Annotated in this window: 53 protein-coding genes; 34 read left to right on the forward strand and 19 right to left on the reverse strand. The window is 69.6% G+C overall.

Annotated features, from left to right (window positions below; genetic code table 11):
* From ABD127_RS01685 to ABD127_RS01700, 4 genes are all read right to left on the reverse strand, one after another.
* Positions 1–801: hypothetical protein (locus ABD127_RS01685; RefSeq protein ID WP_344197053.1), on the reverse strand; the 801-nt coding region annotated here is incomplete at its 3' end.
* A gap of 71 nt (positions 802–872) precedes the next feature.
* Positions 873–1,370, reverse strand: a complete 498-nt coding sequence (locus ABD127_RS01690; RefSeq protein ID WP_344197055.1) for a DUF4365 domain-containing protein — start codon at positions 1,368–1,370, stop codon at positions 873–875.
* Positions 1,371–1,763: 393 nt separating this feature from the next.
* Entirely contained in the window at positions 1,764–2,141 is a 378-nt protein-coding gene (locus tag ABD127_RS01695) for a hypothetical protein (protein WP_344197057.1), read from the reverse strand.
* A 27-nt stretch (positions 2,142–2,168) separates the two neighbouring features.
* On the reverse strand, positions 2,169–3,695 hold the full coding sequence (locus ABD127_RS01700; RefSeq protein WP_344197061.1) for a recombinase family protein: 1,527 nt from the start codon (positions 3,693–3,695) through the stop codon (positions 2,169–2,171).
* A 100-nt stretch (positions 3,696–3,795) separates the two neighbouring features.
* Between ABD127_RS01700 and ABD127_RS01705 the strand changes: the two genes are divergently transcribed.
* The 6 genes from ABD127_RS01705 (at position 3,796) to ABD127_RS19055 (ending at position 6,350) form a co-directional block, all read left to right on the forward strand.
* Positions 3,796–3,975 carry a hypothetical protein gene (locus ABD127_RS01705; RefSeq protein WP_344197063.1) on the forward strand — a complete coding sequence of 60 codons (180 nt, stop codon included), beginning with the start codon at positions 3,796–3,798 and terminating at the stop codon, positions 3,973–3,975.
* Positions 3,968–4,363, forward strand: a complete 396-nt coding sequence (locus ABD127_RS01710; protein ID WP_344197065.1) for a TadE/TadG family type IV pilus assembly protein — start codon at positions 3,968–3,970, stop codon at positions 4,361–4,363. Before ABD127_RS01705 ends, ABD127_RS01710 begins: the two co-directional genes overlap by 8 nt.
* Positions 4,360–4,788 carry a hypothetical protein gene (locus ABD127_RS01715; protein ID WP_344197067.1) on the forward strand — a complete coding sequence of 143 codons (429 nt, stop codon included), beginning with the start codon at positions 4,360–4,362 and terminating at the stop codon, positions 4,786–4,788. The genes ABD127_RS01710 and ABD127_RS01715 overlap by 4 nt, the downstream gene beginning before the upstream one ends.
* Positions 4,785–5,189, forward strand: coding sequence for a pilus assembly protein TadG-related protein (locus ABD127_RS01720; RefSeq protein ID WP_344197068.1), 405 nt, complete (start codon positions 4,785–4,787; stop codon positions 5,187–5,189). The genes ABD127_RS01715 and ABD127_RS01720 overlap by 4 nt, the downstream gene beginning before the upstream one ends.
* A 39-nt stretch (positions 5,190–5,228) precedes the next feature.
* Entirely contained in the window at positions 5,229–5,813 is a 585-nt protein-coding gene (locus ABD127_RS01725; protein WP_344197070.1) for a VanZ family protein, read from the forward strand.
* A 78-nt stretch (positions 5,814–5,891) separates the two neighbouring features.
* The gene (locus tag ABD127_RS19055; protein WP_425545779.1) at positions 5,892–6,350 is read left to right on the forward strand and encodes an SdpI family protein; all 459 of its coding nucleotides are present in this window, start codon (positions 5,892–5,894) and stop codon (positions 6,348–6,350) included.
* A gap of 31 nt (positions 6,351–6,381) precedes the next feature.
* Here ABD127_RS19055 and ABD127_RS01730 read toward each other — a convergent pair whose 3' ends face one another.
* Positions 6,382–7,047 carry a hypothetical protein gene (locus tag ABD127_RS01730; protein WP_344197072.1) on the reverse strand — a complete coding sequence of 222 codons (666 nt, stop codon included), beginning with the start codon at positions 7,045–7,047 and terminating at the stop codon, positions 6,382–6,384.
* 85 nt (positions 7,048–7,132) lie between these two features.
* Positions 7,133–7,801, reverse strand: a complete 669-nt coding sequence (locus ABD127_RS01735; protein WP_344197074.1) for a hypothetical protein — start codon at positions 7,799–7,801, stop codon at positions 7,133–7,135.
* 158 nt (positions 7,802–7,959) lie between these two features.
* Here ABD127_RS01735 and bla point away from each other — a divergent pair, with 158 nt between their 5' ends.
* The 4 genes from bla to ABD127_RS01755 are packed head-to-tail and all read left to right on the forward strand — an operon-like array spanning position 7,960 to position 10,765.
* A complete protein-coding gene (bla, locus tag ABD127_RS01740) occupies positions 7,960–8,880 on the forward strand; it encodes a class A beta-lactamase (RefSeq protein WP_425545780.1) in 921 nt (306 codons plus the stop codon).
* Positions 8,881–8,903: 23 nt separating this feature from the next.
* Positions 8,904–9,086: a DUF5302 domain-containing protein gene (locus ABD127_RS01745; protein WP_229051498.1), complete on the forward strand. Its 183-nt coding sequence runs from the start codon at positions 8,904–8,906 to the stop codon at positions 9,084–9,086.
* A gap of 22 nt (positions 9,087–9,108) precedes the next feature.
* On the forward strand, positions 9,109–10,218 hold the full coding sequence (gene prfB, locus ABD127_RS01750; RefSeq protein WP_344197079.1) for a peptide chain release factor 2: 1,110 nt from the start codon (positions 9,109–9,111) through the stop codon (positions 10,216–10,218).
* Positions 10,219–10,222: 4 nt separating this feature from the next.
* Positions 10,223–10,765, forward strand: a complete 543-nt coding sequence (locus ABD127_RS01755) for a DUF4245 domain-containing protein (protein ID WP_344197082.1) — start codon at positions 10,223–10,225, stop codon at positions 10,763–10,765.
* A gap of 78 nt (positions 10,766–10,843) precedes the next feature.
* Here ABD127_RS01755 and ABD127_RS01760 read toward each other — a convergent pair whose 3' ends face one another.
* Together ABD127_RS01760 and xseA are read right to left on the reverse strand one after the other, a co-directional pair.
* The gene (locus ABD127_RS01760; RefSeq protein WP_344197084.1) at positions 10,844–11,074 is read right to left on the reverse strand and encodes an exodeoxyribonuclease VII small subunit; all 231 of its coding nucleotides are present in this window, start codon (positions 11,072–11,074) and stop codon (positions 10,844–10,846) included.
* Positions 11,067–12,299 carry an exodeoxyribonuclease VII large subunit gene (xseA, locus tag ABD127_RS01765; RefSeq protein WP_344197087.1) on the reverse strand — a complete coding sequence of 411 codons (1,233 nt, stop codon included), beginning with the start codon at positions 12,297–12,299 and terminating at the stop codon, positions 11,067–11,069. Before xseA ends, ABD127_RS01760 begins: the two co-directional genes overlap by 8 nt.
* A gap of 66 nt (positions 12,300–12,365) precedes the next feature.
* Between xseA and ABD127_RS01770 the strand changes: the two genes are divergently transcribed.
* On the forward strand, positions 12,366–13,364 hold the full coding sequence (locus tag ABD127_RS01770) for a 4-hydroxy-3-methylbut-2-enyl diphosphate reductase (protein WP_344197089.1): 999 nt from the start codon (positions 12,366–12,368) through the stop codon (positions 13,362–13,364).
* Positions 13,365–13,379: 15 nt separating this feature from the next.
* Here ABD127_RS01770 and ABD127_RS01775 read toward each other — a convergent pair whose 3' ends face one another.
* Complete coding sequence (locus ABD127_RS01775) at positions 13,380–13,706, reverse strand: antibiotic biosynthesis monooxygenase family protein (protein ID WP_344197091.1); 327 nt, start codon at positions 13,704–13,706, stop codon at positions 13,380–13,382.
* A 243-nt stretch (positions 13,707–13,949) separates the two neighbouring features.
* Here ABD127_RS01775 and ABD127_RS01780 point away from each other — a divergent pair, with 243 nt between their 5' ends.
* Together ABD127_RS01780 and ABD127_RS01785 are read left to right on the forward strand one after the other, a co-directional pair.
* A complete protein-coding gene (locus ABD127_RS01780) occupies positions 13,950–14,144 on the forward strand; it encodes a hypothetical protein (RefSeq protein ID WP_344197093.1) in 195 nt (64 codons plus the stop codon).
* A gap of 106 nt (positions 14,145–14,250) precedes the next feature.
* Positions 14,251–16,137: a Na+/H+ antiporter gene (locus ABD127_RS01785; RefSeq protein ID WP_344197095.1), complete on the forward strand. Its 1,887-nt coding sequence runs from the start codon at positions 14,251–14,253 to the stop codon at positions 16,135–16,137.
* 73 nt (positions 16,138–16,210) lie between these two features.
* Here the strand turns inward: ABD127_RS01785 and ABD127_RS01790 are convergent, their stop codons facing one another.
* Positions 16,211–16,621: a hypothetical protein gene (locus ABD127_RS01790; protein WP_344197097.1), complete on the reverse strand. Its 411-nt coding sequence runs from the start codon at positions 16,619–16,621 to the stop codon at positions 16,211–16,213.
* Positions 16,622–16,680: 59 nt separating this feature from the next.
* On the opposite strand from ABD127_RS01790, the gene ABD127_RS01795 reads away from it, so the two are divergent.
* Positions 16,681–17,790 (forward strand): GNAT family N-acetyltransferase, encoded by a 1,110-nt coding sequence (locus ABD127_RS01795; protein ID WP_344197099.1) that lies wholly within the window; start codon positions 16,681–16,683, stop codon positions 17,788–17,790.
* On the opposite strand, the gene ABD127_RS01800 is transcribed toward ABD127_RS01795, so the two are convergent.
* Positions 17,787–17,984, reverse strand: a complete 198-nt coding sequence (locus ABD127_RS01800; RefSeq protein ID WP_344197101.1) for a hypothetical protein — start codon at positions 17,982–17,984, stop codon at positions 17,787–17,789. The two genes, ABD127_RS01795 and ABD127_RS01800, sit on opposite strands and share 4 nt — an antisense overlap.
* A gap of 102 nt (positions 17,985–18,086) precedes the next feature.
* Here ABD127_RS01800 and ychF point away from each other — a divergent pair, with 102 nt between their 5' ends.
* Positions 18,087–19,175: a redox-regulated ATPase YchF gene (gene ychF / locus ABD127_RS01805; RefSeq protein WP_344197104.1), complete on the forward strand. Its 1,089-nt coding sequence runs from the start codon at positions 18,087–18,089 to the stop codon at positions 19,173–19,175.
* A gap of 15 nt (positions 19,176–19,190) precedes the next feature.
* Here ychF and ABD127_RS01810 read toward each other — a convergent pair whose 3' ends face one another.
* A complete protein-coding gene (locus ABD127_RS01810) occupies positions 19,191–20,030 on the reverse strand; it encodes a hypothetical protein (protein ID WP_344197106.1) in 840 nt (279 codons plus the stop codon).
* 452 nt (positions 20,031–20,482) lie between these two features.
* Between ABD127_RS01810 and ABD127_RS01815 the strand changes: the two genes are divergently transcribed.
* The 3 genes from ABD127_RS01815 to ABD127_RS01825 are packed head-to-tail and all read left to right on the forward strand — an operon-like array spanning position 20,483 to position 21,890.
* Entirely contained in the window at positions 20,483–21,121 is a 639-nt protein-coding gene (locus ABD127_RS01815) for a dihydrofolate reductase family protein (RefSeq protein WP_344197108.1), read from the forward strand.
* Between the two features lie 4 nt (positions 21,122–21,125).
* Positions 21,126–21,599, forward strand: coding sequence for a P-loop nucleotide/nucleoside kinase family protein (locus ABD127_RS01820; RefSeq protein WP_344197110.1), 474 nt, complete (start codon positions 21,126–21,128; stop codon positions 21,597–21,599).
* A 42-nt stretch (positions 21,600–21,641) separates the two neighbouring features.
* The gene (locus tag ABD127_RS01825; protein ID WP_344197112.1) at positions 21,642–21,890 is read left to right on the forward strand and encodes a hypothetical protein; all 249 of its coding nucleotides are present in this window, start codon (positions 21,642–21,644) and stop codon (positions 21,888–21,890) included.
* Positions 21,891–21,900: 10 nt separating this feature from the next.
* Here the strand turns inward: ABD127_RS01825 and ABD127_RS01830 are convergent, their stop codons facing one another.
* From ABD127_RS01830 to ABD127_RS01845, 4 genes are read right to left on the reverse strand one after another with little or no spacing between them, the layout of a single operon-like run.
* On the reverse strand, positions 21,901–22,257 hold the full coding sequence (locus ABD127_RS01830; protein ID WP_344197114.1) for an iron chaperone: 357 nt from the start codon (positions 22,255–22,257) through the stop codon (positions 21,901–21,903).
* A 37-nt stretch (positions 22,258–22,294) separates the two neighbouring features.
* Positions 22,295–22,435 carry a hypothetical protein gene (locus tag ABD127_RS01835; RefSeq protein WP_344197117.1) on the reverse strand — a complete coding sequence of 47 codons (141 nt, stop codon included), beginning with the start codon at positions 22,433–22,435 and terminating at the stop codon, positions 22,295–22,297.
* A 45-nt stretch (positions 22,436–22,480) separates the two neighbouring features.
* A complete protein-coding gene (locus ABD127_RS01840; RefSeq protein WP_344197119.1) occupies positions 22,481–23,329 on the reverse strand; it encodes an alpha/beta fold hydrolase in 849 nt (282 codons plus the stop codon).
* A 48-nt stretch (positions 23,330–23,377) separates the two neighbouring features.
* Positions 23,378–23,959, reverse strand: a complete 582-nt coding sequence (locus tag ABD127_RS01845) for a TetR/AcrR family transcriptional regulator (protein WP_344197122.1) — start codon at positions 23,957–23,959, stop codon at positions 23,378–23,380.
* 44 nt (positions 23,960–24,003) lie between these two features.
* On the opposite strand from ABD127_RS01845, the gene ABD127_RS01850 reads away from it, so the two are divergent.
* From ABD127_RS01850 to ABD127_RS01875, 6 genes are all read left to right on the forward strand, one after another.
* Positions 24,004–24,969: an SDR family NAD(P)-dependent oxidoreductase gene (locus tag ABD127_RS01850; protein ID WP_344197124.1), complete on the forward strand. Its 966-nt coding sequence runs from the start codon at positions 24,004–24,006 to the stop codon at positions 24,967–24,969.
* A gap of 672 nt (positions 24,970–25,641) precedes the next feature.
* Entirely contained in the window at positions 25,642–26,886 is a 1,245-nt protein-coding gene (locus ABD127_RS01855) for a DUF6357 family protein (protein ID WP_344197126.1), read from the forward strand.
* Positions 26,883–27,164, forward strand: coding sequence for a hypothetical protein (locus ABD127_RS01860; RefSeq protein WP_344197128.1), 282 nt, complete (start codon positions 26,883–26,885; stop codon positions 27,162–27,164). Before ABD127_RS01855 ends, ABD127_RS01860 begins: the two co-directional genes overlap by 4 nt.
* 64 nt (positions 27,165–27,228) lie before the next feature.
* Positions 27,229–27,432, forward strand: a complete 204-nt coding sequence (locus ABD127_RS01865) for a hypothetical protein (RefSeq protein WP_344197130.1) — start codon at positions 27,229–27,231, stop codon at positions 27,430–27,432.
* A 219-nt stretch (positions 27,433–27,651) separates the two neighbouring features.
* Positions 27,652–28,059, forward strand: coding sequence for a DUF805 domain-containing protein (locus ABD127_RS01870; RefSeq protein WP_344197132.1), 408 nt, complete (start codon positions 27,652–27,654; stop codon positions 28,057–28,059).
* A 23-nt stretch (positions 28,060–28,082) separates the two neighbouring features.
* On the forward strand, positions 28,083–28,559 hold the full coding sequence (locus ABD127_RS01875; RefSeq protein WP_344197134.1) for a hypothetical protein: 477 nt from the start codon (positions 28,083–28,085) through the stop codon (positions 28,557–28,559).
* Between the two features lie 9 nt (positions 28,560–28,568).
* Here the strand turns inward: ABD127_RS01875 and ABD127_RS01880 are convergent, their stop codons facing one another.
* A complete protein-coding gene (locus ABD127_RS01880; protein ID WP_344197136.1) occupies positions 28,569–28,913 on the reverse strand; it encodes a VOC family protein in 345 nt (114 codons plus the stop codon).
* Between the two features lie 88 nt (positions 28,914–29,001).
* Between ABD127_RS01880 and ABD127_RS01885 the strand changes: the two genes are divergently transcribed.
* From ABD127_RS01885 to ABD127_RS01915, 7 genes are all read left to right on the forward strand, one after another.
* Complete coding sequence (locus ABD127_RS01885) at positions 29,002–29,799, forward strand: alpha/beta hydrolase (RefSeq protein WP_344197138.1); 798 nt, start codon at positions 29,002–29,004, stop codon at positions 29,797–29,799.
* A gap of 67 nt (positions 29,800–29,866) precedes the next feature.
* Positions 29,867–30,412, forward strand: a complete 546-nt coding sequence (locus tag ABD127_RS01890) for a hypothetical protein (protein WP_344197140.1) — start codon at positions 29,867–29,869, stop codon at positions 30,410–30,412.
* Between the two features lie 29 nt (positions 30,413–30,441).
* Positions 30,442–31,242, forward strand: coding sequence for an alpha/beta fold hydrolase (locus ABD127_RS01895; protein WP_344197142.1), 801 nt, complete (start codon positions 30,442–30,444; stop codon positions 31,240–31,242).
* A 96-nt stretch (positions 31,243–31,338) separates the two neighbouring features.
* Complete coding sequence (locus ABD127_RS01900; RefSeq protein ID WP_344197145.1) at positions 31,339–31,686, forward strand: YciI family protein; 348 nt, start codon at positions 31,339–31,341, stop codon at positions 31,684–31,686.
* Complete coding sequence (locus ABD127_RS01905) at positions 31,683–32,957, forward strand: RNA polymerase sigma factor (RefSeq protein ID WP_344197147.1); 1,275 nt, start codon at positions 31,683–31,685, stop codon at positions 32,955–32,957. Before ABD127_RS01900 ends, ABD127_RS01905 begins: the two co-directional genes overlap by 4 nt.
* A 9-nt stretch (positions 32,958–32,966) precedes the next feature.
* Positions 32,967–33,143, forward strand: a complete 177-nt coding sequence (locus ABD127_RS01910; protein WP_344197149.1) for a hypothetical protein — start codon at positions 32,967–32,969, stop codon at positions 33,141–33,143.
* Positions 33,140–33,466 (forward strand): hypothetical protein, encoded by a 327-nt coding sequence (locus tag ABD127_RS01915; RefSeq protein WP_344197151.1) that lies wholly within the window; start codon positions 33,140–33,142, stop codon positions 33,464–33,466. The genes ABD127_RS01910 and ABD127_RS01915 overlap by 4 nt, the downstream gene beginning before the upstream one ends.
* A gap of 23 nt (positions 33,467–33,489) precedes the next feature.
* Here the strand turns inward: ABD127_RS01915 and ABD127_RS01920 are convergent, their stop codons facing one another.
* Positions 33,490–33,828: a hypothetical protein gene (locus ABD127_RS01920; protein ID WP_344197152.1), complete on the reverse strand. Its 339-nt coding sequence runs from the start codon at positions 33,826–33,828 to the stop codon at positions 33,490–33,492.
* A gap of 31 nt (positions 33,829–33,859) precedes the next feature.
* Entirely contained in the window at positions 33,860–34,444 is a 585-nt protein-coding gene (locus ABD127_RS01925) for a hypothetical protein (protein WP_344197154.1), read from the reverse strand.
* A gap of 162 nt (positions 34,445–34,606) precedes the next feature.
* Here ABD127_RS01925 and ABD127_RS01930 point away from each other — a divergent pair, with 162 nt between their 5' ends.
* The 3 genes from ABD127_RS01930 to ABD127_RS01940 all read left to right on the forward strand — a co-directional run bounded on the left by ABD127_RS01930 (position 34,607) and on the right by ABD127_RS01940 (position 40,934).
* Positions 34,607–37,096, forward strand: coding sequence for a hypothetical protein (locus tag ABD127_RS01930; RefSeq protein ID WP_344197155.1), 2,490 nt, complete (start codon positions 34,607–34,609; stop codon positions 37,094–37,096).
* Positions 37,089–37,715 carry a class F sortase gene (locus ABD127_RS01935; protein WP_344197156.1) on the forward strand — a complete coding sequence of 209 codons (627 nt, stop codon included), beginning with the start codon at positions 37,089–37,091 and terminating at the stop codon, positions 37,713–37,715. The genes ABD127_RS01930 and ABD127_RS01935 overlap by 8 nt, the downstream gene beginning before the upstream one ends.
* Before the next feature lie 174 nt (positions 37,716–37,889).
* Positions 37,890–40,934, forward strand: a complete 3,045-nt coding sequence (locus ABD127_RS01940) for an HtaA domain-containing protein (RefSeq protein WP_344197157.1) — start codon at positions 37,890–37,892, stop codon at positions 40,932–40,934.
* The last annotated feature ends 6 nt before the right edge of the window (positions 40,935–40,940 follow it).

Genomic DNA, 40,940 nt, shown 5'->3' on the forward strand with positions numbered 1-40,940 from the left:
AGGGCGCATGCTCCGGGGAAGGGCAACTGTGGTCGGCAGTGATGTGGTCGTCCCGAACGCTGGGGACCAATCGAATGAGATTGCCACCTGATCGACGGATGGGTTCTTCAACATTTCGTCAAGCGATGAGCAAAGTTCGCGTGTCACCCCAACGGTCGAGGCGGTGTCGAGATCATCGTCAGAAAGCTGTTCCACCGAGCGGTCGGTGAGGTTCACTGCAGAAGCCAGTGCAGTGGCGAGAGTCCGCGTCACGCGACGCTCATACGGCTCGATAGTGACCGTCGTATCGTTGCCCTGTGTGAGTGGCAGTGCCGGTCTTTCCGGGCGCTGCAACGTGATGTAGAGCGGGAACACGAAGGATCCGTCCTCCGTATGCGCTAGCTCAGCCTCTCGAGCCAACAACTGTGCCTCCGGCCTGTAGCGCCGCGCGACGCTCCAAGCGGGAGCGATCGCGCTCGTACCGCTGGCCGAAATGAGTCGTCGGCCGTTCTTCAGGGCCTCGGAGGCAGCACCTAGCGGAATGCGACCATTTCCCAAATCGTCCCCGATGAGTCTGAACTCGATGCGGTCAGTCAGCGGCGAAACGAGTCGCTGGACAACCTCTCGAACGTCCAGCCTCATGGCCGAGGCGACTCGCTCAGCGACGCCGGTCGCCAAGACAGGGTCCGACCAGAGTTGGTTGGGCAGAGCGACGGTGGAGTCGCCTAGCGCGACGAGTTCTCCCAGCGGGCCAACACTCTCTCGAGCCCATCCGGCCTGCTCTAGCCACTGGCGGAAAAGGGCAGAGTCGTCCTCAGTCATCCCTCGAAGCTGCGATGCGTACTGTTCCCAAGCACTTTCGCCGGCTCGTCGCCGAAGGTCCGAAGAGTCACTCATGTCGCACCTCCGTAGCCTTCACCGTAGACACTTTCATGCCAGGCGCCGACAGTGTCAGCTGTGAACCTTTGTGTGCGATCGAACTGCACGTGGGTCGCTGCAGGGGAGAGGTTGTCGATCCGAGCCCACAGAGCGAATGCCCCAGCGTGCGTGAGCGTCGGTTGACAGTCGAACCAGGCCGGAACGTGCTTCTCCATCAGGACGTAGATGAAGTACGTTGGTTTCCCGTTTCGGAGCCACTTGTCGCGCCACTTCTCGTCAATCGCGAAGTCGATAGTGCCGGTCTGCGGAGTGAGACTCTTCTGCGTAGTGCCCTTGATCTGGACCCGGAGATCGCCTTCCCGGTACTGGATCAGGCCATCAATCGCGAGCACGTCTTCGCCACTGGAGGTCTCGACGAACCCCACATGCGATTGAGCACAGACTGATCGCACGTACGTTACGGCGAACCGGCCGACGGCAGCGGAAAGGTCCAAGGTGCTGTGACCCAGCATCGCGCCCCCGGTTCGTCATTGCTAGTGGCGGCAACCTAGCAGTTTGGGAACGCGGTCTATGTCCTTTCGGGACAGATGTAGTTCAGAGTGCGGCAGTGCCAGCGCAAGTAGTCGTTCGTCGCTTGCCTCTTGCAGCGACGGGACGATCACAACTTGAGCTAGGACGGCGGGAGTCAGCCTGCTTCGCTGGGGCCTAGTCACCTGCAGTCGGCCGCGTCAGCGGCCTAGTGAGGAAGCAGGTAGTAGTTAGCAGGCTAGGAAGTAAGAGTTAGGAAGCTAGGAGGTTAGGGAGTTAGGAAGCTAGGAAGTAAGAGTTAGAGAGTTAGGAAGTAGAGATCTAACCTATTGCAGGTTTAAAGGTTAACTGGCTTGGTAGTGCCCCTGTGGCGACCATCATGCCGGGATGGTCAATCGGTACACGCTGGCCCTACCAGAGCCGCCAGACCCCCTGCTGACCTGCTCCACCCAGCCGTGCTCGCGGAGGTATCGCAGCGACCGAGACACCTTCGTCTTGCTGGTTCCGGTTACCCGGACGAGCAGTGCGTCGGATGGGTGCGCCTGAGTCCCGTCCCCGTTCGAGTACGTGGACAGCGCCAGCGCGATGTGCTGGCAGCCTGGGGTCATGCCCTCGTCGATGGATCGCTGGAGCAGGGCGGTCTGCCACTTCAGCTTGTCCGAGGGCCTCGACGGCGATCGTTGGGACTCCGGCGGTGGTACGACCGCGTTGTGGTCGTAGTCAGGGTCGTCTGAGGGTCGATAGAGCTTTCCCATGGTGTCGATCTCTCTTGGTTGTTTCAGTCAGTCGTCATCGCTGTAGTCATCTCCGAGACGGGCCAACACCTCAGCGTCCTTCGCTCGGATCAGTTCGTTAGCGCGCCGGAGGCTGTCGGGGTGGGTTCCAGCGACGAGGGGCGAGAGCCGTACAGGCGCATCGGACCAAATCGTTACCTGTTCAGAGATGGGTCGGTTGCGGCGGCGGTTTCGCGGGTGAAGTTGGATGTCGACAACCGCATCAAGGACGAGACGCTTGCTGTCGAGCGAGAGCCCGAGGAAGTTCGCGATGCGCGCCTTCCCTAGGGCGACGAGTGTGCGTTGGTCGCTGGTGGGCGAGTCGGAGATCCGCTCCTGCAGCAACTCTCGCTGCTCCCTGATACCTGAAAGTGCGGCCGTCCAACTCGACTCCTCGATCTGACCCTGCGCAAACCTCTCTGTGATCGTTCGCTCCCGATGGTCGAGCGCGGAAAGGTCGTTCATGAGGGCGTCTGTCTCCTCGTTCCCGCCAACGTCGGGCAGGAGACGACTGACAGAGAACACCTCTGAAGCGCCTGTCAGCGCGTCGAGGACGTACTGGTCCGCCTCGTCCCTGTTGGTCGTTAGATGCTCTCCTTCGGGATTGCTGCACTTGTAGACCTTTTGCTGATTACTTGAGCCTCCTTGCACCGTAAACCCGCATGTAGAGCAAGTGGCGATGCCCGACAGGAGAGTCTCAGCGCGCCTGCCACGGCCCGCGTGAGTGCGTCTGGCGGGATCCCCCAGAAGTGCCTGCAGCTGCCGCAGGGTGGGTTCTGAGAGGATCGGTTCCCACGCACCCGGTCCAACCTCCTGACCCTGGTACGTGTTGATCCCAGCGTTCACCGGGTTGAGAAGGATGGTCTTCACGCCGTTGTGAGTCCAACCCTCGGCTCCCCGGCTGCTGCGAGGAGTCGTTACCCCGGACTCCCGCCACTCCCGTGCAACGCTCTTGAGGGAGCTGCCATCGAGGACATCGGCTGCGGCCTTGCGGATCATCGCTGCCTGCTCTGGGATCACAACCTTGTTCAGGTCGTATCCAAACGAGGCCCAACCGCTGCGCCACGGCTGGCCCTCAGCCCTTCGCTGGGCGTTAGCAGCGCGCTGCCGCTCACCCTTGCGCTCGACCTCCATCTGTGAGATCGATCCGAGGATTGTTGCGACCGCCCTACCCTGCGGCGAAGACAGGTCGAGGTCGCCGTCAACGGTCACGATGCTGACGTTGGTTTCTTTGCACAGGTCGATGATGGAGACGAGTTCGCGCACCGTGCGCGTAATGCGGTCGACCTTCCAGGCGAGCACGATGTCGACCTCACCCGCTCGGATCATGTCGAGAACTCGAGTCCACGCGGGCCGCGCCTTTGGAGCGTAGGCGGAGACCGAGATGTCCGCTTCAGCTCCGACAACCTCGTACCCCCTCAGGCTCGCGAACTGGCGGCAATCTTGCTCCTGGCGTTGGTTGCTCCGCCCTTCGCCGGAGTCGTCGCGAGAGACCCGGGTGTAGATCACGGCGCGCTTGCCGCTGAGGTCGTTCATGAATGTCATTTTACACCTAAAAAGGTTACATGGTGTTCGCGTTCTTCCCTGGCCTCGTCGGCCTCCACCTGACGTCTGGATCCTGAGGAGAGGACCTGCCATGCCCCGACCACACCTGAGCCGACTGCTCGAACCACCCCGCCACGGGGAGGACGGTGACGTGCCGGGCTGGGTCATGATCACCGTGATGTCGGCTGGCATCGTCGCGATCCTGACCGCGATCGCCGGCCCCGAGCTCGCCCGCATCCTCCAGCAGGCGCTGGCCTCGGTCGGTGGCTGAGCGCCAGCGCGACCAGGCCGACGGCGGCAACGCCGCGGTCGACTTCGTGCTGGTCATGCTGATCGTGGTGCCGCTCGTGCTCGGCATCCTGCAGGTCGCCCTCGTGATGCACGTCCGCAACGTCACGACCGCTGCCGCGGCCGAGGGGGCTCGCACCCAGGCGGCCCTCGACGCGCCACCCGGCGCGGGGGAGCAGCGCACCCGCGCGCAGATCGATGCCGGCATCAGCGACCGCTTCGTGCGAGAGGTCACCGTCTCTCCGGCGACCGTCGCGGGGGCGCCGGGCGTGGAGGTGCGGGTCGTCAGCGAGGTCCCGGCGCTCGGGATGCTCGGTCCGGCGTTCACGGTCGAGGTATCGGGGCACGCGGTCAGCGAGGTGGCTCCGTGAGGCGCGAGCGCGGCACCGCGACGGTCGAGTTCGTGTGGCTCACGGTCCTGCTGCTGGTGCCGTTGGTCTACCTGCTGCTCTCGGTGTTCGAGGCGCAGCGCGCGGCCTTCGCGGTCTCGTCGGCGAGCCAGGCAGCGGGCCACGCCTTCGTCCGCGCACCCGACGTCGCGACGGGGCAGGCACGAGCCGAGCAGGCGGCTCTGGTGGCGCTGGCCGATCACGACGTCACCGGGGCTCGCGTCGACGTCGAGTGCCGGCCCACGCCGCGCGACTGCCTGCAGCCCGGGTCGAGCGTCCGGGTGGTCGTGACGGTCGAGCAACCGCTGCCGCTCCTGCCGTCGGTGATGGGCGAGAACGTCGGGGTGGTCACGGTCGACGCCACCCACACCGAGGCCTACGGCACGTTCCGCGAGGGTCGGAAGTGACGCGGCGCGAGGATGGGCAGATCACCCTCGTCACCGTCGGTTTCTTCATGGTCCTGGGCCTGCTCGGGGTGGTCGTGATCAACGCCTCCGACGCCTTCCTCGAGCGCCAGCGCCTCAACGGTCTCGCCGACGGTGCCGTCGTGGCAGCCGCCGATGCGCTCGACCTCGACGCCTTCTACTCGTCGGGCGTCACGACGATCGACCCCGACCAGGCGCGCACCCGCGTCGCCGAACACGTGGCCGACACCCCGGGCGTCCGCGTCGTCGACGTCCGTCTCGACGGCGACACGGTCACGGTCCGCCTCGAGCGCGACGTCACCCTGCCGCTCGCACCACCCGGCCTGGCCTCCACCACCACGATCGTTGCCGAAGCCTCCGGCCAGCTCCGTCCCACGCCGTGAGCACCGGCATCATCCAAGCCTGCTCGTGCCCGTGGAACGATGTGCCGGCAGTCCCGCCACCTCGGACTGCAGAAGGAGCGGCGCGAGATGTTCCGCGAGGTCCCGGTTCTCCCGGTCGTCGTGCCCGTGGCGGCCGTCGTCTTCATCGCCCTGCTGGCGCACCTGAGGCACCGCGGGCTGCTCTCGGTCCCGCGAGCAGCCGTCGCCCTTGCCATCTGCGTCTACGTCGCCGGAGTCGTCGCGAACACCGTGTTCCCGATCTTCCTCGACAAGCCCCGCAGGGACGTGCCGTGGAGCACGTTCGTCAACCTGGTCCCGCTGGTGGACTACGAGGTCGCTGACGCGGTGATGAACGTCGTCGTCTTCGTGCCGTTCGGGGTGCTGGTGCCCGTGCTCCTGGTCCGCGCGTCCTGGTCGCGCGTGGCGGGAGCCTCGGCAGCATTCAGCCTGACGATCGAGGCGACGCAGCTCGTCACCGCGCGCCTGCTCGGCGGCGGTCACGTGGCTGACGTCAACGACCTGATGTTCAACGTCCTTGGTGGTGTCGTCGGCTTCGGCCTGGTGGTGGCGGCATCCCGAGTGCCCCGCGTTGCCGCGGTGATCGAGCCGTTCCGCTGGCGCTGACGCACGAGGCAACAGCCACCTCGACTCCGCCAGGCCAAGCGCTCGTTACGTTGACATCGTCTCTGGATTGGGGGCTCGATGAATTCCGCAACAGGTACTGCGGCAGGACTGGCACTCGGCCTGCTGAGCATCGGCCTCACGGTGGGCTGGGTTGCCTCGCTCGTCCGATCGAGGTCGCTCGGACCGAACGGCATCGTCGGGCTCAAAACGAGGGCCACCAAGAGCTCTCCTGAAGCTTGGTACGCGGGTCACGATGCCGCCGTGCCCGCTCTCTGGAGTGCGGCGATCGCAGCGACCACTCTTGCATTCGTGAACATCGGCTTGGCTGTTGTTCTCAGCGAATCCAAGCGGGCCGACTCGACGGTAACCGTGGTCGGGATCAGCAGCTTCGCAGGAGTTGTGGCCCTTCTCGCCTTCGCGACGATGAGGGCAGATCGAGTGGCAAGGCGGGTCAGGAGGGCCATCGAAACAAGGCGCCCGACCGACCCGCCTCGGCGCCTCGGTGACCCCGGAACGCACGACACCCCGGCCACCTGAGGCGGCCGGGGCGTCGTGGTGCGACGGTGCGTCAGTTCGTGCGGAAGTCCGACACGAGCCAGTCGCCGCCGTCATCGGTGATCGTGAACGTCGTGATGAAGGTCGACGTCCGGTCCGAGGCGAGCTCGGTGATCGTGTAGTCGATCTCCACGGTCGCCTCGGTCGGGTCCTGCTCGTCGTCGAGCTCGGTGGTCTCGATGTCGTAGTCGTCGAGCGAGTACTGGCCGGGGCCGATCTCGGCGAGGCAGCTCGCCTCGTCGGGCCAGTTGCCGGGGGCGAGCTCCAGCAGCGCGGCGCAGTCACCGTCGTAGTACGCGACCGTGAAGTCCTCGACCGTGTCGACCCACGGGCCGTCGTCGAGGTCGACCTCGTCGTCGTCGGTGTCCTCGGTGGGGTCGTCGCTCGGGTCGTCCGTCGGCTCCGAGGTCTTGTTCGTGTCGGCGTCGGTGTCGTCGTCGCCGCCGGTGAGCAGCAGCACCGCGGCCGTGGCGCCGCCGGCCAGCAGCACGAGCGCCAGGACGACGATGCCGATGATCAGGCCGACCTTCTTGCCGCCGCCACCGTTGGGCGGCGTGGGGCCACCGGGGGGCGGGAAGCCTCCGCCCGGGGGCGGGAAGCCACCGCCGGGCGGCGGGGTGGGCTGGCCGGGGGGAGGGGTGGAGCCGGGCGGCGGCGGGGTGCTCGGGTCGTAGCTCATGACGTCTCGCTCTTCCTTCATCATCGGGGCGGGGTGGGGAGGTGCAGCAGGTCAGGTGCGGGGCCGCGGGGCGGCCCGAGGCGGGTCAGATGGAGTCGTACTCCACGATGACCCAGTCGTCGCCGTCCTTCTCGAGGGTGAACTCGACGGTGTAGTCGTCCTCGGTGTCGCCCTCGAGGTCGACCTCGGTGAACGAGACCTCGACGGTGGCCTCGGTCGGGTCGGCCTCGTCGTCGACGTCGGTCGCCTCGAGGCTGGAGATCTCGATCTCCACGTCGTCCGGGTCGGTGTACGGGTACTCGTCCTCGCACTCCTCGACATCGGCGAACTGGTCCGGGTAGAGGTCGAGGATCGTGTCGCAGTCGCCGTCGTCGTAGGCGGCGAAGTAGTCCTCGACCGCCGTGACGTAGCCCTCGTCGGTCTCGGTCGTGGTGTCGTCGTCCGTGCGGTCGTCGTTGTCGCTGTCGTCGCCACCGGCGAGCACCAGGATCAGCGCGGTCGCGGCACCGGCGACGAGGAGGACGACGGCCACGATGATCGCGATGATCAGGCCCGTCTTGCCGCCTCCACCACCGTTGTTCTGCGGCGGCTGGGGCGGGAACCCGCCTCCGCCGTAGCCGCCCTGGCCTGGTGCGCCGTAGCCCGGCTGCGGCGGGTAGCCGTAGGCGGGAGGAGGCGTCGGGGCCGGGGCGCCGTAGCCGGGAGGAGTGGGCTCGGACGGCGGGGGCACAGGGCCGGGGACCTGGGACGACATGGTTCGCACCTTCGGCTCGGGGACTCGATCGAACGTCAGAGGGGCTCACCTCGGGGAATGTTCCCGCTCCTGGGCGATCATCTTGCTGCATCTGCCGCATCGGGGCGAGCGAACCGTCGGACGTCACAGCATGTGGACGGTGTGATGGACTGGCGCGCATGCGTGGTTTCGGGGCGACGGCAGCAGCACTGGTACTCCTGATCGGGCTCGGAGCGTGCTCCGGTGGCGACAACGCGGAACCCGGCGTGAGCCCGGATCCCTCGACCTCGGCGCCTGCCGACGGCGAGGTCGTCGACCGGTCCGCCGAGCTCGCGGCGGTCGAGGAGCAGCACGACGTGCGCCTCGGCGTGTACGCGATCGACACGGGCTCGGGCGACCGGATCGAGCAGCGGGCCGACGAGCGGTTTGCCTTCGCCTCGACCTTCAAGGCACTCCTCGTGGGTGCACTGGTGGAGGAGCGGTCGGTGAGCGTGCTCGAGCTGAGCGTGCCGATCTCGGAGGACGACCTGGTCGCGTACGCACCCCAGGTGGAGGCCGCGCTGGCGGAGGGACGCACCAGCATGACGGTCGGTGAGCTGGCCGACGCGACGGTCCGCTTCAGCGACAACGCCGCCGGCAACCTGCTGCTGCAGCAGATCGGGGGACCGTCGGGGTTCCAGGCGGCCCTGCGTGCGGTGGGCGACGACGTCACGAACTCGTCGCGCACCGAGCCGGGCCTCAACGAGGCGACGCCGGGCGACGACCGTGACACCACCACGCCGCGCGCCATCGCCGACACGCTGGCCTACTTCGCTGTCGACGGCGCGGCGCCCGAGAACCGCGAGGTGCTGGTCGACCTGATGCTGCGCAACACGACCGGCGACGCCCTGATCCGTGCGGGCGTTCCGGGCGACTGGCAGGTGGCCGACAAGACCGGCTCCGGCGGCTACGGCACGCGCAATGACATCGCCGTCGTGTGGCCTCCGGGCCGCGACCCGATCGTCGTGGCGATCCTGACCTCGCGCGACGACGAGGACGCCGACACGGTCGACGCGGCGGTCGCCGATGCGATGCGTGTGGTCTCGGAGGCCTTCGCCTGAGCGGACAGGGCTAGGGTGCGGACATGGCTGATTCCTCTGAGAACGATCCGAAGGCTGACATGAAGGCCAAGTTCCGCGAGGCCCTCGAGAAGAAGAAGAGCAAGCACCACGCGACGGCCGAGGGTGCCGCGCACGATGGCAGCGAGAAGTCGCACGGTGCGAACGGTCCGACGCAGTCCCCGGAGTTCCGCCGCAAGAGCGTCTGACACGACGGGGTAGCCTCGGCCCGTGGCTGCCGTTGATTTCTCCGAGCTCATCAAGGACCTCGACACGACGTTGACGTCGATCGAGAAGGTCCTCGACCTGCCCAAGATGCAGGCCGAGATCGACGAGCTGCAGGAGCAGGTCGGTGCGCCGGACCTGTGGGACGACCAGACCAACGCGCAGCGCGTGACCGGCCGCCTCTCGGTCCTCCAGGCCGAGGTCGAGCGCGTCGAGGGCCTGCGGGCGCGCCTCGACGACGTGGAGGTGCTGGTCGAGCTCTCCCAGGAGGAGGGCGACCCCGACTCCCTGGCCGAGGCCGAGTCCGAGATCCGCCGCCTGCGGGCGCTGGTCGAGAGTCTCGAGGTCCGCACGCTGCTCTCGGGCGAGTACGACGAGCGCGAGGCGATCGTCACGATCCGCTCTGGCGCGGGCGGCGACGACGCCACCGACTTCGCCGAGATGCTGCAGCGCATGTACACGCGCTGGGCCGAGCGCCACAAGTACGGCATCGAGATCTACGACACCTCGTGGGCCGAGGGCGCCGGCATCAAGTCGTCCACCTTCGCGATCCGTGCCCCCTACGCCTACGGCACCCTCTCGGTCGAGTCCGGCACGCACCGCCTCGTGCGCATCTCGCCGTTCGACAACCAGGGCCGCCGCCAGACCTCGTTCGCCGCGGTCGAGGTCGTGCCGGTGCTGGAGCAGACCGACGAGATCGACATCCCCGAGGAGGAGATCCGCGTCGACGTGTACCGCTCGAGCGGACCGGGCGGCCAGAGCGTCAACACGACGGACTCGGCCGTGCGCTTGACCCACATCCCGACCGGCACGGTCGTGAGCTGCCAGAACGAGAAGAGCCAGCTGCAGAACAAGGCCAGCGCGATGGTGATCCTCCGGGCGAAGCTGCTCGCGCTGAAGAAGGCCGAGGAACGCGCCGAGCTCGACGAGCTGCGCGGCGACGTGCAGGCCTCGTGGGGCGACCAGATGCGCAACTACGTGCTGAACCCGTACCAGCTGGTCAAGGACCTGCGGACCGAGTACGAGACCGGCAACACGCAGGCCGTGCTCGACGGCGAGATCGACGAGTTCATTGAGGCCGGCATCCGCTGGCGTCGCGAGTCGCAGACCGCCTGATCCGATGAGCTCTCCCGCACCGCAGCGTTCGCGCGGCAATCCCTCGATGGGCGACATCGTCCGCAGCGTCGTGGTGCTCGCCGCGATCGTGCTCGGCATCTGGGCCTTCGGCCTGCTGCAGACCAGCACGCCTGACGACCCCGTGCGCGACGTCGACTACGCCAGCACCGCCGATAGTGCGCGGCAGGCGGCCACCTACCCGCTGCTCGCGCCCGCCTCGCTGCCCGACGAGTGGCGGCCGAACGGCGTGCGATTCACGCCGGGCGGCACCCAGCCGTGGCACCTCGGCGTGCTCACGGCCCAGGACCGCTACATCGGTCTGGAGCAGGAGAAGGTGCCCGCCGACGACCTGCTCGAGGTGCACGCCGACGGCGCGAAGGCCGCCGGGACCCTCGACATCGCCGGGGTCACGTGGCAGCGCTTCGACGGTCCGAAGAACCGCATCACGCTGGTGCAGGAGACCCCTGAGGTCACGACGCTCGTGACCACCAGCACGGCCTCGCAGGACGACCTCGAGACGTTCGTCGCGCTCCTCACCGCCAGCTGACCCGCGCTCGCCCCGTTGGGCCCCGGTCCCTGAGGTGCGAGCGAGGAACGAGCGAGCCTCGAAGGGTCCACCCGCAGGTCACTCCGAGCGGTCGGACCCACTCTCGCCCGACGCTGCCGCGAGCCGCTCATGCGCGCCGTCGAGCCAGGTCTGGCAGATGCGCGCCAGCTCCTCGCCGCGCTCCCAGAGCGCGAGCGACTCCTCGAGCGTGGTGCCGCCGGTCTCGAGCCGCTGCACCGTGGCGATGAGCTCGTCGCGGGCCTGCTCGTAGCTGATCTCGGGCTTCTCGGTCGTGGGCTTCTCACTCATCGACGTTCTCCTGCTGGGGGTCGGGGTGGACGGAGGTGCGGCGGGTGACGACGTGGCCGTCGGCGAGCCGCACGTGGATCTCGTCGGGGACGTCGGTCACCGAGGTGAGCACCGTGCCGTCGGGCGCCTGGGCCACGGCGTAGCCGCGCTGCAGCGTGGCCAACGGGGACAGTCCTCGGACGCGCGCCAGGTGGTGGCCGACCTCGTCGCGGGCACGATCGAGCCGTTGCTCCACCGCACGTCGGCTGCGCTCGCGGGCCGTGAGCACGAGCTCGGCCTGCGCGTCGACGAGCGTGGTGGGCCGCGCCAGTGCGGGGCGGCTGCGGATCGACTCGAGCCCGTGCCGCTCGCGCTCGAGCAGACGCACGACGGCCTGGTGCGAGCGGAGCCGGACCGAGGCGATGGCCTCCAGCTCGACCGCGGCGTCGGGCACGATGCGCTTCGCGGCGTCGGTGGGGGTGGAGGCGCGCAGGTCGGCGACGAGGTCGAGCAGCGGTGTGTCGGGCTCGTGGCCGATCGCGGACACGACCGGGGTGGTGCACGCGAACACGGCCCGCACGAGCGCCTCGTCGCTGAACGGCAGGAGGTCCTCCACCGATCCGCCGCCGCGGGCCACGACGATGACGTCGACGGCCGGGTCGGCGTCGAGCTCGGCCACGGCCGCGATGACGGCACGGGCGGACTCGGCGCCCTGCATCAGGGCGTGCCGCACGTGGAAGGGGGCAGCGGGCCAGCGCAGCCGCACGTTCTCGAGGACGTCGCGCTCGGCGGCCGACGCGCGCCCCGTGACCAGGCCGATGCCCAGCGGCAGGACCGGCAGCGTCTTCTTCCAGCGCGGCTCGAACAGCCCCTCGGCGGCCAGCAGCTGCTTGCGGCGCTCGAGCTGGGCCAGCAGCTCGCCCTCGCCGGCGGGCCGGATCTCGCGGACGTCGAGCGAGAGGCTGCCGTTGGGGCCGTAGTACGTGGGCTTGGCGTGCACGACGACCCGTGCGCCGGCGGTGACGGGCGCCGCGCACGCGTCGAGCACGCTGACGTGGCACTTGGCGCCCATCGAGACCTTCGCCTCGAGGTCGCGAAGCGTGAGGAAGCAGATGCCGGGGCGGCGGTTGAGCTGGGCGACCTCGGCCTCGACCCACACCGCACCCAGCCGGCCGATGTACTCACCGACGGCCTGGGAGATCGTGCGCAGCGGCGCGGGGGAGTCCGCACTGGTGTCGAGGGCCATGGCGGCCACCCTAGAGGGAGCCTCGGACGTCGGCGGGCGCTCATGTCGGACCGTTAGGATGGCGGCATGTCTTCCTCGGTCACGCTCGGCATGCCCTCCGTCGGCGGCCAGGTGCTCCTCGCGGATCCGCGCGGCTACTGCGCCGGCGTCGATCGCGCGGTCATCACCGTCGAGAAGGCGCTCGACCTCTACGGCGCCCCGGTCTACGTGCGCAAGCAGATCGTGCACAACAAGCACGTGGTCAACAACCTCGCGGCGCGCGGTGCGATCTTCGTCGAGGAGCTCGACGAGGTGCCCGAGGGCGCCACGGTCGTCTTCAGCGCCCACGGCGTCTCGCCGATGGTGCACGCCGAGGCCGCTGACCGCAGCCTCAAGACGATCGACGCCACGTGCCCGCTCGTCACGAAGGTGCACCACGAGGCCCGCCGCTTCGCCCAGGAGGGCAAGCAGATCCTGCTGATCGGGCACGAGGGGCACGAGGAGGTCGAGGGCACCGCCGGTGAGGCGCCCGACCACATCACCCTCGTCGAGCACCCCGACGACGTCGACGCCCTGGAGTTCCCCGAGGGCACGCCGCTGTCGTGGCTCTCGCAGACCACGCTCAGCGTCGACGAGACGATGGAGACGGTCCGCCGCCTGCGCGAGAAGTTCCCGCAGCTGGAGGACCCGCCGTCCGACGACATCTGCTACGCCACGCAGAACCGTCAGGTCGCGGTCAAGGAGATCGCGAAGGACGCCGACCTGGTCATCGTCGTCGGCTCGGCAAACAGCTCGAACTCGGTGCGCCTCGTCGAGGTCGCGCTCGAGGCCGGTGCCGCCGCGTCGTACCGCATCGACGACATCTCCGAGATCGACGAGGCCTGGCTCGACGGCGTCACCACGGTCGGCGTCACGTCGGGTGCCTCGGTGCCCGACGACCTCGTGCAGGACGTCCTCGGCTACCTCGCGGAGCGGGGCATCGGCGACGCCCGCGCCATCCGCACCGCCGACGAGAGCCTGATCTTCGCGCTCCCGCCGGAGTTGCGCCGCGACATGAAGGCCGCGGGCACCTCCAGCAAGCTCTGACGGTCCGTCAGGGCCTCAGCCCTCGGATCCGCCGGCGACCTCGTAGCTCCAGACCTCGCTGTGGGTCGAGACCGGCTTGGCCGGCTCGCCGCCGCTGCGCTCGGACGCCGAGCGGTGGCCGTGCGCGAACGCGGGCGACGCGACCCACGCCTGGAACGTCTCCTCGTCGCGCCAGCGGCTGACGACCAGCCACTGGTCACGCTCGTCGGTCGGCTTCAGCAGCTCGAACCCCTCGAAGCCCTCGGCCCCGTCGACGGCCCCCGCGCGGGCGGCGAAGCGGTGGGCGAGCTCGTCGCCGGAGTCCTTCGGAACGGTGATGGCATTGATCTTGATGACGGTCATGCCCCGATCCTGTCAGCCGACGGGGAAGTTCTCGCCCCGCGTCTCAGGCCAGGGGGCGGTGATTGAGGAACCGTGTCCGACCGGGCGGTGACCTAGCGACGTGTCGCAGTCGTTCACACGTCGCAATCTCACCGCCCGCACTAGCCTGACCCCATGGCCACGCGGTGTGCGCAGTGCGAGACGCGGCGGGCGACGACGGAGTCGCCCACGGGTCGTCCGCTTTGCGAGGAGTGCCGCCGGAGGATGACCGAGCTCGGTGCCGCCGGGTCGGCGCTGGTGTCGGGGGAGTCGCTGCCGACCGCCGTCGGGACCGGCATCGCCGCGGGCGCATGGGCCGGAGCGGTGGAGGCCGAGGGTCGTGCGGCGCAGGCGCGGAAGGCCAAGCTCGACGAGACGCGCGGCTTCTGGCGCCGGCTGTGGGTCCGCGTCTGGGGCTGATCCTCCGGTCGAGCGGTGACCCTGCGTCCGTTCCCGACCGGCGGGTGGGCGCTATCTCACCGCCCGAGCACTTCCGCGACTAGGACGGGCGCGCCAGGATGTGCAGGTGGATACCGCCCTGACCATCGTCGTCGCCGTCAGCCTGGCCGTTGCCGTCTCGACGCTGGCCGGCCGACTGCCCGTCGCTGCGCCGCTCGTGCTCATCGTGTTCGGCATCGCCGGCTCCTACGTGCCGTTCATTCCCGACGTCGAGCTGACGCCGGAGATCGTGCTGGTCGGCCTGCTCCCGCCGCTGCTCTACGCCGCCGCCATCCGCACACCGCTCGTCGACTTCCGCGCGAACCGACGTCCGATCGCGCTGCTGAGCATCGCCCTCGTGGTGGTGACGACCGTCGTGATCGGCTTCCTGACAACCGCCTTGCTCGACGTGCCGTTGGCCGTGGGTCTCGCGCTGGGCGCGGTCGTCGCGCCGCCGGACGCCGTCGCCGCCACCGCCGTCGCCCGCCGCATCGGTCTGCCGCGCCGCGTCGTGACGATCCTCGAGGGTGAGAGCCTCGTCAACGACGCGACCGCGATCGTGCTGCTGCGCACGTCGATCGCCGCGATCGCCGGATCGGTGAGCCTGTTCGAGATCGGCGTGGAGTTCCTGATCTCCGCGCTGGGCGGACTGCTGGTGGGCGTGATCGTGGCGCTCGTCGTGGTGCAGGTGCGCAAGCGGATCACCGACGACCTCACCGACGTCTCGCTGTCCCTCCTGACCCCCTGGCTGGCCTACGTGCCGGCCGAGGAGATCCACTGGGCCGGCACCGACGCCCACGCGTCGGGCGTGCTGGCCGTCGTGGTGGCGGGCCTGCTGATCGGCCACAAGTCGCCCATCATCCAGTCGGCCACGTCGCGCCTGTTCGAGCGGATGAACTGGGCGACGATCTCGTTCGTTCTGGAGAACACGACGTTCCTGCTGATCGGCCTGCAGGTGCAGTCGATCGTCTCCGACGTGGGCGACAGCGACCTCGGCACCGGTCGTGTCGTCGCGGTGAGCCTGATCATCCTGGCCGCTGTGATCGGCATCCGCCTGGTCTGGATCTTCCCCGCGACCTACCTGCCGCGGATGATCCCGTCGGTCCGTCGCGCCGACCCGCCTCCGCCGTGGACCACGCCGCTGCTGATCGGCTGGGCCGGCATGCGCGGGGTCGTCACTCTCGCCGCCGTGTTCCTGCTGCCGGAGGACACGCCGCAGCGCGAGGTGCTCGTGATGGTGGCGTTCGTCGTCACGGTCGGCACGCTGATGCTGCAGGGCCTCACCCTCCCGCTGCTGGTGCGGGTGCTGAAGGTCAGCGGCCCGGACCGCCACGAGGACAACCTCACGGAGGCGACCGTGCACCAGGCCGCCGCCAACGCGGGCCTGCGCTACCTCGAGGACGAGATCGCCGGCACGGTCTCCGACGAGGTGCTGCAGCGCCTCCGCAACCGTGCGCAGGACCGGGCCAACGCGATCTGGGAACGGCTCGGCAGCGTCGACACCCCCGCCGCGCAGTACAGCCGCGCACGCGCCGCGACCCTGGCGCGCGAGCGCGCCGAGCTGATCCGCATCCGCGGCGAGGGCACCGTCGACCAGTCGGTGCTGCAGCGCGTGCTGGACGCGCTCGACGTCGAGGAGTCGATCCTCGACCGCCTCGCGGAGGAGGAGACCACCGTGGATCGAGAGGTCGACCTGCGCGCCAGCTACGACGCGTCGGGCGCCTGCGAGCACCTGCGGGTGGCGTGCGAGGTGCCGACGCCGCTGACCCCCACCGGGTGCGCCGAGTGCCTGCGTGACGGAGCGTCGTGGGTGCACCTGCGCATCTGCATGACCTGCGGCCACGTGGGCTGCTGCGACTCCTCCGAGGGCCAGCACGCGACCGCGCACTTCCACGAGACGGGGCATCCGGTCATGCGCAGCTTCGAGCCGGGCGAGGCCTGGCGCTGGTGCTTCGTCGACGAGGAGACCGGCTGAGGGGCGGTCAGCTTCCGGGCCCTGAGGTGCCGTGAGGAACGAGCGGCCTCGAGGGGCAGACCTCAGTCCACTCCTACCGCAGTGCGAGTCGGCGCAGGCCGAGCGCGGCGAGCGTGAAGGTCTCGGCGACCGCGAGCGTGATGCCGCGGTCGACCGTGCCGGCGAGCACGCGGCCGAAGCGACCGGCGGACTCCGGCATGCCCTCGGGAGCAACCGCCGCCGGGTCGATGACGACCGCCAGCGTCAGTACGCCGATGAGCAGCAGCGGGGGAGCGAGGACCGTGGCCCACAGCTGGCTGGGGGTGACCGACAGTGGCACCGAGACCGACGCCATGAGCACGCCGACCGAGGTGAACATGCCGAGGCTGCCGTCGATGAGGTCGATGATGGTCAGGAGCGCGACCAGCAGCACCGCGCCGCGCGATGCGGCCGCGAGCGTGATGTCGCGCTGAGCGAGCGCGGCCGGGGCCGCGAGACCTGCCATGTTCTGAAGGTAGGGCGGCGCGGTGACAAAAGCCCGCAGGCGCCGGGCAGACTGGAGCCGTGTCGAATTTCGAGGAGCCCAGCGTCGAAGCGAGTGCCGACCTGCGGGGCTGGTACCCCGACGTCGTGACGGAGCACTTCACGCTCCGCCCGTACGAGCCGTCCGACGCGCCCGAGGTGCTCGACATCCACTCGCGGATCGACGTCGTGCGCTGGCTCGACAACCCGCCGTTCCACCTCCTCGCCGACGAGTCCGAGGCGCTCGAGCGCATCGAGGGATACCGCGTGCGGGAGGAGAAGGACCCGCTGAGCGTGCAGCGCGCGATCATCTCCCACGACACGGGCCGCGCCGTCGGCTCGGTGCTGATCGCTCCGTGCACGCGGATCGACGGCGGGTTCGTGGGCGAGTACGAGCTGGGCTGGCACCTGCACCCCGATGCGGCCGGGCGCGGATACGCCACGAAGGCGGCGCGGCTGCTGGCGCTCCAGGCGTTCACCGCGGGCCTCGAGGAGCTCGTCATCGGCATGTATCCCGACAACGAGCCGTCGGCGGCGGTCGCGGCCCGGCTCGGGGCGGAGGACCTCGGGATCGGGCCCGACCCCTTCTACGGCGGTGAGGGTCACAACTTCCGGCTGCGTCCCGAGCACCTCGCGCACGTCGAGACCGAGCGGCTCGTGCTGCGCCGCTTCACGCGGCACGACCTCGACTTCCTGGCCGAGCTGTTCGCGATCCCCGAGGTCGCGCGGTGGAGCGGGCCACGTCGGCCCCGCACCCGCGAGGAGGTGCGCACGGGCCTGGCGAACCAGCCGGGCCGCGCCGGCACGCACCCGGCGGCCGGAGTCTTCGCGGTGTGCGTGAAGGGGGAGGACCGGCCGATCGGGCAGGTCGTGCTCGGGCCGCTGCCCGCCAGCGAGGGCGTCGACCGACGCGACCACGAGATCGGGTGGCACCTGCATCCCGACGCCCACGGTCACGGCTACGCCACCGAGGCTGCGCAGGCGCTCGTCGCCCGCGCGGCGGCCGGCGGGATCAACGAGGTCTTCGCGGTCACGGCTCCGGAGAACGCCGCGTCGCAGGCGGTGTGCGCACGGCTGGGCATGAGCGATCTCGGTCTGCGCGACGACTGGTACGACCAGTCCGTGCGCGCCTTCAGGCTCGCGACGTCCTAGCTCTCCAGCAGGAGGAGCACGAGCACGTACAACCCGGCGAACAGGAACGGCACGATCGTGCCGACCACGGCCGCCCAGATGACCCACGGCGGCGTCGGGCCGCCGGGCCGCGTGTTCAGCATCGGCTGCGGCTGGGCCGGGTGGTGCTGCGGCTCAGTCGCCGGTGGGGGCGGGGTCGGATCGGACGTGCTCACACGACCAGGGTGCCAGCAGTCGGGGCCACGCGCGTCGGTTCGGCCGGACCTGCTCCGGGTGAGATTCGGTGCGGCGCAGCGGCCCCAGTAGGCTGTCTCCTCGTGGCTCTCTCCATCGGCATCGTCGGCCTGCCCAACGCCGGCAAGTCCACGCTCTTCAACGCTCTGACCAAGAACGACGTGCTCGCCGCGAACTACCCGTTCGCCACGATCGAGCCCAACGTCGGCGTCGTCGGGGTCCCCGACGAGCGCCTCGGCAAGCTCGCCGAGATCTTCGGCTCGGAGAAGATCCTGCCCGCCACGGTGCAGTTCGTGGACATCGCCGGCATCGTCCGCGGTGCCTCCGAGGGTGAGGGCATGGGAAACAAGTTCCTCTCCCACATCCGCGAGTCCGACGCGATCTGCCAGGTCACCCGCGTGTTCCGCGACGAGGACGTGACCCACGTCGACGGCGAGGTCAACCCCGGCAGCGACATCGAGACGATCTCGATCGAGCTCGTGCTGGCCGACCTGCAGACCGTCGACAACGCCCTGCCGCGCCTCGACAAGGAGTCGCGCAAGGACAAGTCGCTCGTGCCCGTGTTCGAGGAGGCCACCAAGGCCAAGGCGGCGCTCGAGGCAGGCGACGGCGTGCTGAAGGCGGGCCTCGACCTCGACCTGCTGCGCGACCTGCACCTGCTGACCGCCAAGCGGTTCATCTTCGTCTTCAACTGCGACACCGACGAGCTCAACGACGACGCGCTGAAGGACCAGATGCGCGCCCTCGTCGCCCCGTCGGAGGCCGTGTTCCTCGACGCCAAGAGCGAGGCCGAGCTCGTCGAGCTGGGTGACGACGAGGAGGCCGAGCAGATGCGCGCCGAGATGCTCGCCGACCTCGGCATCACCGAGCCCGGCCTCGACCAGCTGGCCCGCGTCGGCTTCTCGACCCTCGGCCTGCAGACCTACCTGACCGCCGGCCCCAAGGAGTCGCGCGCCTGGACGATCCGTCAGGGCGCCACCGCCCCGGAGGCCGCCGGCGTGATCCACACGGACTTCCAGAAGGGCTTCATCAAGGCCGAGATCGTCTCCTTCGACGACCTCGTGGCCCACGGCACGATGAACGACGCGAAGTCGGCCGGCAAGGTCCGCATGGAGGGCAAGGACTACGTCATGGCCGACGGCGACGTCGTGGAGTTCAGGTTCAACGTCTGAGGGGTCTCCAGACGCCTACGGACAACCGGGCCACTCGACGGTGTGCTCGATCCCGTGCTCGTCGAGCACGGTGGACGCAGCGCTCGCGAACGAGGACGAGGGGGCGTCGTCACGTGCGCAGTCGTTCGGAGTACCGATGGTGAGGCTCGCCGTCACGGTGCCGTCCGAGTCGTCGCCGACCGTCATCTCCCGCTCAGCTGTGAAGGACACGACCGGCGTGGCGACTGCGTCCGCTTGAGCAAGAAGCGCGGAGATCTGGCGCAGAGCCTCGGTCAGACGTGCCGGATCGGTCGTGGTCAGCACCCGTGCGCCGCTTCCTCCCACCACGTGGACGACGGTCGGTCCATCGAGGGCTGCCGAGGCGCTGTCGGTCAGGCGTACCGCTTCGTCGAGGACGTCGCTGGTCGAAGCAGAGTCGTGGCCGACCCCGACCGTGTAGCTTTCATCCACCTCGAGCCCGAGGAGGTCGGCGTATGGCGGCGGTTCGGCATCGGTGAACTGCCCCTGCTCGAAGGTCGCCGGATCAAGGTCGAACCAGGCTCCGTCGGGTAGGCCCAGCGCGAAGTCAGCGATCCGACCGAGCTCGTCGTCGGACCGAGGCACGGGCGGCCGAGGGACTCCCCAGCCGTCGAAGATGCGCCGGTCGCGGCCGGGCTGGGTGTAGTTGATCGAAACGGCGTAGCGGACGAGCTCGGGGTCCGTCAGATCCTGTCGGACGCGCTTCATCACGTCGGTCAGCTGCGCGGGGGACAGGTCGGCATCAAGGACGATGTTCATCGTCACCTCGCCACGGGGCCTGGAGGTGCTCTCGGGCAAGGGCAGGTGACGGAAACGAGTCCGGTAGCGCTCGGCCACAGTGGCTTCCGCGGAGGTGACTCCTGGCAGAGCCTCCGCTGCCTCGGCCGCGCTGGTCGCTGTCGCATGTCCCGCGCCAAGGCCGAGGACCTGAGGGCCGTAGTAGGCGCCGAGAGCCGCCAGGATGAGGCCGATGGTGACGACTGCGAGGCGACGGACGCGGCGCCCCCTCGTTCCTCGGTCCGCCGGCTCTGTCATTCCGCTCCGTCCTGACCGGGTCCGCGACGTGCATCCCAATTGAGACGCGACGATACCGGTCCCCTGCCGCGGCAGTCTCAAGAGTCGCAGCAGACTTCCGCGCCTGCGACAGTGCTGCACGAGACAGCAGAGGTTCCGCTTCAACGTCTGAATCCGACAAGCCGCGAATCGGCCTCGATTCGAGGAGCACCTAGACCTCGCGCCTGCGCGACCCTAGGGTCCAAGCGAGTCGAACTGCCACCTCAGGAGCCGTCATGTCGCGCACGCGTGTCCACAACCTCATGGTTTCCTCGGATGGCTTCGCCGCTGGTGGCCACGTCACGCTGGAGCAGCCGATCGGTGGGGCGGAGGCGATCTTCCGCTGGTTCGACGGCCGGGTGATCCATGGCGTGCACGGAATCGACGAGCCCGTGACGGTCGACCGCGCGATGTTCAGCATGTGGGGCCAGGGCATCGGGGCCGAGATCATGGGCCGCCGCAAGTACGGCCCGCAACAGGGCGAGTCGCCCGACGACGGATGGCAGGGCTGGTGGGGTGACGCCCCGCCGTTCCTCACGCCGGTCTTCATCCTGACGCACCACCCGCGTCCGTCGATCGAGTTCGAGAACGGCACGAGCTTCCACTTCGTCGACGCCTCGCCGGAGGAGGCGTTGCGCCTGGCGCAGGACGCAGCCGGCGGCGCCGATGTGCGGATCGGGGGCGGTCCGTCGACAGTGCGCCAGTTCCTGCAGGCCGATCTGGTCGACTTCCTGCACCTGGTGATCGTGCCGATCGTGCTCGGCTCAGGCGTGCGCATCTGGGACGACCTGCCGGGCCTCCAGGAGCGATTCGACGTCGAGTCGGTCAGCACCTCCAGCGGGGTGACGCACCAGCTGTGGAACCGAAAGCGCTGAGCGCATGGCGCGGCTGGTCCTCATGTGTGGCTTGGCGGGTGCGGGCAAGTCGACCTACGCCCGAGCACTGGAGTCGCGCGGCTGGCGGCGGTTCTCGATCGATGTCGAGATGTGGCGGCTGGGTCACGACGAGTCCACGACGGACCTGGATGAGCTGGCTGCGGGCATTCGAGCCGCGCACCGCCAAGAGATCGCGCAGGCCCTTGATGCCGGCCAGGACGTGGTGGTCGACTACTCGTTCTCGTCGAGGTCGCAGCGCGACGACTACCGGGCGCTCGGACGCGCTCACGGTGCCGTCGTCGAAGTCGTCTACCTCGAGACGGCCGAGCACGTCCTGCGGCGCAGGTTGGCTCACCGCAGGGGAGGGCATGCCGACGATGTGATCGTCGAGCCGGAGCTGTTCGAGCGACATCGTGCCGGATTCGAACCCCCGGACGATGACGAGCCGGACGTCACCGTGATCTCCACCCTCGACTGAGCGGCACGGCTCGATCACCACGCCGGACGGCATAGTTCTGCCATGAGCTCCGATGACGACCTCGTGCTGCAATTCATCCCCGCCTTGGTGGCGATCCTGCTGAACGCCGAACGCGAGAAGGGCAGTCCGCTCGCGGAGGAAGAGGTGCTCGAGATCCGCGACGGCGCGACGTGCATGCGCCTGCCGCGCTCCTCGGCTGAGGCGGTGGCGGCGCAACGTGGCTACGACGACCTCGACCCGGAGCGGGTCTGGGAGCAGTGGCAGTCCGTGCGGACCCAGTTCGAGGACTAGGGCGCCAACGTCAGCCGACGATGTGGTCGCGGGACGTCTGGGCGAGCCTCACCACGAGGTCGTCCGGGATCGACCTGCGCGCCGAGAAGGTGACGCCGGTCTTGGTGGCCTTGAGCCCCGCCTCAGCGATCTCGTCGGCGTGGGCCGCGATCGCCGGGCCGAGGACGTACAGGCCCATCTGCTTGCTGAAGGCGGCGTAGCTGGCGACGACCTTGCCGCCGATCGCGAACCCCGGCATGTTGTAAGCCGTCATCTCGTCCGCGTCGGGCAGGGCCCCGCGCAGCAGGTCCCGGAGGTGGCTGAGCGCCGGCCCGAACGCCTCCGGCGCCCCGGCGATGTAGGAGTCGTGGTCGGGGATCGAGGTCATGTCTCAGTGTCGCTCCGGCGGGAGGCCGCTCGCGACCTCAGCGCGGCTGACCACCGCTTCGTCGAGCCTTGACGTTCGCGACGGCGCGCTTGATGCGGGCCTGGTTCTGAGGCTTGCGGGCCTGGTCGTAGACCATCTTGGCCACGCCGAATGCCCCGGCCTTCTTCATGATTCCCATGACTCAGGCTAAGTGCGCGGAGCCCACCCCGCTCGTCCGCAGAAGTCAGGCGTCGGACGCGATGAACTCGCGCAGGATGCGGGCGAAGCGGTCGGGGTCGTCGAGGTGCGGGAAGTGCCCCGCGCCGTCGAAGATCTCGACCTGGCAGTCCGGCAGCGACTCCTCGACGCTGCGGGCGTGGGCGGCGGGGATCATGTGGTCCTTCGAGCCCCACACGATCAGCGTCGGGATGGGCAGCGAGCCCTCGAGGTGGTCGTGCGCGCTGATGCTCTGCCCGCCGATGTCGATCACGGCACGCGTGGTGGCGAGGAAGGCGCGCCGGCTCTCGCGGTCGCCGAGCGAGCTGAAGCCCCGCCAGATCGCGCGGATGTCGGCGCCCGGCCGCCACCCGGCCTTCGACGCGGCCTTGCCCAGCGCCTCGATCGGCGACAGGACAGGCGCCGACGCCGCGACGCTCAGCACCTGGGCTGCGCCGGGGAGAGTCGCAGCACGCAGGGCCACGTTCACCTCGCGGCCCAGGCCACCACTCGAGACCAGCACGAGCCGCTCGACCCGCTCGGGGAAGAGGTAGAAGAACTGCATCGCGATGCCGCCGCCGAGGGAGTGCCCCACGAGCGTCACGCGGTCGACGCCGAGGTGGTCCAGCAGGTCGCGCATCGTCGCGGCGTGGGAGCTGAGCGAGTAGTCGCCCATCGGCTTGGCTGACTCGCCGTGGCCGAACAGGTCGGGCAGCACCACACGGTGGTCGTCGTCCATCCGGTCGACCAGGTGCGACCACTGCTGCTGCGAGCCGAGGATGCCGTGGATGAAGAGCACGACCGGCCCCTCGCCTCGGTCGGCGTAGGAGAGCTCGTGTCCGTGGAGCACGACCTTCTGAGGCGTGGTGTGGGGCATGGCGCTCACGGTAGCCGCGCGGGGGTCGCTCCGCCGGATCTGCGACCGCTACGGGCGCGCGGTCGTGAAGGCGCGCGCCACCGTCCCGCGCAGTGCCGCGCGGCGACGGTCGTGCTCGGCCTCGTCGTCCTCCGGTGCGGCGGTGACCGTGCCGCTGAGCGGCGACCACGAACCGGCGATGCCGATGACCATCGCGTAGACGACGTCGGGCGCGAGTCCGTCGACGACCAGGCCGTCGCGCTGGGCCTGCTGGAGCGCGTCGCGCTTGGGCTCCGTGAGGGCTCCGTGGCCGGCCAACAGGTCGCCGGTCGGGACCCGCTCAAGCCGGTTCCATCCGACGAGCCGGATGATCTCGGGATCGGTCAGGTAGCTGTCGTAGAGGGCGACGGCGTACCCGGGGAGGTCGTCCGCCGTGAACGGGACGGCGTCGACGATGCGGTCGAGCTGCGCGGCGAAGACGGCGTCGAACAGGCCGTCCTTGGAGCCGAACCAGGCGTACATCTGCTGTTTGTTGACCTTCGCCGACGCGGCGATGCGGTCGACGCGCGCACCGGCCAGGCCGTGGGCTGCGAACTCCTGGGTGGCCGCGTCCAGCAGTCGTCGCCGACTGGCGTCTCCGTCCCGAACCATGACTCGACCCTACAGCCAACCAACTAGTTGGTAACGTTGCTGGCATGGCTAGTTCGGAACAGATCACCAGCCCGTTCGACGACTCCACGACTGCGCTGGAGGTCGTGGACGGTGTCGACCTGACGGGGAAGCGAGCCCTCGTGACCGGGGGAGCGTCCGGCATCGGCATCGAGACCGCCCGCGCGCTCGCCCACGCCGGCGCGCAGGTCACGCTCGCGGTGCGCGACGCTGCGGCGGGCGACGCTGCGGCGGCTGACATCGCCCGCACCAGTGGACGCGACGACGTCCGCGTGGCGCCGCTCGACCTCGCCGACCTCGCCTCGGTCGACGCGCTGACGCAGGCGTGGTCGGGCCCGCTCGACATCTTGGTCAACAACGCCGGCGTGATGGACACCCCGTTCGGCACCACGGCCCAGGGCTGGGAGCAGCAGCTGGGCGTCAACCACCTCGGTCACTTCGCCCTCGCGACCGGACTCCACGCGGCGCTCGCCGCTGCCGATCGGGCCCGCGTCGTGGCGGTCTCGTCCAGCGGCCACGCGGCCTCGCCGATCGTGTTCGACGACCTCTTCTTCGAGCGCCGCGACTACGACCCTGGCCTCGCCTACGGCCAGTCGAAGACCGCCAACTCCCTGTTCGCCGTCGAGGCCACGCGCCGGTGGGCGGGCGACAGCATCACGGCCAACGCCCTGATGCCCGGTGGCATCTGGACGCCGCTGCAGCGTCACTGGTCGGCCGAGAAGCGGGCCGCCGCCGAGGAGCAGTCGCGCCAGGCCGAGGCGGCCGGGCTCTTCCGGATGAAGTCGCCTGAGCAGGGTGCGGCCACATCCGTCTTCCTCGCCACGTCGCCGCTCGTCGACGGTGTCGGAGGCCGCTACTTCGAGGACTGCCGCGAGGCGACCGTCGTCGACCAGCTCGAAGGCATCCACGGCGTGATGCCCCATGCGCTCGATCCCGACGACGCCCGACGCCTCTGGGACGTCTCCGAGCAGCTGCTCGCCGCGGCACGTTAGGCGATGCACCGAACCCTTCGGGGCCGGCATTAATCGGATCGACCACTGGATCCTAGGAACCGCCTGCCGCTTGCGGGAAACGTGCATCGAGTCCTCGAGCAATCCAGATCGAGTGGACAGTCTTTCCGAGAAGGATCATCTCTGGGTGCTTGAAGGTTGACGACTTGAGTCGGTTGCAAACGAGGCAGCAGATGACCACGTTGTCCGTCGTGTAGGGCCGAGAGGAGTCGAGTCGGTCGAGTCCGAGCCGAAGTCCCGGCTTTCCACTCGGATTAGGGATTTGCATTGAAACGTATGCCGGTTCTGCGATCCCGCAGTAGAAGCACCGGCGACTGTCAGCAGGACCGAACACGGTCAGGACCTCGTCACGCGACATCTCTATGGCAGCACCCCGTCCCTTGCTGTTGCTTACAGTGACGTCATAGAGCTCACAGCCCTTGCACTTCTGACGACTGGGCGCAGCGAAGTCTGCCCCAGGCAACTGCCTCCTACAGCCACGGCACTCTCTGTTCTCCATTCGGTGAATGTAAGCGACACAGTGCCGAAGTTTGGCCCTAAGGGTGCTGCGACCGCGACAGCTTTGGCCGCACTGCCGGAGGCTTGTCTCGTGTGGCAAGGAATGCGCGGCCACCCTCGCTCGTCCGGGGTGCGATCCGGCAGTACGTTCGACCTGTGTCGGACATTGTGCTCACGCGTACCGGCTGGATCCCTCGCGTCGTCCGGGACGGTGACGGGCTGCGGCTCCAGCTCGGGGCCGGGGCGAACGCCAACCACGACCCGCGGACGTTCTCGTTCCCGATCTCCAAGGCGCACCTCGACGTCCTGCGAGACGACCTGGCGCGGCACCTGCTGCTGTGGGTCGCGGTGCTGCCGCTGTGCAGCGCCGCGGGCACGGAGGGGCCGCTCGACGAGGACGCCGCGGTCGCGCTGCTCGACCCGATCCTGCTCGGTTCGCCCGCCGAGGTCGACGCCTTCCTGCGCGACGTCCCGACCGAGCTCATCACGCTCGTCCGGTACGGCGCCGACATCGCGCTGATGGAGCGCGGCCAGCTGGTCGAGTCGCTGCACGCGGCGACCGAGGAGGCCGACATCCAGCGGGCGCAGACGTACGTCGCGAACCGTCAGCGGGCCAAGCGCGGCGTGGTGCTGGCGCCGCTCGACGAGGCCGTCCTGAAGTACGTCGGCCACTACATCCACGGCTCGACCCGTCCCGGCCGCAACCCCGACGCGGTCGATCCGGAGCTGCTGCCCGAGGTGCTCGCTGTCGTCGCCACGGCGGAGCAGGCGGCCGAGGGCCTGGAGATCCACCGCGATCCTCGCCGCGGCAAGCACGCCACCGACAAGCAGGACTGGAAGCGGATGACCACGGCCGTCGAGGAGGCCTTGGGGCGCGACCACGGCCGGCTGGCTGCCGACGCGGTCCGCTCGGTCGCCTTCCTGATCTGCTCCGAGGCGGCCGACCGCACGAAGAACAGCCCCGAGCCCGACCGGGTCGTCGGCCCCGGCGCCAAGACCGCGCTGACCTTCACCGACGAGGACGGCGGCGACGAGCAGGAGTGGCGCGCGAACGACTCCACCCAGGGCGCCGCGGCCGCGTTCTGGGCGTTCGTGACCGAGCACTCCGGCAACGACGTCTTCACGGTCGAGGACAAGAACCTGGGGGAGGGCGTCCAGGTCCACTTCTACGCCGACACCGCCGCCCGGGTCACGACGGCCGTGCCGGGCCGGAACGGCGCGGAGCCCCAGTACCGCGTCGAGTACGCCCTCGTCGACGGGATGAGCGGGTACCGGGCCCTGCTGGACACCTTCGTGGGCGGTGGCTGCGCGGCGCTCGACCCGCACGGGCCGTGGATGCTGGATCCCGAGGAGCTTGAGCGTGCGCGCAAGGGTCGAGATTTGGGGAAGTCTCGCCCGTGAATGCCCCGGTCGACCTCAGCGAGGCGGTGGTGCTCTTCCTCAAGCGATACCCGAGCAGCAACAGCGCGGAGTTCGAGGCCACCGTCTCCAGCGAGGCGACCCGCTCCGAGGTGCAGTCGCTGCTCGACGAGACGATGGCGGTCCCGATCGAGTGGGACGAGAAGTCCCTGGTCGAGATCGGCGACGAGGTCGTCACGGTGATGCGGGAGCGTCACCCGGACCTGTCGGAAGCCGCGCTCCGGAAGCTGGGCAGTTACTTCACGTACCTCGTGAAGTGAGGGCAACCGGCGTGGGGGAACGAGCGGCCCTAGGTTGGACGGACCGAGGACAGCAGGTGATCACATGCCGATGCGACGGCGACCACCGTGGGCGCGGACCGCGTTGCAGCTCAACGCCGCAGCCCTCTGCATCTGCGCGTTCGCGGCAGCGGCCGGCGCCTTCGTCTCCGGACGCTCGGGCGACCTCGGCATCTCGATCGCGTGCATCGCCGTCGCGGCGCTGTCAGTGTTCGGCGCGCTGACGTCGCTCCGGGAGTCGGAGAAGTAGGCGGGCGCTATCCCTGCTCGCGGCCGGGCAGAGGGCTGCCAGCCAGGAATGCCTCGTAAGCCTCCCGAGCGATCTACGCGGGACCTTGGTCGGTGTTGTGGCCCGTCGTCAGCTGGACATGATCGGTTCGCCCATGGGCCAAGAGCAGAGAAACCGTCCGCCAGCGTCAGCCTCTCGCTACCTTGTGAGCAGCCTGTCCACCTCTGCCTCGGAGAAGCCGTGAACCTGCAGCAAGCCGTCACCAGCGTCCTGTCCCAGTACGCGACGTTCACCGGTCGCGCGCGCCGCTCCGAGTACTGGTTCTGGGTGCTGGCAACGGTCATCGTCTCGATGGTGACGACCGTGATCGACCTGATCATCGGTTCGGACCTCGCGGGCTCCGGCACCGGCGTCGTCGGTCTGGTATTCACGCTGGCCACCTTCATCCCGTCGTTCTCCGTCGGTGCGCGCCGGTTGCACGACACCGGTCGCTCCGGCTGGCTCCAGCTGCTGTATCTCGTCCCGATCGTCGGCTGGATCCTCCTCATCGTCTGGTGCGTGCAGGACTCCCACCCGGACAACGTCTACGGCCCGAACCCGAAGGCCCACGAGATCGCGGCCTACCCGCCGCCCCCGCCCGCGGTCTGACCGCAGCGCGAGGTGTGCGTGGAATGACGACCGAGAGCCCTGTTCGCTTCTGGAGCAGGCCGTTGGCGTGGGCGGTCGGAGTCGTGGTCTTCGGAGCGGGTGCGGGAGTCGTCTCGTTCTTCGGCTTCCTCGTGCGGTGGGCGGTCTCGCCGAGGTCGGAGGTCACCGAGATCGTCGCCGTGCTGATCTTCTGCGCGCTGTACGCGACGTGGATCGCCTTCGCAGCCTTGATCATGGGCGTGCCGGTGGTCGGCCTCCAGACGTTGGCGAGTGCCTCCGCGCCAGGCCTGCCGCACACCGCAGTGGTGGCGCTCGCGACGGGGGTGGGAGTGGCCGTCTGCCTCTTGCTCGCCGCACTCGGGATGTGGGCGATCAACGAGAGCGCGTCGTCGGCGGGGCCGATCGACGTCGTGGGCCTGCTGCCAGTGGCACTGATCCTCTCGGTGCCGATCTGCTTCTCGACCTCAGTGCTGATCGGTCGAGCACACGTCGCTCGCTAGTAGCGGCCATCACGTGTGCATGCCGACGTTGACCACGCGACCCGAGGCGTCGCGATAGAAGAAGCGCGTGACGCCCCACGGCTCGAACGTCAACGGGTGCACGATCTCGACGTCGGCCCCGATCGCTGCAGCGAGCGCGGCGTGCACGTCGTCGACGAAGACCGAGACATCGGGGTTCACGCTGGCCGTGGCGTCGCCGGTCATCAGGCTCAGCTGGTGACCGTCGGCATCGGCAAGCGTGACGATCCAGCCGTGGTCCATGACGACCTCGAGCCCGAGCACGTCCCGGTGCTGCCGCACGGCCACGCTGATGTCGTCGACCAGCAGGTTGGGGACCACCCGTTCCACCCTCATCGTTCGAGTGAAACAGAGGTCGGAGCCGACTGCGATGTCGTCGGTCAAAACCGGGACAGGCCGCAGTCCGCGCTGCCATGCTCCCCGGATGACAGCGCTCGATGCCATCCGCCTCATCGCCGACGATCCGCAGGCCGAGATCGTCCTCGTCCACGGCGCGTGGCACGGCCCGTGGTGCTGGCACGAGGGCTTCGCGCAGCGGCTGGCCGAGCGAGGAATCTCCTCGACGGCCGTGGGCCTGCGCGGACACGGCGGCTCGACCGACGGCGTCACGCTCAACCGGATGCGGATGCGTGACTACATCGACGACGTCGTCGCGGTGCTGACGGGCCTCGGCCTCGAGACCCCGCCGTTCGTCGCCGGCCACTCGATGGGCGGCGCCGTCGTGCAGGGCATGCTCGCGCGCGACAACCGTCCGGCGATCGCGGGCGCGGCGCTGCTCGCGTCGATGCCCCCGCGCGGCGTCATCGGCGTCACGATCGACATCGCGATCCGCAGGCCGGCCGACTTCCTCCGCGGCAACCTGACGCTCGACCTGGGCCTGCTGGTGCGGCGGCCGGAGGACGTGCGGCACCTGTTCTTCCGCCCCGAGACGAGCCAGGACGTGGTCGACCTGACCACGGCGAACGTGAAGTCCGAGTCCTACCGCGCCTTTCTCGACATGCTCGTGCTCGACCGTCCCAAGCCGCGTCCCGTCGACGTGCCGCTGCTGGTGCTGGGCGCGCAGGAGGACGTCATCTTCCCGCCGTCGGACGTGTTCGCCACGGCGTGCGCGTGGGGGACCGAGCCCGTCATGCTGCCGAGCCTCGGGCACGACGTCATGCTCGACGACGGCTGGGAGCGCGTCGCTGACACGCTGGCCGACTGGGTGCTGGCGCACGCCTAGGGTGGGCGCAGCGGGCTGACCGGCCCGCCGCCACACCACCGACGCAGCCCTGCCGCTGGAGGCCTCCGTGCTCACCGAGTTCGTCCGCGACCACGCGTTCACGATCGCCTGGTTCGGTCTGATGACGATGGTGTGGTTCGGGTGGGGCCAGGAGGACCCGCCGGAGCCGTGGCGCTGGCGCCTCGGCGTCGGCTCGGGCCTTGGCATCGCCCTCGCGGGCGTGTTCGGATACGCCGTCGCGATCCGATGGGACGACGGCAGCGCCCTGGACGACCGCTACGCCTGGTTCGGCGTGGTCGTCGGACTCGAGGTGCTCGCGGCCGGCATCGGTTGCCTCGTCCTGTGGCGCCGGGGCGCGGAGCGGTGGATGGCGTGGTGGGTCGCCGTCGTGGTGGCGGTGCACTTCGTGCCGTTGGCGTTCTTCCTGGAGGACGCCTCGATCGCGGTCCTCGCGCTGGTGCAGGGCGTCGCGCTGACGGCGTTGCTGCCGCGTCTGCGCACGGTCGACGGGCCCACGAGCCGACTGGTCGGGCCGGTGATGGGCGCGACGCTCCTGACCTTCGCGCTGCTCTCGGCCGTCGTGTTCCTCGCGGGCACGGGCTCGCCGTTCTAGGTTGGGACGAGCGAGGGGGAGGGGCGCACATGACGCAGCAGCGCGCGCACGTGGTGCGGCGAGGGTCCGGGATGCCCGTCGTCTTCGTGCAGGGCAACGGCGTCGACCACCGGCTCCTGCTCGACCTGGACGACGTCTTCGAGGCGGACGGCCGGTTCGAGCGCTTCCACCTCGACCTTCCCGGCTTCGGGCAGACGTCGCCGCTCGACGGGCTCGGGGGCTTGCCGGAGATCGCCGACTGGCTCGACGAGGTCATCGGCGAGCAGGTGGGCAGCAGACCGTTCCTGCTCGTGGCCTGCTCGCTCGGCGGACTCCTGGCGCGGGAGGTCGTCCGTCGCCGCTCCGACCAGTGCGCGGGCTTCGCGATCCTGGCGCCGGTCGTCGACTCCGTCCGGGAGAACCGCCGGGTTCCCGAGCACGTCGTGCTGGAGGAGGAGCCCGGCCTGCTCGCCACGATCCCGCCCGAGCACGTCGAGCTGTTCGCGCCCCTCGCGGTCATCCGCACGCGGGCCACGTGGGAGCGGTTCGCGTCGGCAGCCCTGCCGGGCCTGCTCGCCGCCGATGCCGAGGCGATGGAGCGGCTCGACCAGCGGTACTCCCTCGAGGAGCTGCCCGACGAGGCGATCGACGGCTACGACCGGCCGGTGCTGATCGTGGCGGGCCGCCAGGACGCGGTCGTGGGCTGGCAGGACCAGGTCGAGCTGGCCCGACGATTCCCGCGCGCCACGGTGGCCGTGCTCGACCGCACCGGCCACAACACCCACCTCGAACGGCCGGCGCTGGTGCGGGCCCTGCTCACGGACTGGCTGACGGCGATCGAGGCCGGCTGAAAGTTTTTTTCGGCGATGTTGTCGTATTCGGGTCCGTGCGTTCGATGACACAGTGAGAGGCAGCCACCGGGTTGCCGCACACGAGAGGTCACGACCATGACGCGCTACATGCTTTCCGTCCACCACACCGGCCCCTACGCCCCGATGGACACCCCGGAGGCCCAGGCCATGATGGCCGCCACGGGCGTATTCACCGAGAAGCTCAAGGAGACCGGCAAGTGGGTCTTCGTCGGCGGCCTGGAGCCGCTCGACACGGCGACCAAGGTCGACGGCCGCGACGGCCAGGTCACGATCGTCGACGGCGCCTTCACCGAGAGCAAGGAGTACCTCGGCGGATTCTGGGTGGTCGACGCCGACGACCTCGACGAGGCCCTCGAGCTCGGCGCCCAGGCCTCGAAGGCGTGCGGCGACCCGATCGTCGTCCGCCCCTTCCACGGCGCATGACCCACGAGCCGCTGCTCCTCGCGGAGGTCGAACGGGCCTACCGCGAGGAGCACGGCCGGGTCGTCGCAGCGCTCACGCGGCGCTTCGGCGACCTCGACCTCGCCGAGGACGCCGCGAGCGAGGCCCTCGTCGCCGCGCTGGAGCAGTGGCCCACCGGCGGCATCCCACCCAACCCCGGCGGGTGGCTCACGACGACCGCGATGCACCGCGCGATCGACCGGATCCGTCGCGAGTCGCACCGCGACGCCAAGCACCAGGCGGCCCTCATGATCACCGACGACACCCCGCACGCCCCGACCGGCGTGGTCGAGGACGACCGCCTCCGGCTCATGTTCACGTGCTGCCACCCGGCGCTGCCCGCCGAGGCTCGCGTGGCGCTGACGCTGCGGATGCTCGGCGGGCTCACGGTCGCCGAGATCGCGCGGGCGTTCCTGGTGCCGGAGACCACGATGGCGCGGCGCATCACCCGCGCGAAGGGCAAGATCAAGGCCGCCAACATCCCGTTCCGGATCCCCGACGAGACCGCTGTCGCGCAGCGGCTCGGGGCGGTGCTCGACGTCGTGCACCTGGTGTTCAACGAGGGCTACCTCGCTGGCGCGGGCGACGACCCGATCCGGGCCGACCTCACCACCGAGGGCATCCGTCTCGGACGCCTCATGCGGGTGCTGCTGCCCGAGGACGGCGAGGTCGCCGGGCTCCTGGCGCTGATGCTGCTGATCGACGCTCGGCGCGACGCCCGCGTCGCCCGAGGCGCGTTGGTCACCCTGGACCAGCAGGACCGCGCCGCCTGGGACCGCGAGCAGATCGCCGAGGGCCACGCGCTGGTGAGGGAGTGCCTGCAACGGGTCGCTGCCGGGGGAGCGGCACCCGGTCAGTTCCAACTGATGGCGGCGATCAACGCCGTGCACACCGACGCGGCCGACCCGCGGAACACCGACTGGGGCCAGATCGCCGCGCTCTACGACCAGCTCTACGCGGTCACCCCCACGCCGGTCGTGGCCCTCAACCGGGCCGTCGCGATCGCCGAGCTCGACGGTCCTGACGTGGCGCTCGCGATCGTCGACCGGCTCGACCTCGACGGCTACCACGCGTGGCACGTGACCCGCGCCGACCTGCTGCGACGGCTCGGCCGCAGCGCGGACGCGAGAGCGGCATACGACGCGGCGATCGCCGCGACCGAGAACCCTGCCGAGCGTGCCTACCTCGCGCGCCGCCGCGCGGAGCTGGAGGAAGTCGACGATTCTGCCCCGCGTGAGCCCGAGCGGCCGTAATCTCCTGCCATGCTCCGATCCCTGCTGGTCTTCCTCCTGACCTACGTGGCGCTGTTCGTGCTCGTAGTGATCCCGTTCGGTCAGGGCATCGGCTCGCCGGAGCTGGCGGTTCTGTCGGCCATCGCGGTCGTCATCACGATCGTCGACCACCGCAGGCACCACGCGAAGGTCGCGGCGCGCGGGTGACCTCCGAGACGGTCACCGACCGGCCGCCGGTCGCCCGCTACGGCGTGTGGTGGTGGGTCACGCTCACCTACGTCACGCTGCTGCTCGGGTACTCCGGAGTCATCCTCCTGAGCCGCGCCGTGATGGTCTCGGTCACCCTGGACGGCTCAGTTCACGTCTGGCGACTGGTCATCGGGCTGGTCCTCGCGTGCGTCCTGCTGCTCGTCTCGATCGCGTTGGTGTCGGGTTCTGGACCCCGCCGTCTCTGGACGATCTCGGCGCTCGCGACCGTTACCTTCATGGCGCACTGGTTGGTCGACACGATCGGCATCAACGGGCTGTAGGACTGGCCGCGAAACGTGGCGCCTCAGTCGTCTTCCACGGTGATGCCCTGCAGCTCAGGTGGCAGAGGGAACTCGTCGGGCATGGCCACGTCGTCGCCGAGCGGCGCGTACTCCAGGCACGACAGTCGACCATCGTTCGCGAACAGCATGATGAGTGCGCTGTCCGTGTAGGCCTCGGTCAGGAGAGTCACACCCTGCTTCGTGCCGGGATGGGCGAAGTCGATCGTGAGACAACCGCATCCGCAGGTACCCGACACGCGAACGGTCTCGACCTGGGCGCGGTACTTCTCGACGCCGTCGAAGTCGACCGACAACATGGCGGTGAGCGCTGCTCGTTCGCGGGCTGACGTCGGACGGCTCATGACGGCATCGTCCCACTGCCTCGTCCGGTGGTTAGCGCTTGACGCGCGTCTTCGGCGGCGCGGGCACCGGGTCGCCCCACTGCTCGAGCGCCTCGACGTAGCGTCCGCCGCACTCGATGCGCGTGATTCGATCGAGGCGCCAGCGATCCGACCAGTCGTCCCAGACGCCGTTGGGATTGATGAACTGGAGATCCAGCCGCTTCTGACCGACACGACGGATCTTCCCGAGGTACATGGCGCCGTCGTTCCAGAGCTCGAGGTGGACGTTCATCAGACCTCCCCGAGCCTCGACGGCCTGGAGGAGCTCGCGAGTCGTGTCGTCGCGCTGGCAGCCGAACGGGACGGGCGCCACACCGAGGTCGGCGTGGGCGCGCTCGATGTAGTCCGACTTGTGGCTGCGCTCGACCTTCCTCAGCAGGTCGAGGCGAAGCATCACGACACCGTCCGGGTAGACGCCGTCGACGAGGTCCAGCACGACGACCCAGGTACTGGTGAGTCCGATGACGATTCCCTCGGTCCGGTAGGCGTCGACCTCCCGGCGCAGGACCAGGACCGGCGTCCTGTTCTCGAGGGACTCCTCGAGCAGACGAAGCATCTTCTTGCGGGACGTGGCCATGGCGACATCCTCTCGCGGGCGTGCCTCCGCGGTGGTCGGTTTCTCCACAGGGCTTGGCCGTCCACAGGCGGGGAATCGGCCGTCGCGGACTGCTGAGCGGTCCACCTAGCGTCCGTCGCAGGTCGCCCATCGGGGGTGATCCGGCCGACGAGGGGGACACCCATGAGCAAGCACCTGACCGACGACGCGCGCCGCAGGGTGCGCTCCCGGAAGCGGCGCACGGTCGTGGTGCGGAGCGCGCTGCTCGGCATCGTGATCGGCGCCGGATGGCTGGCGGCGCCCGCGTCGGCCGCCATCGAGCGCGTCGCGGGCAAGGCGCACGCCGACACCTACATGGGCGTCGAGGCGATCCACGGCGTCGTGGGTGTGTGCACCGGCAACGGTCGTGCCTCGCCGACGGTGGTGACCCCGGCGACGCGGGTCTACGCACCCACGTCGGCGTGGGCGCTCAACCACGTCATGAACGGTGACGGCTCGAACCTCGACGACACGACGGGCGCGGCGATCGCGACGATCGTGAAGAACGACCCGGCCGTCCCGAGCAACCACAAGAACCCGACGCCCGACGTCGGCGTGGGTGCCCGGGTGAACCAGATCGTCGCCGAGGCAAACGCCTACGCCGGCGAGCGCTCGATCCCGCTGGCGCTGGCCACGAGCTCGGTGCCTCCGGGCCTGACGTGGCAGCTGGACGGCGTGGGCGTGAAGGCGCCGGGTGGTTGGCTGCCGGGTCGGCTGATCACGCTGACGATTGAAGGTCCGGTCGTCTTCGAGTCGACCGGCACGCGGTCAGTCACCGTGACCTCCGCGACGAGTCCGCAGGCTCTGGCGCTCCGCAGCACCGGCCACGGCACGTTCACGGTCAGGGCCGACACGTCGGTGCCGTCGAACTTCGTCAACGCCCACGACGCCCAGAGCGCGGGGCACCAGCGGATCACGACCCGGGTCGGCGACGAACCCCTCAGCGGCTCGACGTCGGCGGAGGCCGTCTTCGACTACCAGCCGTCGGCCGTCACGAACACCAGTGTCCTGACCGCCGCCGAGGTCGGGGTGCGGGTGCACGACACGCTCACGATCACGGGTGCTGAACCTGGCTCGACGCTCTCGGGTCGCTCGGCCCTCTTCGGACCGCTCGCCACGAAGCCGGTCCAGTCGGATGCGGCTCCCGCCGGCACGCCGTTGGTGGGCATCGCGGAGTTCACGGTCACGACCGACGCGAACGGGGCGGCGACCGTCGACACGTCGGCGCTCACGCTGCCCGCGCCCGGCTACTACGTCTGGCGGGAGGAGATCGACGGCGACCCCGAGACGACGCCCAGCCCGCGCAACCTCGGGTTCCGTGGTCCCTACGGAGTCGGCGCCGAGACGTCGCTCGTCGCGCCGCCGCCCGAGGTCGTCACGCAGGTCAACCGGCAGGAGGTGCTGGTGGGCCAGCCCATCAGCGACACCGTGACGATCAGCGGCACGATCTACGACGCCGACGGTCTTGGGCCGATCACCCACCAGGTCTCCGGGCGTCTGCACGGTCCCGTCGCCCCGGTGGACGGCCGGTGTGCCGAGGTCGACTGGACGAACGCCCCGGTCGCGCTCGAGTTCGGGCCCCTCGCCGTCAGCGCCACGCAACAGACCCTGACGGGCGTCGGCGAGTTCACGCCCTCCGAGCGCGGGTGCTTCTCCTACGCGGAGACGCTGGTCTCGACCAACAGCCAGGGCGCGGAGATCTACCGCGTCGACCATCCGGCGGGCCGCGCCGAGCAGACCACGCTCGTCTCGGTGCCGGAGGCCGTCACGCAGATCAGCGACTACGTCGTCGCGCCGGGGGAGTCGTTCAGCGACACCGTCACGGTCACGGGCAACGCCGGCGAGTCCGGCACGTTCGTCGCGACGCTGTGGGGGCCGGTCGCTCCCGACCCGCAGCTGGGCTGCTGGTTCGGCACCGAGCGGTGGGCCGGGCTCGTCGCCTCCGGCGAGGCGAAGCCTCTCCACTCCGAGACCCTGCCGTTCACCGGCGACGGCGACGTCACCACCTCGGAGGTCACCGTGACCGATCTCGGCTGCTACACCTGGTCGGAGACGTTCACGTTCGACAGCGCGCCACACGTCGAGCTCGAGACACCGCCCGGCATGGAGACTGAGACCGGCATGGTCGCCCAGCCGGCGATCGCGACCGAGGCGAAGGCTGACTCGCCCCACCTCGGCGCTCGGATGCACGACGTCATCACGCTCTCGGGCACCCAGGGGCAGCCCGGCACGCTCACCGCCGACGTCCTCACCGCGCCGCCGATCGACGGTCGCTGCGACGACGTCGACTGGGAGGCCGACGGCACGAAGGCGGGTGAGATCGACCCGATCCCGACGACCGCCGACGGGGTCTTCACCTCCAGCACGACCGTGATCGACGGGGACGAGGCCCGGTGCGCGACCTTCGTCGCGGCCTGGACCCCTGACCACGAGAAGCTCATCGAGGCCGCCGTCGCCGACCGACCCGGTCTGCCGTCGGAGACGCTCTTGTTCATCCCACGGACGCCGACGGTGTCGGCGGGCATCCCGCCGATCGCCTCCTCGCCGGTGCTGCTGACCGTCGGACTGTTCCTGATCGGCGGTGGTGCCTGCTCGACCGTGTGGCACTTGCGCCGCCGGAGCCACCGTGGGTGAGCGTGGATCGCGGGTGCCGCTCGCGGCCGGTGCCGTGGCGGTCCTCGTGGGTGCGGTGCTGGCCGTGCTCGGTCGGCCGGACGCTGCCCCGCCGCCGGTCCGACCGTTCGACGTGCCCGACCCGGTCCCGCGAGGACCGTCGTCGACGCCGGCCATGAGCGCCGAGGACATGGCGCCGGGCACGATCTTCATCCCGTCGCTCCAGGTCTACGCGCCGATCGAGCCCGTCGGCGTCGTGGGTGGCGCGCTGCAGGTCCCGCGTGATCCGGGCGTGGTCGGGTGGGACGACGAGAGTCCGGGGCTGGCGGCCGACGCCGGATCGACGTTCCTGGCCGGACACGTCCAGGTACGGGGTCAGCGGGGGGCACTGCACGCGCTGCCGCAGGTCGCTGCGGGATCCCGCATCTTCACACGGGACGAGACCGGCGTGCTGCGCACGTGGGTCGTCTCGTCGTTGCACGAGTCGCGGCGCAAGGTCATGGCCCCCGAGTACTTCGCGACGACGGGGGAGCGTCGCCTGACCCTCGTGACCTGCACCGGGCCCGTGGTCCGGTCGAACGGCCTGCGCAGCTTCCGCGACGCGGCGGTCGTCACGGCCATCCCGCTGCCCCAGGCCTGAGGGGTGATGTCCTCGGACGTCCGACCATCTGGTGAGATGACGACTCGTCAGCACGATTGCCTGAGACTAAGGTAAGGGTAACCAAAGTAATCCGGCCCAGAACGATCAGGTCTGTCATCGGGGGCTCGGCCGGTTGGTGTCTTTCCGCTGCCTTCGAACAGGAGTCACTTCCGCATGTCCGCACGCCCTCTCCACGCCCGCGTGGCCTCACCGCCGCGGCCCGCTCCCGTCCGATCGATCGCGCTCGCGAGCACTGTCCTGATGATGCTGGGCCTCCTCGTCGCCACCGCGATGCCGGCCCAGTCCGCGCCCACCAACATCTCCGGAGCGACCCTCGACTGGGGTGTCAAGGAGTCCTTCCGCAATTACGTCGTCGGGCCGATCGCCCACGGCACGATCTCGACCTCGAACGGAGCCAGCCAGAACGCTGACGGCACCTTCCGCTTTACGGGCGGCACCGGAACGTTCGACGACGCCGGCAACCTGACGACCATCACCTTCGCCGGCACCGTCAGCTTCGACGGTCACGACGGTGCGCTCGACTTCGACCTCAGCAACCCGCGGGTCGAGCTGACCGGCGGGCAGAGCGTGGTGCGCGCCACGATGGTCAGCAAGGACATGACGTCGGGCGAGGTGAAGACCTACGACAACGTCGCCGTAGCCAACCTCGACGTCGATTCCGGCACCTATGCGGCGTCGGGCGGCACCTCCGACTGGACCGGCATCCCCGCGACCCTCTCGGCCGCCGGAGCTCCGGCGTTCGCGGGCTTCTATGCCGCAGGCACCGCCCTCGACGCCCTCACCTTCAGCTACGCCGGACCGGGCGGCGAGCCCGTCCCCGTCGACGAGACCTTCGCGCCTCAGGGCCAGTCGTCCTGGGCCAACACGAGCGTCCTCCACAGCGACTTCGCAGGCAACGGCCTCGAGTACGACACCGACCACGACTGGATCTGGACGTCGAGCTACAACACGGGTCAGGTCGTGGCCTTCGATGCCGAGACGCTGGCGAAGACCGTCAACGTCACGATTCCGGGGCAGAACCCCCGCAAGGTCGTCTACTCGCCGGCCAACGACCGCGCCTACGTCGTCGACACCAAGGTCACGGTGCTGGGCCAGAACCAGGCGGGCGACTGGGCCGTCCTGGAGACGCTCGACGTCCCCGGAGGAGGCGCGAGCAACGACATCACGGTCAACCCGCTGACGGGCGAGGTCTGGCTGTCGTGGCAGCAGGGCACGCCCTCGATCCGCGTCTTCACGCTGGGCGCCGACGGCACCCACACCTACCGCGACATCGCCTACCCCGAGGGCTCGACCCCCGGCGCGGTGCTGTTCTCGTCGGCCGGTCACGCCGTCGTGATCGGCACGACCTACCAGGCGCAGCAGGTCCCGGCGTTCCGCATCGTCGGTGAGGCGGGCAGCGAGGCGTTCGAGCCGATCGCCGGCGTGCTCGGCGGCACCGGGTACTCGCTCCTGGCCGACGGGACCCTGGTGCAGGCTGCTCCGGACTACACGAACTACCCCGTCGTGCTCTCCGGTGTGAACCGTTGGAACCTGACCGCGGACGGTTATGTCGCGGGCGAGCCGATCCTGCCGTTCGGCCTGACGCCCGACGTCGGCGCTGGGCAGTCGAGCTTCAACGGTGACGCGAGCCTGTTCACGGGCGTCAGCACGAACCGACGCGAGCTGCGGATGTTCGTCGACGGCGTGCCCAGCGCCGTCCGCGGTTTCGGCACGACGATCAGCTCCAACGTGGTGCACGACGGCACCGTCTACGTGCTCTCGGCCAACCGCTACGTGCACCGTCTCGAGCTGGCGGGCTACACGCCGTCCTTCGCGACCAACCCGTCCTCCACGACGCTCGCGCTGCGTGCTGGGCGCACGAGCGGCATCGTGCGGTTCACCGCCTCGTTGACCAACCTCGCCGAGGGCACGCTGCAGTGGCAGCGCAAGGCTCCCGGCAGCGGTCGTTTCGTCGACGTGCCCGGCGCGACGGACGGGACCCTCCAGGTGACGGCCGGCTCCGACGACGCAGGTGCGCAGTTCCGCGCAACTGCGACGAATGCGCAGGGCAAGGTCGTCTCCGGGGTCGCCACTCTCGACGTCACGATCGCGCCGCAGGTCGACGCGCAGCCGCAGTCGCTCACCGTCACCGAGGGTGCCCTGGCGCGGTTCACGGTCGGCTTCAGCGGCTTCCCGGCACCCGCGGTGACCTGGGAGCGCGAGGTCAACGGGTTCTGGCAGCCAATCGGTGCGAACGACCTCAACTTCGTGACGCAGGAGAACTCGCTGATCGTGGTCGAGACCGACGTCGCGCAGACAGGGGCCAGGGTGCGGGCCACGGTGCAGAACCGCGTCGGCACGGTCCGGTCCGACGCCGCGACCCTTACGGTCAAGGCGGCGGGGCAGGTCGACCCGACCCAGCCCGTCATCACGACGCAGCCGAAGTCGATCACGGTCGCCCAGGGCGCCGACGCGACGCTGACCGTGGCGGCAGAGGGAGGACAGCTGGGCTACACGTGGCAGAAGCAGTTCGGGTCGTTCTGGTTCCCGATCGCCGACGCCACGGCCCCGGCGCTGACGCTCGACGCGGCCACGCCCGAGGACGCGGGATCGTTCCGGGCCGTCGTCAGCAACGCCGCCGGCCAGGCGACCTCGCAGGTCGCGACGGTCGCGGTCGCGGACCGGTTCGTCGACGTCCCGTCGGCGCACACCTTCGCGACGGAGATCGCCTGGTTGGCGGCCTCAGGCATCACGACGGGCTACGACGACGGCACCTTCCGCGGCTCGAACGCGGTCCTGCGCGAGCAGCTCGCGGCGTTCCTGCACCGGTACGCCGGCTCGCCGGAGGTGGAGCTGCCGGAGGCGTCTCCGTTCACCGACCTCGTCTCGTCGCACGCGTTCTTCGAGTCGATCGTGTGGTTCGACGAGCAGGGCATCACGACGGGCTACGCCGACGGCACGTTCCGTGGGGACGAGCCGGTGTTGCGCGAGCAGCTTGCGGCGTTCCTCTACCGGGTGGCGGGCTCGCCGGAGGTGGAGCTGCCGGAGGCGTCGCCGTTCGTCGACGTGCCGACGACGCACACCTTCTACCGCGAGATCGTGTGGCTGAGCCAGCAGGGCATCACGACCGGTTACGCCGACTCGACCTTCCGCGGGTCGCAGCCGGTACTGCGGGAGCAGATCGCCGCGTTCCTGTACCGGTTCGACCGCCTGGCGTGACGTGAC

The sequence above is a fragment of the Aeromicrobium alkaliterrae genome, assembly GCF_039529015.1.
Lineage (GTDB): Bacteria > Actinomycetota > Actinomycetes > Propionibacteriales > Nocardioidaceae > Aeromicrobium > Aeromicrobium alkaliterrae.

Excerpts from the sequence above, each read along its gene's own strand:
- ABD127_RS01690 (WP_344197055.1), bottom strand. The coding sequence starts at position 1,370 with ATGCTGGGTCACAGCACCTTGGACCTTTCCGCTGCCGTCGGCCGGTTC.
- ABD127_RS01695 (WP_344197057.1), bottom strand. The coding sequence starts at position 2,141 with ATGGGAAAGCTCTATCGACCCTCAGACGACCCTGACTACGACCACAAC.
- ABD127_RS01700 (WP_344197061.1), bottom strand. The coding sequence starts at position 3,695 with ATGAACGACCTCAGCGGCAAGCGCGCCGTGATCTACACCCGGGTCTCT.
- ABD127_RS01705 (WP_344197063.1), top strand. The coding sequence starts at position 3,796 with ATGCCCCGACCACACCTGAGCCGACTGCTCGAACCACCCCGCCACGGG.
- ABD127_RS01725 (WP_344197070.1), top strand. The coding sequence starts at position 5,229 with ATGTGCCGGCAGTCCCGCCACCTCGGACTGCAGAAGGAGCGGCGCGAG.
- ABD127_RS19055 (WP_425545779.1), top strand. The coding sequence starts at position 5,892 with ATGAATTCCGCAACAGGTACTGCGGCAGGACTGGCACTCGGCCTGCTG.
- ABD127_RS01730 (WP_344197072.1), bottom strand. The coding sequence starts at position 7,047 with ATGAGCTACGACCCGAGCACCCCGCCGCCGCCCGGCTCCACCCCTCCC.
- ABD127_RS01735 (WP_344197074.1), bottom strand. The coding sequence starts at position 7,801 with ATGTCGTCCCAGGTCCCCGGCCCTGTGCCCCCGCCGTCCGAGCCCACT.
- bla (WP_425545780.1), top strand. The coding sequence starts at position 7,960 with ATGCGTGGTTTCGGGGCGACGGCAGCAGCACTGGTACTCCTGATCGGG.
- ABD127_RS01745 (WP_229051498.1), top strand. The coding sequence starts at position 8,904 with ATGGCTGATTCCTCTGAGAACGATCCGAAGGCTGACATGAAGGCCAAG.
- ABD127_RS01755 (WP_344197082.1), top strand. The coding sequence starts at position 10,223 with ATGAGCTCTCCCGCACCGCAGCGTTCGCGCGGCAATCCCTCGATGGGC.
- ABD127_RS01760 (WP_344197084.1), bottom strand. The coding sequence starts at position 11,074 with ATGAGTGAGAAGCCCACGACCGAGAAGCCCGAGATCAGCTACGAGCAG.
- xseA (WP_344197087.1), bottom strand. The coding sequence starts at position 12,299 with ATGGCCCTCGACACCAGTGCGGACTCCCCCGCGCCGCTGCGCACGATC.
- ABD127_RS01770 (WP_344197089.1), top strand. The coding sequence starts at position 12,366 with ATGTCTTCCTCGGTCACGCTCGGCATGCCCTCCGTCGGCGGCCAGGTG.
- ABD127_RS01775 (WP_344197091.1), bottom strand. The coding sequence starts at position 13,706 with ATGACCGTCATCAAGATCAATGCCATCACCGTTCCGAAGGACTCCGGC.
- ABD127_RS01780 (WP_344197093.1), top strand. The coding sequence starts at position 13,950 with ATGACCGAGCTCGGTGCCGCCGGGTCGGCGCTGGTGTCGGGGGAGTCG.
- ABD127_RS01790 (WP_344197097.1), bottom strand. The coding sequence starts at position 16,621 with ATGGCAGGTCTCGCGGCCCCGGCCGCGCTCGCTCAGCGCGACATCACG.
- ABD127_RS01815 (WP_344197108.1), top strand. The coding sequence starts at position 20,483 with ATGTCGCGCACGCGTGTCCACAACCTCATGGTTTCCTCGGATGGCTTC.
- ABD127_RS01820 (WP_344197110.1), top strand. The coding sequence starts at position 21,126 with ATGGCGCGGCTGGTCCTCATGTGTGGCTTGGCGGGTGCGGGCAAGTCG.
- ABD127_RS01825 (WP_344197112.1), top strand. The coding sequence starts at position 21,642 with ATGAGCTCCGATGACGACCTCGTGCTGCAATTCATCCCCGCCTTGGTG.
- ABD127_RS01830 (WP_344197114.1), bottom strand. The coding sequence starts at position 22,257 with ATGACCTCGATCCCCGACCACGACTCCTACATCGCCGGGGCGCCGGAG.
- ABD127_RS01835 (WP_344197117.1), bottom strand. The coding sequence starts at position 22,435 with ATGGGAATCATGAAGAAGGCCGGGGCATTCGGCGTGGCCAAGATGGTC.
- ABD127_RS01840 (WP_344197119.1), bottom strand. The coding sequence starts at position 23,329 with ATGCCCCACACCACGCCTCAGAAGGTCGTGCTCCACGGACACGAGCTC.
- ABD127_RS01845 (WP_344197122.1), bottom strand. The coding sequence starts at position 23,959 with ATGGTTCGGGACGGAGACGCCAGTCGGCGACGACTGCTGGACGCGGCC.
- ABD127_RS01850 (WP_344197124.1), top strand. The coding sequence starts at position 24,004 with ATGGCTAGTTCGGAACAGATCACCAGCCCGTTCGACGACTCCACGACT.
- ABD127_RS01865 (WP_344197130.1), top strand. The coding sequence starts at position 27,229 with ATGCCGATGCGACGGCGACCACCGTGGGCGCGGACCGCGTTGCAGCTC.
- ABD127_RS01875 (WP_344197134.1), top strand. The coding sequence starts at position 28,083 with ATGACGACCGAGAGCCCTGTTCGCTTCTGGAGCAGGCCGTTGGCGTGG.
- ABD127_RS01880 (WP_344197136.1), bottom strand. The coding sequence starts at position 28,913 with ATGAGGGTGGAACGGGTGGTCCCCAACCTGCTGGTCGACGACATCAGC.
- ABD127_RS01885 (WP_344197138.1), top strand. The coding sequence starts at position 29,002 with ATGACAGCGCTCGATGCCATCCGCCTCATCGCCGACGATCCGCAGGCC.
- ABD127_RS01895 (WP_344197142.1), top strand. The coding sequence starts at position 30,442 with ATGACGCAGCAGCGCGCGCACGTGGTGCGGCGAGGGTCCGGGATGCCC.
- ABD127_RS01900 (WP_344197145.1), top strand. The coding sequence starts at position 31,339 with ATGACGCGCTACATGCTTTCCGTCCACCACACCGGCCCCTACGCCCCG.
- ABD127_RS01905 (WP_344197147.1), top strand. The coding sequence starts at position 31,683 with ATGACCCACGAGCCGCTGCTCCTCGCGGAGGTCGAACGGGCCTACCGC.
- ABD127_RS01910 (WP_344197149.1), top strand. The coding sequence starts at position 32,967 with ATGCTCCGATCCCTGCTGGTCTTCCTCCTGACCTACGTGGCGCTGTTC.
- ABD127_RS01920 (WP_344197152.1), bottom strand. The coding sequence starts at position 33,828 with ATGAGCCGTCCGACGTCAGCCCGCGAACGAGCAGCGCTCACCGCCATG.
- ABD127_RS01925 (WP_344197154.1), bottom strand. The coding sequence starts at position 34,444 with ATGGCCACGTCCCGCAAGAAGATGCTTCGTCTGCTCGAGGAGTCCCTC.
- ABD127_RS01930 (WP_344197155.1), top strand. The coding sequence starts at position 34,607 with ATGAGCAAGCACCTGACCGACGACGCGCGCCGCAGGGTGCGCTCCCGG.
- ABD127_RS01940 (WP_344197157.1), top strand. The coding sequence starts at position 37,890 with ATGTCCGCACGCCCTCTCCACGCCCGCGTGGCCTCACCGCCGCGGCCC.